The sequence below is a fragment of the Pontibacter sp. HSC-14F20 genome, from assembly GCF_019599265.1.
GTDB lineage: Bacteria > Bacteroidota > Bacteroidia > Cytophagales > Hymenobacteraceae > Pontibacter.
The window spans coordinates 57672-115342 of record NZ_JAHZTC010000014.1 but is presented as its reverse complement, the minus strand read 5'-3'; the positions used below and the strand labels follow the sequence as shown (position 1 = coordinate 115342).

Below are 57671 nucleotides of genomic sequence, written 5' to 3'. Positions count from 1 at the left end.
ACCCGGAAACTCACCAATAAAGACATTGAGCTGCTTAAGTTAAACGGAGTGAAGGTATGCACCGAGGCCATCGTGCGCGTACAGGGCGATGACGGCATGCTGCAGCACATTGTGTTGCGAAATGGTGAGGCGAAGCCGCAGGAGGCTCTTTTCTTTTCCGGCGAAACCAGCCAGCAGTCAGATATCGGCAGGCAGTTGGGTTGTGAGTTTACCGGTAAGGGCGTCATTAAAACGCGGCGCCTGCAGCAAGCCAATATACCGGGTCTGTATGTGGCCGGCGATGCAGCCCGTGACATGCAGCTTGTGATTGTGGCGGCAGCTGAGGGCGCCAAGGCCGGAGTCGCCATTAATATGGAGTTGCAGCAGGAAGACCGGGTAAAAGCTTAGGCCATGCTGGCAGTAGCATCGCTGGCCTCCTGAGCAGGGCCCGGCAGATGCTGCTCCACTGGCTGAAACAGATGCTCCTCTAAGCAGTAGCGATACCCTTCTACCAGCATGTGCATGATGAGGTGCTCCACGGCAATAGGCTGGTTTTCTGACACCTGCCTTGTGTTGGTGAACCGGATCTTGCTGGCGTCGATGATCGTCACGACACCCGTTCCGAACACTTCTATTTTATTTCCTTCTTTGATGATGATGCCGGTTTCTTCGCTCAGGCCAACACCGACATACGCTGGGTCGTGGGCCACGGCATGGGCCAGTCGCCCGAAGCGGCCGCGCTCCACAAAGTGCGTGTCGATGTACAAATGACTGATGAACCCGAAGCCGATGGTGGTCTTCATCTCTCCTTTAATAAGCGAGTAGTGGCCATAGCCATCGTAAATCATCCGGTCTGACATGATAGCGGCGCCTGCGCTGGTGCCCGCTATAATGATGGGTTCCTGGTGATAGCGGCGGCGCATAATATCCAAAAGCTGTGTACCGTTCAGAAACTCAATCAGGCGGACCTGATCTCCTCCGGTAAAGAAAATCACATCGGCTTGCTGAATGCGGCTGATGTACCCGGGCTGGTCTGCAGCGTGATTTTCATCTATCAGCATGAACTGCACTTTGTTACAGCCCAATTCCTCGAAAGCCTCTTTGTAAGCTAAACCAGATTCCTGCGGCTCGGTAGCCGCCGTTGCAATTACTTCTATATTAGAATGCACCGGGCATATCTCAGATCTGATCAGCTTAATCAAGTCATCATCATATCCGCCACCGAGTGCTATTAAGGTACCTTTGTACATAGGTGCAATTATTTTACTATTCGGGTTCGCTATACAGCAAACACCCCTATACTTTACAATTATGTGTCCGAAATAATTTAAACCAGGCTGGCAGCCAGCCCTTTTCATGTCCGTTTTCGAACAAAAACCTGTACGCTACTGGACGATTTTAGTAGAATAAAAAGCGATTAAATTTCACAACACACTGAAAATCAACATCATACATCAATGGCACATAAAATGTAATATGCTCATCATAAATTAAAAATATTTTAGAAGCGCCAAGCAACCTTTCACCTGACTCTACTATCTATTAAGTACTTACAACATGAAGCTCAGAACCTTATAAATTATACAATTATGAAAATCATCATCTTATTATTCGCTTTAGTACTCGGCTTCGGAGCCACCTGCAAAAAGACAGCTGACGACATTCGCGTAAGTGCCGCCAAGCATGAACTGCAGCAAGAGCAAAGAGAACTCCGCAGCTACCCTAACCTGTTGCCAGAAGTGCTGATCGTAGCACCGAGGGCCTGATCTCCTGAAAGCATATACCAATCACAAATCATCCTAAACTAAACCACTATGAAAATCCTAATTCTTTTATTTGGACTTACAGCAGCCTTTGGCGCCGCAGGCAAAAAAACCGCCAGCGATATAAAAGAGATCAAGCACCGTCAGGAGCTGCGAGAACTCGATCGTTACCCAAATCTACTTCCTGAGGTAGTTATTACTATTTCGCGTGACTCCCTGTTAAAGTAGCATACCTGATTATACCTGTTTCTTAACCTCGCCATTAGTACCAAATAAAACCATGAAAATCATCATGCTTCTGTTAGCACTGGTAGCCGCATTTGGCTTCGCGATGAAGAAAACCATTGACGAGCGTGCGCTGCTGGCTGAACGTATGCAGCAGGAACGTCTTACATTACTGTACAGCACCGAAAATCCTGCTCTCCAGCCTGTGGCTATGCTGTAGCGAACCGCCTTATGGAGGGCCATCTTGCTACATATAACATGCTCCATACCTTGGCCCGGCACTTCTCCAGTTGCTTTTTAACACCAATCTCACGCTCACTTCTAAACTGAGCGACCAGAAAAGACTGCACCTATAAAACAGTAAACGCCCGACCTGAATGGGGTCGGGCGTTTACTGTTAGTTTTCCTTTTTCTTGAATAGCTTGTTGAGGTCGATGCGCTTCTCGGGTTCTGGTTCGGGGGCCGGCACAGGCTCCTCTTTTTTACCGAAAGGCCATAACTTCTTTTTGGGTGGCTCCGGCTCCTTCTTCTTACCAAACGGCCAGCCTGATTTTTCCTCCTGCTGCTGCTTACCAAAGGGCCATAGTTTCTTTTTCTCTTTCTTCTCCGACACAATTACATAGCGTATCGAGATGCCTGTGGCCAGTTTTACCCAGTCTTCGTGATTGAAGTGCAGGGCTGGTTTTACGTCAGCGGAAAGCAAAAAGGGCAGCCCATTTACTTTATATTCTATCCCCACAATAGCATCCAGTCCGGTGAACACGCCCTGGTCTTTGAGGTTGCCAATATGGCCGCCGCCGCCCAGGTAGTAATTGAAGCGCCTGCCCAGCATAGGCCAGTGCCGCTGGTAAAGCAGTGTGCCGCTATACTCCCGCGAGCCGACCAGGGCCATACCTTCCAGGGTGCTTTTTTCTGCAATGCGCTGCTGCACGGTAGCCCCGAACTGGTCGCCACCGAGCCGTATACCTGCTGCTGTTCTGTATTTCTGCGCCTGGCTGGCCGTAGCCGCCCCCGCCACCAATAGTATCGTAATAAAAACCTTCTTCATGTGTTGTTTCGGAGTCTGACTCCTGCCGCTGCAAATATCTTACCTAATCTGCACAAAAGAACCAAATGTCCGACCTAAGCTTTTCTTTGAGAGATGGTGCAGCAAGGTATAGCGGACAGTCTTATCGGAACGTATCGGGAGCAAAGCCTGGTATACCTGCGCTAAAAGTAAGGAGCTATACCTGTATAACTGTTCTGAAAAATGTGCCCAATGGCTTTTCTAATGATGCTATACCTTAATAATCGCCTTTAAAACCACCCCGGCTGGACTTTTTGTCGGATTGGCGGCGCTTGCTTTCGAGGCGTTTGCGGACGGATGCGCGGGTAGGCTTGGTGGCTTTTCGTTTTTTCTGACGGGTAAGTGCCTGCCGGAGCAGCTCATAAAAGCGCGCAATGCATTGTTCTTTGTTCTGCAGCTGACTCCGTTCTGCCTGGCACACCAACTGCAGAAAACCCTCGCTATTGATGCGGCTACCCAATTTTTCCTGCACGAGCGCCTTTTCTTCCTCACTAAGCAGTTGCGAGTCGCCTACATGGAAGCGAAGCTCAACTTTGCTGGCCACCTTATTCACGTTTTGACCGCCGGCCCCGCCACTCCGCGAAGCCTGAAAGCTCATCTCCCGCTCAAAATCACGCTCTCTTATATCTGTCATACCTTCGTTATACCTTCCAAAACAATCTTCAGCTCCTTATACCTGTTCATTTCTAAAATCAGACCTAAATGCGCCTTTTGTGAGAATTATGATTGTGTATACCTTACCTCTAAAAAGCTACTTTATTTATGCATCCGCAACTCAAATGAGCTGTCAGCAAATCGCTTATCTTCCTGCTCGTTGCCATTCAAGTGCTTTTCAACAAGCATACAAAATCCTCCCTGGCGAAGATAAAATAATCAGGACTATATAAGGCCATAACCGTTTGTCCTTTTTTGTGTCTTTGCCTCTTACGAAACCAAAGCGCAAAGTGTCGTCGTATGCCTTACTACTTATACCTAAGCGGCTATACCTATGAACCAGGACAACAATATGCTTCGCATCGGCTACCATGCATCGCACGAACAGTTTAAACCCAGCGAACTCCTAAAATTTGTGCAGCAGGCCGAGCAGGCAGGTTTCAATGCATCTATGTCGTCGGACCACTTTGCTCCCTGGAGCCTCGACCAGGGTGAGAGCGGATTTGCATGGTCCTGGCTCGGAGCGGCCATGCAAGCCACCAATCTGCCTTTCGGTATTGTTAATGCGCCCGGGCAGCGTTACCACCCGGCTATCATTGCGCAGGCTGCTGCCACACTGGCTGAAATGTTTCCGGAACGCTTTTGGGTGGCTATGGGCAGCGGACAGTATATCAACGAGCAAATTACCGGTGATCACTGGCCCGTGAAGCAAGACCGTAACGACCGCCTGAAAGAGTGCGTCGACATCATCCGGGCGCTTTGGGACGGCGAAACTGTTACGCACAAAGGTCTCGTGAAAGTGGAGCAGGCCAAGCTGTACACCCGCGCCAAAGTAGCCCCTAAAATAATCGGAGCAGCCATAACTGAAGAAACAGCAGAGTGGGTGGGTAGTTGGGCCGATGGTCTGATTACGGTTTCGAAGCCTCCGAAAGAGTTAAAGAAAATGGTAGAGGCTTTTCACAGAGGCGGGGGCGAGGGCAAACCCATGTACCTGAAAGTGCAGCTTTCTTATGACAAAGACGATAAAAAGGCGCTTCAGGGAGCCCATGAGCAGTGGCGCTCCAACATCTTCCCAAGTGCTGTACTTTCTGACCTGCGCACAGCCAAACAACTGGAGCAGGCGGCTATGTTTGTACGCGAAGAAGACCTGCGTGCGCACGTGCGCATCTCCTCCGACCCGAACCAGCATGTAGAGTGGCTGCAACAGGACATTGACCTGGGCTTCAGTCAGCTGATTTTGCACAACGTGAACCTGGAGCAGGAACGCTTTATCGAGGTGTTTGGCGACAGGGTGGTGCCACAGCTTTTGGGTTAAGGTATAACGCTGCCACAAAGCCCTGCAACCTTTTAACTTATAGCGTATAAGCACGTTACAGGTATAAGGCGTCACGTATACACACCCTATGAAATGGTCCCTTAACCTTGGCAGCATAGCGGGCATCAAAATTCTGGTGCACTGGACATTCCTGATCCTGATCGGCTGGATCGTGTTTTCGGAAATGCAGCGCGGCTCCGACCTGGCTGCTACACTTCTCTCCGTTGCCTTTGTGCTCACCATTTTTCTGTGTGTGGTGCTGCACGAACTGGGTCACGCTCTCACGGCAAAGCGCTATGGCGTGAACACCAAAATGATTACCCTGCTGCCGATTGGCGGGGTTGCCAGCCTCGAGCGTATACCTGAAAACCCGAAAAAAGAGCTTATGATCGCTATTGCCGGCCCCGCCGTTAATGTGGTCATTGCCTTGGTGCTCTGGTTGATTCTCCCTCCTCTGCGCGAAGTGCCGGACGAGGCGTTCTTCAGTCGCATTACGCCAGCCAACTTTCTATACCTGCTGTTTTTCGTCAACCTGATGCTTGTGGTTTTCAATGCTATACCTGCCTTTCCGATGGACGGTGGGCGTGTGCTGCGGGCTTTGCTGGCTTTTAAACTGGGGCGGGTACGGGCTACTCAAATCGCGGCTAACCTCGGGCAGATGCTGGCTATCTTCTTTGTATTCATCGGTTTTTTCTACAACCCTTTCCTTATCCTGATCGGCATTTTCGTGTTTTTCGGGGCCTGGTCTGAGAACATGATCGTGCAGCACCTCGACTTTTTGCGCGGCCATTTGGTGCGCGAAGGCATGATGACCAATTTCGTGACACTGGCTCCTGCCGAAACAGTGCGCGAAGCCCTGGGCAAACTTCTCAAAGGCTCGGAACACGATTTTGTGGTGGAGCAGGACGGGCAGGTAGTCGGCACGCTTACCCGCATGCAACTGATTCAGGCTGTAAAGGAAGAAAAGATCGAAAGCCCGGTGTCGGATATTATGACAGAGGAAGTAAAAGCCTTTAACGTGCAGGACAAATTAGCTGAGGCATATTCAGAGCTACAAAAGACCAAAGCACCCCTCTACCCGGTGCTCGAAAACGGTCGTCTGGCAGGGGTGATCAACTCCGACAACATCAACGAATTCATCCTGATAAAATCTGCGCTGGCACATTAATGTTCAAAACCGCAGCTCCCAGACAAAAGCTATACCTGATTTACTTCACCGGACACGCAATTTTATTATATTTGGCAGTAAACCGCGCATACCCCGGCACATCCTTTTGCGTACTAGTACGTTATGGCCGCTTTGAAATGCGACACTCAAATTTATCGACAGCAAAAAGATAATCCGCACCAGTCTATGACCACCATACTCCTAACACCTGACCGCCTGGGGTCGCGAAGCATTGCCATATTGTTGGCACTCCTTCTTTCGGTGATTTCCTTTGCAGCCCACGCCTCCGAAGACCTGCACATGGTGCCTGTTCCGCTTGAGGACCGCATTAAAGCAGCCGACATCATTGTGGAAGGCGAAGTAGTCGCCCAGCGGTCCTTTTGGGATGCCAGGCAGGAGCTTATCTATACCGCACATACTGTCCGGCTTTTCAAGGTGTTCAAGGGTGAGTTGAAGGAACGTCAGGTAGAGGTGATCACGGATGGTGGTACGGTAGGACTGGCGATGCACACTGTATCGTCGGCTTTGCAGCTGAAAAAAGGGCAGCAAGGTATGTTTTTCCTGAGCAAAGGCGCTCCCACAGGTATAATAGCCAGCGCAGCCTCAATTATTACGCAGCCATACGCCAGCCGGCAAGGTTTTGTCCGCTATGATGTGGAACGTGGCACGGCCACCGACCCGTTCAACCAATACAAATCGGTGCAGGAGGTATACCAGACTGTTACATCGCGCATGGGGCGGCAATACAGGACTGTGGTAACGAATAGCAGACTGGAGTCAGGTATAAAAGCTCAGTTACAGCAGCAAAGCACACAGGCCACCCAAGCTCCGAATGTAAGTGGCTTTAGCCCCACCCGCACCAGCGCGGGCACTGGTGCTGTACTCACTATCACCGGTACAGGTTTCGGTACCACACGCGGTAATGGCTTTGTGGAGTTCCCCAACGCCGACGATGGCGGCACTACACTGGTACGCCCCTATGCTTCTGACTACATTTCCTGGACCAATACCCAGATCAGGGTATTGGTACCTTCTTATACCCAAACAGGCGGCACAGCCGGAACAGGCCGCATAAAAGTAACGACCAACGATGGGTCTTCAGGCACAAGTGATGGTTCGCTCATCATCGAGTTTGCCTACTCCAACGTGGTAGCCGAGGGTGGCAACACACCTTTTCAGCCCGTCCTGATTGATGCCAACCGGAACGGTGGCTATACCATACAATTCGCTCCCAGCCTGCAAAGCAGGTCAGCCGCTCAGGAAGGCTTCAGACGTGCCATAAACAATTGGGTATGTACTACGAACGTAAACTGGAATGTTGGAGCCACAACTACAACCGAGAGCTCAGCGGACGACGGCCGCAGTGTTATACGCTTCGCATCTCCGGCCGTGACAGGTCAGAGTGTGCTGGCCCGCACTATCAGCAAGTACAGAGGCTGCGTATCCATTAGCGGCACCCAGCGCGACACAATCTTCTGGCTCACCGAGTTCGACATGGAAATCAACAGTACCATTCCCTGGCAGTATGGCCCGGGCGGTCCGGGCGCTAATCAATATGACTTTGAAACCGTGATCCTGCATGAGCTGGGCCACGCGCACCAGCTGGGCCACGTTATTATGCCGAACACCCTGATGCACTACAATATCGGCCGCCAAAAGCAGATCCGTGACCTGACTGCCCCTGACATTGCCGGAGCTAACCTGGTGCTCAATCGTAGCCTGAATCCACCGGTGTGTGGTGGCCAGTCTCCTATGAAACCGAAACTTGACGGCGACTGTAATCTGGCTTCCGAGATCTTTACCTTTGACGCTTCCTTTACAAATGCTGGCGACGTGAATGTGATCTGGACGACCAGTGCAGAACAAGGTATAGCTCGCTTTGTGGTGCAGCGCAGCCAGGATGGGCAGCAGTGGGAAGACGTCGGCGAGGTACCTGCCTCCGGCCAGGCACGTGACTATACCTTTATAGACAATGAACCGCTGCCGCGCCGCAGCTATTACCGTTTGCGCGTGCTTTATACGAACAATTCTGAAGCTTTTTCGGGTAGAGTGCAGGTGGTTAACCCAAGCGACCTTCGGATTTTCAAGGTATACCCTAACCCATTCGGTGTTACTACAAATGCCAACGGCACCTCTGGCGAAACTCTGCGCATAGAATACCTGGTGCGTAGCTCGTCCGATCTGAGCCTGCAGCTATACGATTTGCAGGGCAGGCTTGTGCGCGACCTGGAAGCCACGGTGACTGACGGCACCGAAGTGATCGAGATCAATGTTGCTGACCTGGCATCGGGCACGTATGTGCTCCGCTGGAGCGAGGGTAACAACAGCGGGGCCACCAAGGTGGTTAAAGTGCAATAAACAGAAAAAGGAGGCTGTCGGCCTCCCTTTTCTGTTTAAATCCGGCACCTTACTCAATGCTGACGCGCTTGCGGTTGTTGTTGCTTGTTTGCTCTTGCTTTGGCACTGTTATTTTCAGCACGCCCTCTTCGTAACGCGCCTTTATTTCTTCTGCCTTTACGGCCTCCGGCAGCTTGAATGAACGACTAAAAGAGCTGTAGTTATATTCCCGGCGGGTATAGTTATCTTCCTCTGTAGTGGTGTCCTGCTCTTTCTGACTACTGATCGTCAGCATACCTTCATCTACATCCACTTCAAAATCATCTTTCGCCATACCTGGGGCGGCCAACTCTATGGTGTATTCCCTCTCGTTTTCGCGGATGTTGGTAGCGGGTATGTTCCGCATGATCTGCCGTCCGATCTGTGCAGGCATTCGTAGCAGGTCGTTCTCAAAGAAACGATCTACATCACTGAAAAAATCTGTGAAGAACGACCTGGGAGTGAGACTTTCGCCTCCTGTGCGTTCTTTTTTCATAGGCTTCATAGTGGTACCTCCTTTAGTTTTGGTTAAATATTCTGTATGATCACCCCGGCCAGGATGAAAGAACTCCACTAATTTCTACGCCTTGATTTTTTTATAGTTTAACCCTGAATAAAAATAAAAAAGCAACCAGGAACAAATTTACGTTTCCGGTTGCTTTTCAGGGTAAGGTTTGTTTTCAGATGTCAGGGCATACGCTCCAGGAGCATTGGCGCACACCCGACGCAGGGTTTTGTCAGTAGCTCGCGTGTAGTTTCATAGCTTGGAAAGGGACAGTCTGTTTTCCATTGCTCGGAATAGGCTCGAGTAACTATACAAATGTTGTAAAACATCGGCTGTACGCAAAGGAGACTTTCTCTTAAAAGGTAACTTACTCAATGCACCATATATAACTGAATTTTTAGATCAAAAAGGCCACAACAAGCAGATAAAGCAAAAATAATCCACCTTCAAACACAAAAAAGGTAACATCTCTATAATAAACCATGCGACTGCAATTGCACACTTTTCTTGTCATCCGGAATTACTGGCAAGAGGGGAATGGTAGTTTTATTATAGTGAGTATACTATATTTGACAAGTCAAGCGAACTGCCTGATGCACACCTATGGCGAAGAAAAGACGAAAGTTTGTACAATGCCCTAACTGCGGCCACACCTTTGAGGAGGTAAACAATTACTGTCCCAACTGCGGACAGGAAAATCATGATCTGAATGTGCCGGTGAAGCACCTGGTGGAGGAGTTTTTTGAAAGCACCCTGCACTATGACACAAAATTCTGGCGCACACTCAAGTACCTGATCACCCGCCCCGGTTACCTGACTGAAAAATTCAACCTCGGCCAGCGTGCATCCTACGTTCCACCATTCAGGCTTTATGTGTTTGTAAGTATCTTTTTCTTTACCACCATCGCCTTGTTTGCCTCGAAGGGCCTTGTAATGGGTAACAAGGTCACCATAGAGGAAGGGTTGGAAACTACTGATCCGGAAGTTGCCGCCCGGATCATGCAGGCAGATTCACTGGCCAGCGTCCGGGCAAGGCTGGCTACCAGCGACACCGCCTCTCTCATTATTAATGAGGAGGTAGATAACAAGTTCAAGAGATTCTTGAAAAACGAAGAACAGTCCCGGCAGAAGCTGTTGAAGAATATCTCGTTCATGATGTTTGTGCTCATGCCGTTTTTCGGGTTCATCCTATACCTGTTTCACCGGTCGCAGCGCCGTAATTACGTGGAGCACCTGATGTTCTCTGTTCATTTCCATACCTTTGTCTTTCTGCTGATCATGCTGTCTGTACTCATAGAAGTAGTTTTTAGCAGTATAGACACTAACGTGTGGGTTTTGCTGATCAGCACGGTTTACTTATTCTTCGCGATGCGCTATGTTTACAAGGAATCATACCTGCGTACGGCATTTAAGCTGATACCAATTGGCCTGACTTACCTGATATCGCTGGCCATTTTGTTTGTAGCTACTGTTGGCGTTAGCGTGCTGTTCAGTTAATTTATACCTTGTTACGACATGACTCCATCTACCACTTGGGAACGCTTAATTTCAAAAAAACGCTTCGAAACAACTGACAGCAAGTATAGTTCAGACGAATCCGTGCGCGGCGAGTTTCAGCGCGACTACGACCGTATCGTGTTCTCATCAGCCTTCCGGCGGCTGCAGAACAAGACGCAGGTAATGCCCATGCCCGAGAGCGATTTTGTGCATACGCGCCTCACTCACAGTCTCGAAGCTTCGGTGGTTGGCCGGTCGCTAGGCCGCATCGTGGGCAAAAGCATTTTGGAGCGCCACCCGGAACTGACCGGCGAAAAGAACATACAGGAAGCTGACTTCGGTGATATGGTAGCGGCAGCCTGTCTGGCGCATGACATCGGAAACCCGCCTTTTGGGCACTCCGGCGAAGACGCGATTTCAGCTTATTTTCTGAGCGATGAGGCGCAGCCCTTCCTGCAAAATCTTTCTGAGGCCCAAAAAACCGATCTGCAGCGCTTCGAGGGCAATGCAGCTGGTTTCAGAGTGCTCACCTATACCTATCCGGTACACTGCAAATTACCTGATGGCGTAAGTCACAGCGGTCTGAGCCTCACCTATACCACTCTGGCTACCTTTACCAAATACCCAAAGGAGTCGCTACCGGAAATAAAAGGCACCAAAAGCACCAGCGAAAAGAAATACGGCTTCTTCCAGACTGAAAAAGCCTGGTTCAACACCATTGCGCAGGAACTGGGGCTGCTTCATAAAGGCGCCGACGACCAGGTGTTTTTCCACCGCCACCCGCTTGCCTTTTTAGTAGAGGCTGCTGACGACATCTGCTACCGTGTCATCGATTTTGAAGATGGCCTAAAACTTGGCCTCGTGCCGCATCAGCAAGGTATAGCGCTACTGCGCCAAATTCTGAACGATGCTCCAGGTCGTGTTTCCAGCCTTACTTTTTACGACTGGCGTGAAGAAATTGGCTACCTCCGGGCCCGCATCATCGGGAAGCTGATCGAAGAAACGGCGCAGATTTTTCTGCAGCACGAAGAACCCATACTGGCCGGCAACTACGACAAGCCACTCATCAACGAGCTCGGCTGCAAGCCCGTTTTGGACCAGATCAGAGACTTATCGATTGCCCTGATATACCGCAATCGCCCCGTGTTGGAAATCGAAGCTGCCGGTTTCGAAGTACTTGGCGGCCTGCTGGATGCCTGCATGAAAGCCGCCTTCCGCCAAGAGTCAAAGCACCACCGCAAAATTGCGGATCTCATTCCGCCGCAGTATTTGCGACTCCCCGAAGGCGCCACCGATTACGACCGCATCATCCACATCACCGACTATGTCACCAGCCTCACCGACCAGGCTGCACTCGGGCTGTACCGGAAGATAAAAGGTATTGAATTGCCGAGGATGTATTAAGGGAGTGGGTATGCTTGAAGATAAATTTAAAAGAGCGGACTTATTCTTACTATTACTCTACTTGCTTATAAGTGCAATTATTATCTTTAGAGTTAATGTAGAAGGTACAGGGTATACAACACCTGATTCTGTAGCATATCTAAATGCTGCTCAGAATCTTACAGACGGTTACGGCTTTTATGAAACAGACACAATGGGGAATAAGACCCGGCTTTTCACTAAGTGGCCAGTCGGTTACCCAACATTGATTTTTCTGACTACAAGCATAAGTGGACTCGATGTTTTTTGGGCTTCAAAAACACTCAACCTACTATTGTTGGCTGGCATTTTCTTGTTTTTGCGTTGTATTTGCCACTCTTATTCTTTTGTGCTCGCTTCTATCTGTTGCAGTTACACATTACTGGAAGTCTATAGCTTTACATGGTCCGAAGCTCCGTTCCTTTTACTACTCTTACTACTCGCTCATCTAGTATTGCAAGTCTATAAAGGCATAGCGGTTCATCGTAATGCAACGTTCATCTACCTTGTCTGCCTTGGCTTGTTCTTGCTTCGGTATGCAGGTATTTTCTCTTTGGGTGTGCCTATCATACTGTGCATCTATTTTCGCTTAAACAAAAACCACAAACCAGCTAAAATATTCTTCATTACCTCAATCCTAACTACACTATCAGTTGCAGGCTATTTAATTATCAATCATAAACTAAGCGGATTTGCAACTGGTCTCGACAGAATGGAGACTGAAACTGAATCAGGGGTGCATTTCTTGCTCATGTCCCTCAAAGGCCTCTTCAACGAGTTCCTCATCATCCGCGAATACAGGCCACAAAATCAACCCGATTACTTACTTTATATCACTGCACTCATACAATTGGCTGTGATAACTTTCATTACCTTTAAAGTAAAGCGGCATTATAATTTCTGGCAAGAGTTGAGACAAAATAACTTTTCCATGATATGTATAGGACTTGCCTTGTTATACCTGGCTGCTATTGTGGCAATGCGTCTAGTATCTCATTTCGACGCATTGGACTATAGATTACTGGCGCCCTTCAGCTTTCCGTTTCTTATAGGGCTGGTTTACGCCCTGGTCTCCCTCCCCGACAAACATAAAGACATCATTCAGGCAAAATATGCGCTTTTCACTTTCTTCCTACTGTCGCTTTTCCTTAATCTGCCAAAGAAATTCATTCTGCAGCAGCTGCAGCAAATTCTATAAGCTATACCTGGGCAAGTCAAAAACCTGGCAAACCAAGGTATAGATTCTGCATCTTTTTCATCATCACCTCACCCATTTTATCCGCTATACCTCCCTGTTAGTAGAGCGAACATAGGCATTCGGCTATTTGTGTAAAACTCTTTCAATATTTATACTAATTTTATAGGCTTTATAACATAAGTCGTGTGATAGAGCAAATCTATTCCTAAACCTTTATTCTTTTATGAAACGAAAACTTCTAATTTGCCTTGTATGGGTTGCGTCGGGCTTTGCGGCCTTCGCCCAGACCAAGAGCAATAAGATCGAATTCACAGAGTATACGCTCCCGAACGGACTGCACGTGATTTTGCATCAGGACAAATCCACTCCTAACGTGGCTGTGTCGGTGCTATACCATGTAGGCTCCAAAAACGAAGTAAAAGGCCGCACAGGCTTTGCGCACTTCTTTGAACACCTGATGTTTGAGGGCACCGAGAACATTGAGCGTGGCCAGTACATGAACATGGTGCAGGCTGCCGGCGGCTCCCTCAATGCCAATACCTCGTTTGACCGCACTTATTATTATGAGCTGTTGCCTTCTAACCAGCTGGCCCTTGGTCTGTGGATGGAAGCTGAGCGTATGGTAGGCGCCAAAGTAGACGAAGTTGGTGTGGAAACCCAGCGTAAAGTAGTGCAGGAAGAGAAGCGCATGCGTGTAGACAACCAGCCTTACGGTACTATCCTGGAGAACACCTTCGGCCTTGCCTATACCGAGCACCCGTACAAGATCACGCCGATCGGTACGTTCGAGGACCTAAACAATGCCAAGATCGAGGAATTCCGCGACTTCTATAAAACCTTCTATGTGCCAAATAACGCTACGCTTTCTATCGCAGGCGATATCAACATCGATGAGACGAAGAAGCTGATTGAGCAGTATTTTGCCAAAATCCCGAAAGGCACCAAGGAAATCCCGAGACCAAATGTGGTGGAGCCTGCCCAGACTGAAGAACGTCGCAAAGTGGTGTATGACAACATTCAGCTACCAGCCGTTATACAGGCGTACCACATTCCGGCTCAAGGCACTGAAGACCATTATGCCCTGTCTATGCTGACTACATTGCTTTCAGGTGGCCAGAGTGCCCGTATGCCAAAGGCCATCGTAGACAAGCAGCAGAAAGCGGTTGCCGCCCTTTCTATACCTTTCCCTACCGAAGATCCGGGCTTGTTCCTGACTTATGCCATTGCCAACATGGGCGTGGATGTGAAGGATCTGGAGAGCGCTGTGGACGCAGAGATTGAGCTTGTGAAAAAAGAGTTGATAAGCGAGCGTGAGTTCCAGAAACTGCGCAACCAGATGGAAAGTCAGTTTGTGCAGCAGAACAGCACGGTAGCTGGTCGTGCCGAAAACCTGGCCAACTACCACGTGTACTACGGCGACGCCAACCTGATCAACAACGAGATCGACCGCTACATGAAAGTGACGAAAGAAGACATTCAGCGTGTGGCCAACAAGTACCTCACCAAAAACAACCGCGTGGTGTTGCACTACCTGCCAAAGTCAGCTCAACCAAGCAATTAATTTAGATTATCATGAAGAGAATATATAACATACTCCTACTGATGCTGGCGCTCACTACGGTGGCCACAGCGCAGACAAAACAAACGCCTCCTCCGGCTGGTCCGGCCCCTAAAATTGAGCTGGGCAAGTACGAACACTTCACCCTGAAAAACGGCCTGAAGGTATACGTGGTGGAAAACCACAAGCTGCCGGTAGTTAACATGTCGCTGGTGCTGGATCGTGATCCGGTTCTGGAAGGTGATAAGGCGGGCTACGTGAACATGGCGGGCCAGATGATGCGCACCGGCACAAAAACCCGCAGCAAAGACCAGTTTGACGAGCAAGTGGACTTTATCGGTGCGAACCTTTCGTTCAACTCAACTGGTTTTGGTGCTTCTTCGCTTAAGAAAAACCTGCCTACCCTGCTCGACCTGACAGCTGACGCCCTCCTGAACCCGAACTTCACGCAGGAAGAACTCGACAAGGTAAAAAAGCAGATGCTGGCTAACCTGGCTTCTGAAAAGGACAACCCGGATGCTATTGCCGGCAAGATTCGCAATACCCTGCTCTTCGGCAAGAACCACCCGAATGGCGAGCTGACTACGGAAGAAACAATCAACAACATTACGTTGGCTGATGTGCAGAATTACTACAACACGTACTACCGTCCGAACATCGGCTACCTGGCTGTGGTGGGCGACGTGACGCCAAAGGAAATGAAAAAGCTGCTGAACAAGTCGTTTGGGAAGTGGAAGAAAGCCAATGTACCAACACACAACTATGACCTGCCGAAGCACGATGGCAAAACGCAAGTAGTGATTGTTGACCGTCCAAGCGCAGTGCAAAGTGTGCTTTCATTTACAAACCCTGTAGAAATGAAGCCGGGTGCTGAAGATTATGTGGCAACCCAGGTGATGAACACCATTCTGGGTGGCGGCAGTACAGCCCGTCTGTTTATGAACCTGCGTGAGAAAAATGGCTATACCTACGGTGCTTACTCTACGCTTTCTTCTGACAAAATTCTGGGTCGTTTCAACGCCTCAGCCAGCGTACGCAACGCTGTAACCGACAGTGCCACAGCCGAGTTCATGAAAGAATTCAACGGCATCAGAACAAAGCAGGTAACGGACAAGGAACTGGCTTATGCCAAAGCCTACATCACCGGTAACTTCGCCCGTGGTCTGGAGAACCCAGGTACTGTGGCCATGTACGCCATTTCGACTGCTCGCTACAACCTGCCAGCTGACTATTATGCCAACTATCTGAAGAAAGTTGAGTCAATCACAGCGGCCGATGTGCAGCGTGTGGCACAGAAGTATGTGCGGCCTGACCAGCTTTATATCCTCGCTGTTGGCAATGCCAAGGACATCGCCGACAAACTGGTGGCGTTTGATGAAGATGATAACGCCATTACTTACTTTGACGCCACTGGCGAGAAAGTAGATATGGCGGCCGCCAAAGCAATTCCGACAGATGTGACAGCAGATCAGCTTATCTCTAAGTATATCCAGGCCATTGGTGGCAAAGCGAACATCGAGAAGGTGAAAGACGTGACGGTGACCATGAACGCGAGCGTACAAGGTATGGCCCTTACTTTTAAGCAACAGCAAAAAGGCGCTGATAAAATGCTGATTCAGATCCTGATGAACAACAGCCCGATGCAGCGTGTGATCATCAACGGAGACAAAGGCAAAATGGAAGCCCCTATGCAGGGTGTAAACAAAGACATGACTGCCGAAGAGCTTGCATCTTCTAAAGCTGAGTCTGATATGTTTTCTATGACCCGTTTCGAGAAGTTCGGCATTAAGACGGCTGTAACCGGTCAGGAGAAAGTAGATGGCACTGACGCTTACATCGTGGAAGCAACAGCCTCAAACGGTCAGAAAACGCTTCATTACTTCGATAAGGCAACAGGTTTGCTTTTGAAAGATGTGAAGAACATGCAAACGCCACAGGGCGCTATCACGCAGACCAAGAGCTACAAGAACTACAAAGAGGTAGACGGCGTGAAATACCCGCACGTGATCGAAACTGTTGTTGGTCCTCAGGTGATTAAAGCAGAGGTTCAAAGCGTGGAAGTGAACAAAGGTATCAGCGACGACGCCTTCAAAATCTAATTCCCTTACCCAATAACCCAAAAAAAGCGGCGTGCCTAGTTAGGTAAGCCGCTTTTTTTGTTTAGCTATACCTTGATAGCAAAACTGAGTCAGGTATAGCAGGTATAAAATTCTGGGAGTACAGGTATAGCAAGTTATAGAACCGTGGCATAAGACCAGCAAATCAGGTATACCTGCACTAAAAATATAGGTATGGCAAACACGGCAAGTATAGTACAACTCCTCAAGGGCCAGCATAACGCAATAACTCAAGGTATAGCCTACCACTTTTTACAACAGCAATGAGATGCTTTAAGATAAGCACTTGCTATACCTGCCCTGATACGGCACGCTAAAACAACTCCCCCTGCACGGCCTGCACAAACTTTTTGGGTGGCTTGATGTCGAGCCCACATACCTTGTTTAGTTTCTCGATCAGGTACGTGGCCAGCTCGGGCGAGGTGGTATTGTCAGGTTCGTGCACGAAAAAGTAAAGTTGCTGCAATCCGGCATCGAGCCATACCTTAATTCTGGCTACCCAGTCATCGATGCGGGTATAATCGGTGGGGTGCAGGCCGTTGCCCACAAAACGCACCATAGCCGTTGGGGTGGTCAGGCGCATGTGCAGCACGTCGCGCCGGCCTGACACATCAGTAAGCACGGTGCTCACGCGGTATTTCTCCAGTACTTCAAACAGCTCCAGCGAGGCCACATTGTCCACAAACCAATCAGGATGGCGCAGCTCTACGGCGAGCGGCACACTTTCAGGTATGTACTGCACAAATTTTTCAAGGTCTTTCAGCTGATTAGGGACAAAGTAAGGCGGTAGCTGCAGAAAAGAGCAACCCAACTTATCTTCCAGTCCGGCGATGGCTTCACAAAAAGTGGCAGTCAAATCGAGGGAGCTCACAAGCGGACCTTCGTGGCTGATGAGTTGCGGGAATTTGGGGCAGAAGGTAAATCCCTGTGGCACAGAATTCCGCCACCGCTCAATGGTATCCGGGCCGGGTACGTGGTAGTGCGTGCTGTTGAGCTCAATGGTGTTAAACTGCTTGCCATACCACAATAGCGACTCCTTTTCCTTCATGCCAGCCGGGTAGTATTCGCCCACCCACGGTTTGTTTACCCAAACGGGCAAGCCGATGTATACCTTCGCTTTTTCCTTAACCCCTGTCTTATACCTGTTTAGCAAAGGCAGCGTGTCAGGATGGTCAGGCGGAAGTGTGAAGTCAACGCGGTTGATATCGGAGAGTTTTCCAAAGTCCATGGTACTATGCTTTTATAAAGTATACGCTTTGGCAGAATTTTGGGACCAAACAAAATATACCGTCAAAAGTTCCCGTTTAACATCCAGCTACGACAGAAAAGCAAAATATTTTTCGTCTGTGGCTGATTAATTAATCGCTATAGTAAGATATGAAAATATGCTCATATAAGCTAAAAAAAGGCTTTTTGTCATTACATCACTTATAGCGGCTTTATGAGGCTGCGTGTATCCCCCTATACCTAAAGCTGTGATACAGCGTATAAGACCTTGTTTTCAAAATTTTCCGTAACTTTGCGGATTCACCAACCAAAAACTATATGAAGAACAATAGAAAGTGCTTTATCTTAACAGTAATCATTTTTCTATTTATCGGAGTTAGTCAACCAACTTTCGCACAAAGCAACGACAAAACCCAAATCGGATCTGCCTCCTGGTACGGCAGCAAATATCACGGTAGAAAAACCAGCAGCGGCGAGCGCTACAACAAAAACGACATGACCGCCGCGCACAAAACACTTCCCTTCGGCACGATGGTTAAAGTGACCAATCCCGCCAACGACGAATCTGTTGTACTGCGCATCAACGACCGCGGCCCTTTTGTAGGCAACCGCATTATTGACGTGTCAGAGGCAGCCGCCCGCAAACTAGGTATACACACGGCAGGAGTAGCCAAAGTAAAGGTAGAGGTGCTTGATAAGAGCGAAGTAGCTGCTGCAACAGCAGAAGCCAAACCAAGTGCCTTCACCATTCAAATGGCTGCCAGCCAAAAGCAGGCCGAGGAACTTAGCCGCAAACTCAAAGCTTTTGACAAGCACTTGTCGCTAGATATAGCTAAGGAGCGCGTGAATGGCCGTGAAGTTGTACGGGTAAATGCTGGTAAATTCACCAGCAAAAACGAAGCTGAGGCATTCAATGAGTTACTCAAAGAAGAGGGCCTGGCTGGCAAGGTTAGCGAAGCCTAAACGACTAATAGATTACTGATAAGCAGGAAGCGGAGGACCATAGCGGTCTTCCGCTTTTTTGGTTTTACGGGCTTTGCCTGGCTCCTTATTAAACCTTCTCCATTTCCTCCGTTCTAAAAGCCAGGCCGCTATTTTTATAGAAGGATACACCTGCTTCATCTATAAAAACCTGCTATACGGCTTATAACTTGCACCTGTACTTTGATTTACGATTGTAATTACCTAAACTTAGTTACCTAAAACTATACTTCTCTAAACCTTAACTTAAAAGAACTTGAAAAGACGTCATTTTATCGAGCTATCGGCGCTCGGGTTCGGCGGGCTCATGATGCCCTCCATACCTGTTTTCGGCGATATCATCTCACCCGAGAGAGCGCTGGAACAGGTAGACCCGGCCTTAAAAAAGCGACTGGCAGATGTAGCTTTGAACACAGCCAAGTCAAACGGTGCCTCCTATGCCGACGTGCGTATAGGCCGCTACCTGCAGCAATATGTTTTCACGCGTGAAAAGCAGGTGCAGAACATCGTAAACGCCGAGTCTTATGGTGTGGGTGTTCGGGTGCTGGCCAACGGTACCTGGGGCTTTGCCGCTACTTCGGATGTAACAGACAAAGGTATAGCCCAGGCAGCTCAGCAGGCCGTAGCCATTGCCAAAGCCAACTCCAAGCTGCAGAAAGAGCCGGTAAGGCTCGCGCCAGTGAATAGCTACGGCGAGGTAAGCTGGAAAACGCCGATCGAAAGAAACGCATTTGAGGTTCCGATTAATGAGAAGGCAGACCTGCTTCTGGCCGCCAACGCCAAGGCACTGGAGAACGGGGCCAGCTTTGTGAACTCTGCACTCTTCCAGGTAAACGAACAGAAATACTTCGCTTCCACCGATGGTTCTTATATCGACCAGGACATCCATCGCATCTGGCCAAACTTTACGGTAACGGCCGTAGACAAAGCCAGCGGTAAGTTCAGAACCCGCGAGGCCCTGAGCGCTCCAATGGGCATGGGCTGGGAATACATGGTGCCAAAAGCTGGGGAGAAAATAAAAGGACCGGAAGGCACAGGCCTGACCGGCTACCGCTACGCCTACGACATGCTCGAAGACGCCGCCCTGGCCGCTAAACAAGCCAAAGAAAAGTTAACAGCCAAGTCAGTGGCAGCCGGCAAGTACGACCTTATCCTGGATCCGAACCACCTTGGCCTGACCATTCACGAATCTGTGGGTCATCCGCTGGAGCTCGACCGTGTACTCGGCTACGAAGCCAATTACGCTGGTACCTCCTTCGCCACGCTTGACAAGTGGAAATCCAAAAACTTCAAATACGGCTCCGATAAGGTGCACATCTTCGCTGACAAGACCCAGAAGGGCTCACTTGGCCTGGTTGGTTGGGACGATGAAGGCGTGAAGACCAAGCAGTGGGACCTGATTAAAGACGGTGTGCTGGTGAATTATCAGGCCATCCGTGACCAGGCGCACATCATCAACGAGCCGGAATCGCATGGCTGCTGCTATGCCGATAACTGGAGTTCTGTACAGTTCCAGCGTATGCCAAACGTATCGCTGGCGCCGGGCAAACAGAAGATGAACGTAGACCAGCTTATTTCAGGCGTCGACAAGGGCATTTACATCGCCGGGCGTGGCTCTTACTCCATTGACCAGCAGCGCTACAACTTCCAGTTTGGCGGCACGGCGTTCTACGAGATCAGCAAAGGCAAGATTGTAGGTATGCTGGAGGATGTGGCTTACCAAAGCAACACGCAAGAGTTCTGGAACTCCTGTGCAGGCTCATGCGATGAGAGTGACTACCGTCTGTTTGGTTCGTTCTTCGACGGCAAAGGCCAGCCAAGTCAGGTAAGCGCCGTATCGCACGGCTCTGCCCACACCCGCTTCAATGGTGTGAACGTGATCAATACCGCGCGCAAAATTTAGCGCGAGTAACGAGTTCTGAGTTCTGAGTCTTGAGTTATACCTGAAATATGGCTGAGAGTATAGTTGCTGCCAAGTCTTATAGTTTCGCTTTGCGTGTCATTAAACTATACAAGCACCTTACTCAGGAGCAACGTGAGTTTGTACTCGCAAAGCAAGTTTTAAGAAGCGGGACATCTATTGGAGCTAATGTAGAGGAAGCACTAGGCGGACAAAGCAAAGCTGACTTCAGGCATAAATTAGCGATTGCGCTGAAGGAGGCGCGGGAAACCAGCTATTGGCTGCGCCTACTCAAAGATTCAGAATTCATTAAACCAGATGCCTTCAACAGCATCCATGGCGAATGTCACGAACTAATCAAAATGCTAAGGAGCATCATCCTGACCTCCCAGCAAAAAGAAAGTAACTCGTGACTCAGAACTCGAGACTCAGAACTGAGAAAGTAAAGCAGTTTGAAATTAAAACAAGAAGCTAAAAAAAATGGCAATATATACCAGAGAACAAGCAGAGGCTTTGCTGAAAAAGGCTTTGGCTTACTCAAAAGCCGACGAGTGTGAGATCACGCTGACCGGCTACAATGGCGGCAACATCCGCTATGCTCGAAACGAAGTGTCTACGAGCGGGGCCGAGGAAAATGTGGCTCTGTCGGTAGAGTCACGCTTCGGCAAACGCTCCGGCGTGGCTACGATCAACGAGTTTGACGATGCATCGCTGAAAAAAGTAATTAGTCGTGCCGAGGAAATCGCCCGCATTGCGCCCGAAAGTCCGGAGTATGTGCCCATGCTGGGGCCTCAGAAGTACGTTACAACCAAGGCACACTTCGACTCTACTGCTAAAATTGACCCCGCTTACCGTGCCGATGCAGCTGCCAGGAGTATAAAAGCAGCTGCCGACAAAGGCCTGACCGCAGCGGGTTTCCTGGAGCACTCAAACAGCTTCATGGCTCGCCTCAACTCCAAAGGACTCTTTGCTTATCATCCGTCTACTGTAGTCGACTTCTCGGTAACGATGCGTACCGAAGATGGTACAGGTTCGGGCTACGTGACGCAGGATTTTAGTGATGTGAGCAAACTCGATACAGGCAGTGCCTCTCAGATAGCGGCCAGCAAAGCGGTAAACTCCCGCAACGCCAAAGCCCTGGAGCCGGGCAAGTATACTGTTATTCTGGAGCCGGCTGCTTCCATTGACCTGCTTCAGAACATGTTCCGCAACATGGATCAGCGAAACGCCGAAGAAGGCCGAAGCTTCCTGAGCAAGCCTGACGGCAAGACCAAACTGGGCGAGAAGCTGGTCGACGAGCGCATCACGGTTTACTCTGACCCAGCACACCCTGAAATTCCGTCTGCTCCGTTTGCCGGTGATGGCCGTCCCCGCGAGAAGACCACTTGGGTTGAGAAAGGCGTTATCAAGAACCTGTACAACTCCCGTTTCTGGGCTGAGAAAACCGGTGCCAAATCCGTACCGAGCCCAGGCGGCATGGTGATGGAAGGCGGCAACCAGACGCTCGAAGACATGATCAAGAGCACCAAACGCGGTATCCTGGTAACGCGCCTATGGTATATCCGCTCCGTAGATCCGCAAACGCTACTCTACACCGGCCTTACCCGCGACGGTACCTTCTACATCGAGAACGGCAAAATCCAGTACCCGGTGAAGAACTTCCGTTTCAACGAGAGTCCGATCATCATGCTCAACAACCTGGAGGCTTTAGGTCGTCCGCAGCGTATCAACGGCAACCTCGTACCGCCGATGAAGATCCGCGACTTCACCTTCACCAGCTTGTCTGACGCGGTGTAAGCAATATAACCTATACCTGAATGCCGTATGCAAAAGTGTACGGCATTCATTTTACAAATAACTCGAGACTCATAACTCAGAACTCCAAGTTGCAACCTTTCACCTTCGTCCGACTGCAATACCGCTCCGGCAACTGGGATACTGACCCACGTATGCCGAGCAATCTGTTGCATTCGCTCATCGAGTACACTACGGTGAAGGTGAACGAGCAGGAGAAAATTATACCTTTAGATAGTGCCGAGCTGTTCAACTATCCCTTCAGCTACATGAGTGGCCACCGGCTGGTGCAGTTTAACCAAAAGGAGCGGCAGAATTTCGAGACCTATGTGCGCAACGGCGGCTTTGTGTTTGTAGACGACTGCAACCACGATATCGACGGGCTTTTTGCACGGTCGTTTGAGGAGCAGATGAAGCAGATATTCGGGCAAGCTGCGCTGAAAAAAATTCCCAATAACCATAAGCTCTACCGCAGCTTCTTCACTTTCGACGATGGTCCGCCTACTACGTCATTCGAGCTCAACGGCTGGGGCGACGACCTGGTACACGATTATCTGAAAGCGATTGAAATCAACGGTAGAATTGCGGTACTCTACAGCAACAAAGACTACGGCTGCGAGTGGGATTACGACTTCCGTAACAAGCGCTGGTTGGCAGAGGACAATACCAAGTTTGGAGTGAATATAATAATGTATGCACTGACGAGCTAAACAACAAAGACCTCGCAGAGTTGCTCCTGCAAGCATCTAAAAGACTACCAAAGTCATCACAAAGTAGAAAATGACTGAACAAGACATTAACCAACTCCTCGGCAAGCTGCCACAGCTCAAGCAGGAGATACAGAAAGTGATCGTAGGGCAGGAGGAAGTGCTCGACGAGGTGCTGATCACACTGCTGGCGGGCGGTCATGGCTTGCTCGAAGGTGTGCCAGGACTCGCAAAAACCTTGCTGGTACGCACTTTATCCAACACCATGGACCTGAGTTTCCGCCGCATCCAGTTCACGCCGGACCTTATGCCAACTGACATCCTCGGCACCGAGGTGCTGGAAGAGGACCATGCCACCGGAAAGCGCTTCTTCAAGTTCAACGAGGGACCGATATTCGCTAACATTGTGTTGGCCGACGAGATCAACCGGACGCCGCCCAAAACGCAAGCAGCACTGCTGGAGGCGATGCAGGAGTACGAAGTGACTTACGCAGGAACTACCTATACCTTGCCAAAGCCTTTCTTCCTGCTGGCAACCCAAAACCCAATCGAGCAGGCCGGCACCTACCCGCTTCCTGAAGCGCAGTTAGACCGCTTTCTGCTCTACATCAAAATAAAATACCCTACGGAACTGGAGGAGCTGAACATCCTCACCAGCACCACCGGCACGCGGCAGTCACAGGTATACCCGGCCATTTCGGGGGAGGAAATACTGCAACTGCGGCAACTCGTGCGGGAGGTGAGCATCAGCGATGAACTGCTGACTTACGTGAACCAACTGGTTAGGGCCACACGTCCTGACACGACTTCGAGTGAGCACATCAAAAGCTATGTGCGCTGGGGAGCGGGCCCGCGGGCGGGGCAGGCGCTTATCCTGACATCCAAAGCGAGGGCTTTGCTACAGGGGCGATTTGCTGTAACGGCCGCCGACGTGCAAACCATGGCCTATCCGGTGTTGCGCCACCGCATATTGGTCAACTTTACAGCCGAGGCCGAGCGCATCTCCCCGGACAAAGTGGTAGAAGAGTTGCTCCTCCACATTGCACTACCTAAAGCAGTGCTGGTATAGGTATAGCAGTATTGAGCCTCCTGCTGCCGAAGTAGCACAAACATTGGTTGCGGCTACTCCACCTGGCAAAAGAAACTGAAAACAAATGGAAGAAATAGAAAACGTAAAACTAACAGAGGCAGGCACGCAACTCCTGAAAAGGATTGTAGGAGAGCGAATCTGTTATTTCTTCACTGATAATATAAAAATACAGGCTGTCGGCGGCAAAGTTACCTACTGGGCGTCCGAGTTTGCCATCGGCTTAACCAAAAACAAACAGGATCACCGCTTTATCAACATCAGTGCTGACTACAAGCTGACACCGCACTCATCTACAACGTTTTACGAATTTGAAATAGAAGAAAGCCGGATGCCGCTCCGCTGTGAGAAACTGCTACAATCAGGTCAGCATTCCGAGATACGCGTGCTATCAACCCCGGTATTGTTGATCGAGGTATACCAGGACTGGAACCAGGAGATGGACGAAGCTATTCATTACGACGCAGCCATAGTGCTGTATACTGACACGCAGAAGTACATGCTGAAAGTGCGCAAAGAACTGATCGGCGGTGTGGATATTCTACTGGATGAAGCCACAATAGATGCAGAATTAGTCGATCTGAAACTACGCCAGAGTTTGGTTTAACAGCAGCATTTCATGTCACAAACAGAGCATAAGTTTATCGATCCGAAAGTGCTGGCCACGATCAAGGACCTTCCACTGCTGGCTAAAACGGTGGTGGAAGGATTTCTGAGCGGCCAGAACCAGAGCATCCGGCGGGGAGCAGGACTGGAATTCAGCCAGTACCGCAGCTACCAGCCCGGAGACGACCTGCGCCAACTCGACTGGAAAATGTTTGCCCGCTCCGACCGCTACTATATCCGGGAAGCCGAAGTGGACACCAATATCACCGTGCGCTTTATTGTGGACAGCAGTGCTTCGATGGCGCATGAGGACGAAAACGGGCTCACCAAAATGGACTATGCCCGCTTTCTGGTGGCCTCACTCGCATACCTGGCTACTACACAAGGCGATGCTGTGGGTTTATACGTGCTGCATGAGCAGCAACTGATTAACCTGACGCCCCGCTCCGACAATATGCACCTGCAGCGCTTTTGGCACCAGTTAGCCGAGATCAAACCCAGTGGCCGCTTCCCGGATGCCGATACAGCCACTAATATGTTATCGGGTCGCCCGCAGAAGGAGCTGACTGTGTTTGTGACCGACCTATATGAGCACGAGCATGAGATAACAGACCTGCTTTACAAACTGGGTGCACAGCGGCACGAGTTATTATTATGTCATTTGATGAGCCGCAATGAGTTGGATTTTAAGTTTGAAGGCACACTGACATTCGAGGATCTGGAAACGGGTCAGACCATGCAGGTAGGGACTGCCGAGCAGCGCAAGACATACCTGACCAAGCTGCAGGACTGGCTCCAGCAAACCGAAAAAGCCATGCGCAACCGCCAGATTACTTACGATCGCTTCGTGACCGATGAGCCGCTGGACAAGGTCTTAAGGGCATTCTTAAAGAACAGACTCGTTGTAGGTTAGTTTTGAATGAGAGAATGAGTGATTGTATGCTTATTAAAACAATGAAAGATAACTTTTCCGGACACGCTGCTGACTATGCCAGGTATAGGCCCACGTACCCGCAGGAGCTGATTGCGCATCTGGCAGGTATAGCGCCAGCCCGGCAGCTGGCCTGGGATTGCGCCACGGGTAACGGACAGGTAGCAGCTATGCTCGCACCGCTCTTCAGCCAGGTTATAGCTACTGACATCAGTGAGAATCAGCTGAAGAATGCAGTGCAGTTGCCCAACGTTAGCTATAGAGTAGAGCAGGCGGAGAAGTCCTCGCTTGCTGACCAGTCTGTAGACCTGATCGTGGTGGCGCAGGCGGTGCACTGGTTTGATTTTGATCAATTTTATCAGGAGGTGAAGCGGGTACTCAAGCCAGGCGGTTTGATCGCGGTGATCGGGTATGGCCTGCTTAAAACACATCCTTCACTGGATAAGGTAATAGAACATTTCTACAGCGGTGTACTCGAAGGTTATTGGGATCCGGAGCGCAATTACCTCGACGAAGGCTACCGCACCATTTCTTTTCCTTTTGAGGAGATTATGTTGCCAAAATTCAGCAGCAGCTATACCTGGACATCCGACGACCTGATCGGTTATCTGAATACCTGGTCGGCGGTGAAACACTATGAGAAGCAGCAAGGCCACAACCCGGTGCAGCAGGTAGAGCAGCAACTCCGGGAGGCTTTTGAGGGCGAGACAGCCACTGTTACATTTGAAATTCTAACCAGAGTAGGCAAAATACATCATTCCTAAACTCAAAAATCCGCTCATTCTAAACTCACTTGACTTTCCTTTCCCCATATTGGCTACTGGCAGCGTCGGCGATACTGGTCCCGATCGCGATCCACCTGTGGAACAGGCGGCAGGGGAAGACTGTGAAAGTGGGAAGTCTGCGTTGGCTGGAGCCGTCGGCGAGCAAATGCTGGAGCAGTATTAAGTTGAACGACATCTGGCTTTTGGTGCTGCGTTGCTGCATCCTTTTACTCCTGGCAGGAGCTTTGGCAAAACCGGTATGGGAAGGAAACCCAAACGCTCAGCAGGCCAATAAAGCGGTGTTCATCAGTCAAGAATTGTTGTATAGCGCCTCCCTCCGCGACATTAAACAGACGGTAGATGCCCTACTACAACGCGGTTATACCTTGCACCGCTATACCCCGGACTTTGAGGCTATACCTGTAGAAGCCTGGCAGGCGCTTAGTAGCAACCCGATAGACTCTGTTGTGAGTAGTGGTCATCACTGGGGCTTACTGCCCGCTCTGGCGCAGCGGTATGATCAGCAGCAAGATAGCGTCTGGCTTTTCACCTCCGCCCAACAGCGGCACTTTCAGGGTTCGCCAACCACACTGCAGGAGAACATCCGCTGGGTACCGGTGGCACTGGAAAGCACCACTAACTGGGCACAAGCTGCTTATACCTTAAACCCTGATAGTCTCTTACTTATCTCGGGCCAAAGTAATCGCGAAGGCACTAAATTTAATGCTACCAAAGTAGCTGCTCTTGCCCGGGAGGCAAACATTAACGGCAGTATGGTAAGCTTGGATATGCAGGGAGATTCTCTTACAACACAGTGGGGCAACAGCGTCTCGCAAGCGGTAGCCATACACAAAGAACCTCTCCGCATAGGTATAGCCCACGACGAAGCGCAACAAAAAGAGGTGCAGTATCTTCAGGCAGCCGTGCAGGCGATCAGTCGCTATACAGGTATACCCATTGAAACGCACCTGATCACTTCCGCCGACCAACCCGACACTTCTGCCAACTGGTTATTCTGGCTGAGTAGTGGAGAAGCACCAGACTCTTGGCTAGAGCAGGTGCAGGAAAAAGGCAGCAAACTGTGGGTGCAGCCAGCTTCGGAGCCTGAGCCTATTACTGCGCAGTTGGCTTCGGCAGGTATAGAGAAGATCAGGATAAAGCAGCTCTCTGCAGGTATAGCGAACAGCAAGGCAGGTGTAAATCTAAGCGAAGCGAGTATCGTGTGGCAGACTTCCGTTGGAGAACCCCTGCTTTTTATGGAGCAGTTTGGTTTGGGAAAGGTTTATCATTTCAGAAGCGCATTTGGTCCGGCCTGGAGCCAACTGGGGCAGAGTGCGCAGCTGCCGGAACTTTTGCTGCCTTTGCTTTTGCCACAGCCAGCCGCCAGCCGGTACGATGCCCGGGCTTTGGATGAAACACAACTGAAGTCAACCGTAACCCAGCCGGTCAGCATAAAAGACAAGTCGGAAAAACAACAGTTTAGCCTGATACCTTGGCTGATATTGCTGGCTTTTCTGTTATTTATAGCAGAGCGATTGATCACCAGTAAACGAAAAACCACCTGATGCAGAACAGCCTCCATACCTTGCAGCGTATCCGCCGGGAGTACATCCGGGCGAAGGGTTGGCTGTATACCTTGCAGGCGCTGGCTGTGGCCTTGGTGGGTGCTGCCATCCTGTATAAATGGCGACTGGAGGTGCCTTTGCTGGCTGGTTTGGCTATCCTGACAATTGTAGCCGCTTTGGTATACCTGATTTGGGCATGGCGCAGCGTCCAAAAGACTACCCTGCAGCAGGTGGCCCGCCACCTTAATCGCACCTATCCGCAGCTCGAGGATAGCGCTGGACTTTTGCTTCGTCCTACTCCTGAACTCAACTTACTAGAGCGCCTGCAGCAGCAACGAGTGGCTAGCCAGATGCAGACCGCTATACCTGAAAAGCAGTCGGTTTTTCACCTGCACAAGAGGCCAACTTATGTTGCCTTAGGTATAGCCGTGCTCGTAGCAGCAGGTATAGCCGCACTGCCGGCCACCTCGGTGGCCGACGCCACAACAACCGCTCCTCTGCAACTCGACTTCCCCGACGCACCCGCAGCAGTGGCCGATACCGCTGTTACGATTGAGGAAATAAAGATCACTGTCACGCCGCCTGCCTACACCCGCCGCAAAGCCTATCAGGCCGAGCAGCCTAACCTGCGGGTGGAGCAGGGTGCCCGAGTGACGTGGCGCATCAAGACAAACCGCCCAGCCCGAAGTCTAACACTGGTGCTCAGCGAGGGAAAACCCATGGCGCTCTCCTCGCAAAATAGCGGCTATACCTTGTCGCGTACTTTTACAGAACCGGCGCTCTATCACATTGCTGTTAACGGACAAAAATCTGCTTACTATACCCTGGAGATTATACCTGACGAAGCCCCGACCATCCAGATCACGAAGCCGGAGCAGTACACGGAGATTCTGTTCGGCGACCCGCAACGTGTAACCATCCGGGCAGAATTATCAGACGACTACGGCCTGCGCGATGCGAATATGATTGCTACCGTGGCCAAAGGCTCGGGCGAGGCCGTGAAATTCAGGGAAGAGAAAATGAGCATTGGCTTTAGCGGGCAGCGTCGCAATTTCAGTGTGAACAAAACGATTGACCTGCAAAAGCTGGGCATGACCTACGGCGACGAGCTTTATTTTTATGTGCAGGCCTGGGACAATCACCGCGGATACACCCGCTCCGAGACCTATTTTGTGCAGATCGAGGACACGACCATCGTGGAGAGCATGGATGACCTGACCATGGGCGTGAACCCCGTGCCCGAGTATTTCCGCAGCCAGCGTCAGATCATCATCGACACCGAAAAGCTGATTAAAGAACAAAAGACACTGAGCCGGGCTGTATTTGAAGAGCGAGGCAACAACCTGGGTGTGGACCAGAAGCTTTTGCGGCTGCGCTACGGTAAATTTCTGGGTGAGGAGTTTGAGTCAGGTATAGGTCCGGGTGGCGGCATACCGGAGGGCGAAGAAGGCCACGGAGAAGAAGAGCATTTTACAGGCGACGGCCACGACCACCCCGAGTTCGAAGACGAGACCAGTGTAGAGGCCTTGCTCGACCCATACCTGCACAAGCACGATCAGGAGGAGGCTGCCACTTTCTTTGAGCCTGCCGTGAAAGCCAAATTGAAGGGCGCACTGGCCCAAATGTGGGAAGCTGAGCTGCGGCTGCGCACCCATCGTCCGAAAGAAGCCTTGCCTTACGAGTACAAGGCCCTGCGCATGCTCAAGGAAGTACAACAAAGCACCCGCGCCTACGCTGCCAAAACCGGTTTTGACGCACCGCCACTCAAAGAACCCGAAAAACGCCTGACAGGCGACCTTAGCAAAATAAAAGCTCCGACGGAGCGACGAACGATAGAAGCCGAAACCAAACTTCCTGACACCCGGCAGGCGCTGCAGTGGCTGGAGGAGCAAAAGCAGGGCAACAGGTATAGCCAGCAGGATGTGGCGCTACTGGAGCGGGCCGGGCAGGAACTGGCACAGGAGGCACTGACCAAACCTGGTCGCTACCTCCGCGCCATGCAAGACCTGCGCACTTTGATCGCCGACATCAACGCCAACCGTCCGCTTTGTTCTAATTGTTTGATAACGGTAGAACGGGCGTGGTACGAGCTTTTGCCACCAGCCAAGCCAGCGCCGCAGAAGCAGGGCACGACGAGGAGCAGGCTGGCAAAAAGTTATCTGGAGGAGTTGGAAGATTAATTAACCGGCAAAACTCACACTTAGCAGTAGAACCTGAAACTATAAAATGAGAAAATCTCTAATCACCATTTGCAGTGCGTTTTTCTTTATTTCTGGCTGCAATGATAACAAGCAACTCACCACAGAAAGCGTGGAACAAGCTCCTATTGTTGAAGAGAAGCAGTTATCCATATTAAATTACAAGAATGACTTTAAGTTTTCGGATTTAGACAGCTTCGCCATCGACTCTTTTAACTGGGAAAACCGAATAGGACAGTACAAGGAGCTCGACAGCACCAACTTTAAGCTAGTCTGGCAAAAGAGTGATAGGGTCTTCAATGGTACAGATTACGACCGCGACTATTTCTATTCGTGGCAGAACAGAAACCCAAATCTTATGGAGTTTACAGTTTTAACTCAGGATGAGAGCAGCTACTGTGACCTGCTACACTATCTGATTTATGATAAAAACGGAAAGGCCATTGATAGCTTTGTAGCGGCTGCCGGTTGCGGCGACGGTGGCTGGGGCCTGTACTCTTATGGTAAGTTTATTTCCGAAGACACCTACGAAGAAATAATGGTTGAAACCGAAATGGTAGAGATCGATTCAGTTACTAATACAGAAGTTGTGGAGGGCGACTCCACAGTTACACATTATCTAATCGCAACTGATGGACGAGTAACTAAAAAAGAGATTTCGAAAACCCCTATACGACGAATCTATAACTAGAGCCGCTATCCGTTCGATAGGTCACAGCCAACAATTAACCCCAACATTATCAATCCTGAAATTTTTAAAATCCTGATTCAGACAAATGACACCATACCTCCCATACCTCCTTGCTATTCCAGCTGCGCTTTTGCTCGGCTGGCTGGCGTGGCGTCGGCCTGACCGCAGGCGGCTGGTATGGCGGTTGTTGGCGAGTGCGGTGGCAGGTATAAGTCTGGTGCTGTTGCTTTTTCCGCCCAGCTACGAACGGGCACTCGACCCAGGCACCGCTATTTTGCTGACTGAAGGATATGAGGCTGATACATTGGATGCTTTGCTCGCCAGCATGGAGCCCAAACTGTTGGTCTATACCTATAAAATCAAAGCCCCAAAATCAGCCGCCATACCTGACTTGTATACCTTCTGGCAAGAGCAGCCACAGGTACAAACCGTGCATGTGCTGGGTTATGGTTTAGCGAAGCAGGAACTACAGGCGCTGCAAAACATCACTGTGATTCCGCATCTATCCGGTATTCCCACAGGTATAGCTACTGTCACGTGGCCAGAAATAATTACGCTGGGAGAGCAGGTTACAGTGGCGGGCCAATATACTCAGGTAGCCGATCAAACGACAACGCTATACCTGCAGGCCGCAGGGCAGGCGCAGGATTCTGTTACTTTAAAAGAAGCTGGTCAGCAAACTCTCCAGTTGCGCTATACCCCGAAGCAGGAAGGCCGCTATACCTATACCTTGGTTTCTAAATCAGGTGAGAAAGTGGATACGCTGGGCATGGTGCCGATAAAGGTAGATGCTGCCGCCAAACCTGCCGTGCTGCTCGTCTCGTCATTCCCGCTGTTCGAATTTAAGTTTCTGAAAAACCACCTCGGCCAGTTGCAGCACAAAGTGGCCTTGCGCAGCACCGTTAGCAAGGGGATGTACCAGAGCGAATGGCTCAACATGCCGCAAACTGACCTGAGCCGTATCACGCCCAAATTATTGCAGCAGTTTGATGTAGTGATGATAGAACCGCAGGCTTTGCAGGACCTCAGCAGCGGCGAAAGGGCAACTTTGCAACGGGCTGTTACCGAGGCCGGATTGGGTGTGCTGACCATCGCCGGCGAACAACTGGGCAACCGTACCACCGCCTTCTTCACCAATTTCCAAAACAAGCGCCTCTCGCAGCAGGATACCCGCAGCGCCCGCGCCAACTGGACAAATGGCACCACAGCCGGGGCTATACCTGTATCGCCCTATACCCTGGTGAGCAGCGAGGCCGTAACGGGGCTGATAGAAGAGCAAAGCAACAACCTTTTGGCAGCGGGCAGAAAAGCCGGCTGGGGCACGGTAGCCCTATCGGTGGTGCCGCAAACATTCAGCTGGCAGCTCGAAGGCAAGCAAAGCACCTACGCCAGCTACTGGGCACACTTGCTTTCGTCGGTAGCCAGGCGCGAAGTACAGGATAAATTCTGGCAAATTGCCAACCCGCAAGTGCCGCAGCTTCACCAACCAGTTATACTGAAGCTCACTGACTATACCTTATCAGAAGCTTCTGTTATACCTGTGGCAACTGTTCGTAGTACAGCCGACACAACACAAACAGGTATAGCACTACAGCAAAGCGTTCATCAACCAGAGGTATACGAAGGCACTTTCTGGCCACGCCGTTTGGGTTGGCATGTGGTGGAGTCAGCAGGTATAGAGCCGTTTTATTTTCTGGTGCAGGATACTTCGGCTTGGCGACATCAGGCTGTTCAGGAAAAACGGGAAGCGACTATGCGGTTTGCCTCGCAGCAACGAGACGCGGAAGTAACAAGCGCGACGGCCTATGCACAAGAGCAGATCCAGGCGATCTGGTTTTTCTTGCTCTTCGTGCTCAGCAGCGGGTTTTTGTGGCTGGAGGAGAAGCTGTAAATGCTCTTCTGATCCTGGGTCTTGTGTAAACTGTATTGCTGCAGGCCCTATTGACTATTTATCTTTCGACAGGTATAGCTTTCGCCGCAAAGGCATCCAGCAGCTGAATCAGGTCAGGTATACATTCCAGATTAAGAGTATGACCTACGTGGGGTAAAATTTCCAGTTCACCGTGCGGCAGTGACTGGTACATGGCGCGGCCCATTTCCGGGGTGCAAAGCATGTCTTCTTCGCCGTGCACCACCAGCACGGGCACCTGCACTTTTTTGAGCTCCTCCAAATAGTTGCCGCTCTCTTCGGTGGCACGTACCAGTTTGAGCAATCGGTCCGGGGTAGGACTCTGGCTCGTTTTGCTGTTTTTGAGGTTCTCTATCGTGATGATCGGGTTCAGGAAATAGGTGCGGCCCAGCACAAAAGGCAGCATCACGTCGAGCATCAGCGGGTAGCCGCCTGCCAGCAAAGCCTGTTTCCAGCTGGTACTGATACCGTCGAAATAAGCGTCTTTGAAAGGAAAAGTAGAAAGCAGTACCCCCCGCTGCACCAGTTCCGGATGTTTTACCAGAAAACGCTGCGCCACTGCGCCACCGTAGGATATACCGACCAGTATCGTGTCGGCAGGCAATTGCAAGTTCCTGAGCAGATCGGCCAGATCGGCGGCATGTTCTTCGAAGCTGCGGTGCTCCGGCGCTTCATCTGACTGCCCCTGAAACAGCAAATCTACCAGTACCAGTCTGTATTTTTTTCCCAGCGCATGCACCAGCCCCGCCCAGGCCGCCGTCGACTGCGACAGTCCGTTCAGGAAAACCATTGCCTGTGTGGCGTCAGCTCTTCCGTGCAGTTCGTAGTGTAGTTCCAGTCCGTCGGGTAGGCAATGTCGCATAGGTTATTTTGATTTTAAGGTATAGCGGTGATGGGTAAATCTAACCGAAAATTATGAAAGGCGCCGTTTGAGGTATAGCCAAATCGTATCTCTATCAGGTGCAGGCACAAATTTTCGTGGTCAACTTCTTATGAAAGCTGGTCATCTATACCTAGGCTACTCATCCTGCAGGTATAACTTGTGGGCTTTCTCTAGGCTAGCTGGCAACCGACCTATACCTCATGCTCCCTGGCCATCGCTCTTCCGGATTTCCTAATCCCCGTGCCATATAATGCGGATCACAAATCCTCGACAGTTAGATTTCGGATTGATAAATCCGAAATAGCATTTGGTGCGACGCCAGAGCACAAATGCTAGCAGCCAAATTCCGCCAGACAGTGCACTTTCGAGGTACACGAGAAAGGACTTAACAGATCTCGCCTTCCAACTGCAAAGACTTATCGGTCGCCTGCTCAGGTATAGCCAGCGGCACTGTAAAGTAAAAGCGGCTGCCCTGTCCCAATGCTGTTTCCACCTGTATTTTGCCTCCGTGCCGCTCCACAAAATCGCGGCAAAGCAGCAGCCCCAGGCCTGTTCCTTTTTCGTTTATGGTGCCTTTGGTAGCCATGGCCGGCGTCTCCAGTTTAAAGAGCGTTGCCAGTACGTCCGGACTAACACCGGTTCCCTGGTCTGTCACGGCAATGGTCGCCATGTTGCCGGGACCTTTTTCAGCAGATACTTTAATAAGTCCGCCCGGATACGAGAACTTAATGGCGTTGTGCAACAGGTTACGCACCACGAAGTCGAGCATGTGGGCATCGGCACGAACCTGCAACGTAGGCGCTACCTGCACCTGCCAGGTAATCTGTTTTGTATCGGCTGTGTCACTGAGCAAAGCCACGTTGCGGTTCACCAGTTCCTCCAATGTCAGCACTTCCGGCTCAAAGCGTACATGGTGCCCCGAGGCCGTTTGAGCCGTCGACCACTGCAGCAGGTTTTCGAGCAGGGCCTGCAGATTGCGCACCGATACCTGCGTATGCGTGGCCAGTTTCTGCATCTGGTCCGGCTTCATCTTGTCCGAGAAGTTCACGAGTATGTTCAGGAAAGACTCCAGGGTGGCCAGTGGCGTGCGGATGTCGTGCGAAATAATGGAGAAGAAGCGGTCTTTGAAATAGTTGAGCCGGCGCAGCTTGTGTTCCGAAGCCTTGAGTTTGCGCACCGTATCCTTGAGTTCCTGCGTACGATGCCGGAGAGCTGCCGTGCGGTTAGCCACCATCACCTCCAACTCGTTCTTTTGTTGCTCAATCAGCAGTTTTCGCTCCGTTTCTTTTTCGCGCTCGAGTCGCTCCTTTTCGAGCACCCTGGCGTTGAGCTCGCTTGTTACTGTATTCAGCCTATAGGCCAGACCGAGCGAGAAGAGCACCACCTGCGCAACCATACCTACCTGCGCCGCATACACCGTAACGATATTGTCCGGCACTAAATGGTTCTCTTTCAGGATGAACAGCAAGGCTCCTACCACAAAAAACACATTGGCGATCAGGAAATAAAGGGCCGGCCTATACCCCTGTCGCAGCGATTGGATACTGGTCAGCACCATGGCCACCAGCACCAGCCCACCGATTATCCCGATCAGACTAACGCAGGCCTGCAACAGGTCGAGCGGCGTGAGGTACGACAACAGGCCCATCCCTACCGGCAGCATGTACAGCAGCGCCAGCAACGTAAGCGCCTTGTCCCAGACAGGCATGGTACGTTGGGTATTGAGGTAGTGGCGCGTGAACAGTACCCGGAACAAGCCGTTGAATGTGACAATAAACGGAAAACTGTGCGCATTCCAGAGCGGAGAGTTAGGCCAGAGCAGCTCAATGGCAAAACCGTGGTAGAACATAAAGTACAGTCCCGTGCCCAGCAGCGCCAGCACGTAGTACAGATAACTACGGTCGCGCACCGAGGCAAACAGCACCAGGTTGTAGAGCGTCATCACGAGGATAATGCCAATAAAAATACCCTGCCCAAAAAGCCTGTCGCTGTTAGTGGCGCTCACCTGTTCAGGCGGCAGCAATTGCAACTGCAGCGCCTGCGGCTTGTAAAGATCAATGTCGCCTTGCAGACGCAGGTATAGCGTAGTGGTGCTTTTGGGCAGCAACTCCAGCCGGATGTAAGGTTTGTGAGCAGGTACATCGCGCTCCCCAATAGGCAAAAGCTGGCCTGTGCGCTTTAAGGTATAGCCTGTTTCGTTTTGTTGATAGAGCTCCAGGTGACTCCAGTCACCTGCATAAAGCAGGCGCGTCTGTTCGCGGTTGCCGGGGTTGCGCAACACAAGCCGCACCCAATGCACCGTTTTACCCGACTGCAGCACAGCATTGGTCTTGTTCGATATAAATTGGTGCGTTTGAACCTGGTCAACTGTCAGCGCGGCGCTTGGGTCGTGGTATACCTGTAAAGCTTCTGCTATGCGCTGCTCCGAAGCCGACACATCTACTGTATCGGGTGCCTGCCCACGGGTTTGCAGCGCTACCAACAGGAAAGACAGCAAAGCGAGCAGCCTGAAAAGGCGGCACGAACAGCAGGTATAGCAAGGCGCAAGCATACGTCAATTTACAAAATAATCTCAGCTCAGCTATACTTCGGCGTGTAAGAGATTTCGCCAATGGAAACCTTTTGCTATATTGAGCTGCTATACCTGACCGATTTCACTCACCCCTATACCTATGGCCCGGCTTAAATTACTGATTGCAGAAGATGATGTGGTGATCGCTCAGAACCTGTCGCTTTCGCTGGAGTCGATGGGTTACGAGGTATGCCAGGCGGTGAGTTCAGGTGAGGAACTGCTCCTGCAGGTACACCAGCACCAACCGGATCTGATCATCCTCGACATCACGCTGGATGGCAAACTCGACGGTATCGAAACTGCTGCGCTGCTGGCGAAGGCGACCAAGGTTCCCTTCATTTTTATGACGGCTTTTTCGGATAAGGAGACCATTGACCGCGCCAAGCAAACCAATCCGCATGCTTACCTGGTGAAGCCCTTTGATGCCCGCACCCTGCAAAGCAGCATCGAGCTGGCCATCCACAATGCCGGTACACGGCAGCTGCAGCCGGCACAGGCCACGGCTATACCTGCCCGACCTACCGACACGGTAGAAGCCGACAATTTCCTGTTGCACGACGCCTTGTTTGTAAAAGTGCGCAACCGACTCGAGAAGGTGATGCTCATAAACATCGTCTGGGCCGAAGCGCAGGATATCTATTGCAACATCAAGACCCGCTCGCACTTGCATTTGGTCAGCCAAAGCCTGAAAAACCTGGAGCAGCGTCTGCCCACCAACCAGTTTATGCGTGTGCACCGCTCCTACATCGTGCAGCTCACCGCTATCGAAGCCATCGAAGACAACAACATCCTCATCGGCGGCAAACAGATTCCGATCGGCAACACCCACCGCGACGCTTTGCTGAAGCGACTGCAGATTTTGTAGAACCATTCACTTAATCACTAATTCGCTCATTCAGAATTAACACCTCACCTTGCCCCTCACCAATTTCACCTTGAATAATTCCCGTTTGGCAAGTATAGGCTTCTGGTAATGTTTATTATTAGCTAAATTAATTCAATAATTCTTTAGCAATAATACCATTCACACATGAATAGTCTGGCATCATTGGAGCTTGTAACGGCTGGTTGGGTACTCGTACTCACCTACGCAGGCATTATCCTGTTTTTTGTGATAAGGGGTGCACTGCGCATTCGCTCCATCTCTGATTATGCCCTTGGCAATGTAGCTTTCTCGCCAATTGCCGTAGGTCTGGCGCTGGCTGCCTCCATGACGAGTGCCGCTACCTTCATCATCAATCCGGGGTTTGTAGCACTGTATGGCATCAGTGGGGTTATTTCTATGGCCATTGCCTTGCCTGCAGCTGCACTGTTGTCGCTGGTGGTGCTGACCAAGGGCTTCCGCAAAATGGGCACGGCCGTAAAGGCACAGACCATGGCCCAGTGGATGGGGCTGACCTACAAGAGCCGTGGCTATGCCATGTTCTTCGCATTTTTGTCGCTGCTGCTCATCACATTCATCGTGCTTATCTGCGTAGGGCTCACCAAGGTGCTGGCCAGTGTGCTCAACTTAAATGAGTTGCATGTATGTGTCGGCATCGTGGTGTTTGTGTTCGGCTACATGATGTTCGGGGGCGCCAACTCCATGGTATATACCAACATGATTCAGGCGGTACTGATGCTGATCGTGGCGTTCATACTGTTAGGCTCCGGCTACCAGCATTTCAGTGATGGTGTGCATGGCTTCCTGGACAAGCTGGCGGCCATCGACCCTTTGCTCGTATCTGCCACTAACCCCGAAAGCTTCCTCTTCCGCGATAACTTTGAGATCATCTTCTGCCAGATGATCATCGGGGTGGCCATCGTCTGCCAGCCGCACATCATCACCAAATCGCTGTTGCTCAAGAGCGAAAAGGATGTGAACCTATACCTGTTAACAGGCTTGGTGGCGCAGTGTCTTTTCTTCCTGGTGGTGTTCGCCGGACTCTACGCCCGCCTTTCTTTCCCGGATCTGACAGTAAACGGACAGCCCTTGCCGGTGGATGGCATCATGTCGGCTTATGTAGTACAGGAATTCCCGGTATACATGGGCCTGCTGGTTGTGCTGGGCCTTATCTCAGCGGGACTCTCCACTTTAGAAGGTCTTATTCAGTCGCTCTCTATCACCATTACTTCCGATATTCTGACTCCGATCGTGGGTGAAAGCGTCACCAAAAGAGGCGTGGTGGTGAACCGGCTCGTGATCGTGGTGCTGGCGGCTGTTACCATCTGGCTGACGTTTGATCAGTTGAAAAACCCGAACCTGAGTGTAGGTATTTTTGCGCAAAATGGGGTATACGCTTACTTCTCGGCCGCTTTTGTGCCGGTGCTCTTTGGTATGTTCCTGCGCCGTGTGCCGCTGATTGCCCCGGTAGCTGCCTCAATCACTTCGGTGATTGTACATTTTAGCGTGTACTACGGCGGCCTCACCACTTACATGCAGGCACCGGTGCGCAACCCAGGTATAGCCGCCGCACTGGCTATACTGGCTTCGGTGGCGGTAGGACTCATTTTTTATTATGTCTTCCGGAAACCTGCCTCTGAACCAATTACAGAAGATTCTTCACTTTTAATACAACCGACTTATGAAAGTGAGTTCAAAAACTAAGCTTATACTGGCCTCGCTTGGCTTGCTATACCTGCAGACAGCCTGCCAGTCAGCACAGCCTGCCGCCACCTCAGCAGGTATAGACCAAACTACTGATACCGCAACAGCCAGCACCGAAGCGACTGCCGTTGCACCTGCTACCGACCCTGTGTTCGAAGGGCTCAGCTACAAGCATGCTGTCAAGAAAGTAACGCTACCCAACGGTGTAAACATCGCATATACCGACGAAGGCACAGGACCCGAAACGCTTATTTTCATTCACGGATTGGGCAGCTACCTACCCGCCTGGGATAAGAACGTCGGTGAGCTGAGTCAGTACTACCGCTGCATCGCCATCGACCTGCCCGGCTACGGCAAATCCGACAAAACAGGTATTACGGCAGGTATGGTCAGCTACGCCGCTGATGTGCTGGCCCTGCTGGATGCGCTGAAGATCAAACAAGCCACTTTAGTTGGTCACTCCATGGGCGGGCAGATCGCCATCACAGCCGCCCTGAAACAACCCCAGCGCATCAAACACCTGGTACTGGCCGCTCCCGCAGGTATAGAAACCTTTACTGAGCAGCAGAAGCAACTCTTTAAGATGACCGTGACACCGGAAAGTGTGCAGAAAACTACCCCTGAGCAGGTTGTGACCAATTTAAAAGTGAACTTCCACCAGATGCCCGCCGATGTTCAATACATGATCGACGATCGCCTGAAAATGTCGCAGTCGGCTGAATTTGGAGCTTACAGCAAAGCCGTGGCTGGCAGTGTGGCCGCCATGGTCGACGAGCCGGTGTATGAGCAATTGCCGCAGGTACAGGTGCCGACGCTGATCATTTTCGGCGCGCAGGATGCCCTTATACCTAACCGCTACCTCAATCCAAACCAGACCACCCAGGCCGTAGCCGACACTGCACACGACCGCATCCCCAACAGTCAGCTGGTGATGCTACCTGAGGCAGGGCATTTTTTGCAGTACGAGCAGGCCGGAGCCTTTAACAAAGCCATCCGCGATTTTCTGAAATAGCATCTAAAACTTAACCTTTCATATCTAACCTACATTGTCATGAAAAAAATTTACTCACTCCTGTTTGCACTCCTGGCAGTGACACAGGTGGCACTGGCCCAAAGCAGTAGTGTGCGAGGCCGCGTGCTCGGGGCCGATAACGGGGAGCCCCTGACGGGCGCTACCGTTTTACTTGAAGGCACCACCAAAGGCGCCTCTACCAATGCTGCCGGCGAGTTCAGCATCATGGACGTACCAGCCGGTACCTACAACATGCGCATTTCTTATGTCGGCTATACCTATCCCAGGCAGTCTATAACGGTAACAACCGGCGGCACAACCGACATCGGCACCGTGTCGATGAACACAACCAATGTGTTAGGCGAAGAGATTGTCGTAACAGCATCCCGTCGTCCTGAAAAATTGACCGAAGCCCCTGCTGCCATCAGCGTGATCTCCTCGCGCGATCTGACGGAGTTGCCTTCTTTCAACGTGGGTGAGTTGCTCAACAAGGTACAGGGCGTGGAAGTGGTGCGCTCCGGTGTGGCCGGCATCGGTATCAACGCCCGTGGCTTTAACAATGCCTTCAACGTGAAAATGTTCCAGCTCACCGACGGCCGTAACTCCATGCTACCGGGCGGCACCGGGCTTCCGGCCGGTGTTTATAATACCGTGATCAAGGAAGACGTTGAGCGGGTAGAAGTAATTCTGGGTCCTTCTTCGGCGCTCTACGGCCCGAATGCACACAACGGCATCATCAATACCATTACCAAAGATCCACGTCGTCATCCGGGCACCACTGTTACGATAGGTGCCGGCAACCAAAGCGTTCTCACAGCCCGTGCCCGCCATGCCGGTGTGATCAACAGCAAGTTTGCCTACAAAGTAAATGCGGAGTACACGGAGGGTAAGGACTTCGAATTTATTGATACTGTTTACAACGCCACCTTGGGTGCTTTGCCTGAGTATGATGTCGATTTTGGCTTCAACTTTAAGCGTGCCAGCGCCGCCGTGTATTATAGCCCGACTCAAAACATGGACGTGATCCTGGATTACGGCATCGGACAGGGCTCCAACATCGGTGTGACCAACAACGGCCGCAACCAGATCGATGGCTGGACATTCCAGTACCTGCATGGCCGCATCGTGACGCCGCGCATTTTCGCACAGGTATACAATACCTGGAACGATGCCGGCGATACCTATCAAATTAACGCTCGTACAAATAACTACTATACCTTGCGCGCCCTCGGACAGTCGCAGGACGTGGCACACGAAAAGTCCAAGACAGGTGCTGCCAGTGGCGAGCTATACCCTAACTCTCCAGCCGTTGCTTTTCCAGGCTTCATCGACAAGAGCCATCGCTTGAACGGCGAGGTGCAGTACAACAACAGCTACGCTGGTTTTGATGTGATCACAGGCCTTAGCTTCCAGCGTGACGTGGCTTACAGCCGCCTGACTTACCTCGACGACCGCAACGGTAACATTATCCTGAACCAGTATGGTGGCGTTGCCCAGATCGAGCGCAACCTGAGTGACCGTGTTCGCGCTGTAGTTGGTGGCCGTATCGACCGCCACGACAACTATGGTACACAGTTCAGCCCGAAAGCCGCCCTGACACTTAACGCGCTGGCAGGTACTTTCAGAGCAACTTACGGACGTGCCTATGCGGCTCCTTCTATTCAGTTCCAGGAGTTTTATCTGAACAACGGTGCTCTGGCCATCTTGGGTAGCGGTGCCGGCCTGACAATACAGAATACTGAAACTGGTGCCACCCGTGAGATTCCGAAACTGGAGCCGGAACGTGTGCAGACCTTCGAACTGGGTTACAAAGGCACGCCTACCGACAAGTTCTATGTTGATCTGAGCACCTGGTATTCTATGTCTAAGGATTTTATCTCGCCACTAACAGGCATCACCCCGATTTTGGGCAAAGAAAAAGTGATCCGTAAAGGCACTGAAGACGTAACAGAGGCCGCCTCCAACGCACTCAATTACTACCTTACCTACCTGAACTATGGTAACGTGAACTCGTGGGGTACTGACCTTGGTCTGAACTATTACCTGAACAACAACTTCAGCATCGGCGCCAAGTACTCCTATTTCGACTCCGATATTACAGACCGCGATAACCTGGACAACGACGCCAATGGCGATGGTAAAGTAGTCCCTGCCGAGAGCAGCCTGAACGCACCGAAGCACCGCTATAACTTCAACTTCACGGCCCGCGACCTGTTCAATAACAAGTTCTTTGGCTCGGTAAATGTGCGCATCCTGCCAGAGTATGATTTCTACTCCGGCTCACAGGTAGCAGCCCGCGAAAACCGTGAGCAACGTGTAGCACCGCTCAACTACAACTACGGCCCGCTGGGTGGCTTTACTTCTGTGGATGTGAGCGCCGGCTATCGTTTCACGCAGATGATCACGCTGGGTGCCAGCTTATCCAACCTGTTCGATGCCGAGCAGCGTGAGTTTGTAGGTTCGCCGGTGATTGGTCGTCTGTACTCTGCTGAGTTGCGTTTCGAGTTTGGTGGTCGAAGAAATAAGAGTGATAATAGGTAAATAGATTAAGGTGAAGGCAGGGCGCCCCGCAAGGGCGCTCTGTTTTTTTGTATACAGTATCCAATTCACAGGTTTTTACACATGAAGAATGCAATCATAACAGGTGGCACGAGCGGCATAGGCTTAGGTATAGCCCAACTTTTTGCCGCCCAAGGGTATAATTTGCTACTAAACGGACTGGAAAAAAATGGTCAGCAGATTGCCGATGACCTGGCGCAGGAGCATAATGTGAAGGTTGTGTTTTCCTCAGCTAACATGCAGCAACCAGAGCAGATACGAGAGATGGTGCAGCAGGCGGAACAGGAGTTGGGTCACATCGATGTGCTCATCAACAATGCAGGTATACAGTTTGTTGCTCCCGTGGATGAGTTTCCAGAAGATCGTTGGGATGCTATTATCGCCATCAATATGTCAGCTACTTTCCATGCTTCCAAAGCAGTATGGCCGGGCATGAAAGCCCGCGGATTTGGGCGCATTATCAACATTGCATCGGCCCATGCTTTGCGTGCTTCTGAGTATAAAGTAGCTTATGTGGCGGCCAAGCACGGGGTAGCAGGCATAACGAAGGTGCTGGGTTTGGAAGGAGCGCCGCACGGCATTACCTGCAATGCCATCTGCCCCGGCTACGTGCGCACCCCGCTGGTAGAGGCCCAGATCGCTGATCAGGCGCGTGCCCACCGGATGACAGAAGCTGAGGTCATTGAAAAGGTTATGCTCAAAAAGCAACCTATCAAGCAGTTTGTGGAAGTAGAAGCGCTCGGCAAGCTGGCGCTATACCTGGCCTCCGAGGCATCCGGCCAGTTAACAGGTGCCATGCTCCCTGTGGATGGTGGCTGGTCTGCGCAGTAACTTCCTTAGAGAACGCTATACCTGCTATTGCAATCAGGCATAGCGCATCATAACGGTATTGCTATACCTGACTACAGCGGGCAGGTATACCAATAATAAGTGCCTTTGATAGCAGCTGGAATCAGTAAACTCTCTGCATCAGCTTGGTTTTGTTTACTTCACATTAATTCTGTCTGGCTGCTTTCCAGCATTCCTATACCTTGTCGGAAGCTGCTATACTTAACAAACTTCAGTTGATCATAAAACAAAAGCCCCGGCTCTCTCAGGAGTGCCGGGGCTTTTGTTTTAACCTTAATTTATTACTTGCTGATGATTTTAAATTCGGTACGACGGTTCACCTGGTGATCTTCTTCCGAACATTCTACAAAGTCGGCGCACTTGTTACGCAGCCTGGTCTCGCCGTAACCTTTCGCTACCAGTCGACTGCGCTCTATACCTTTCGACACAATGTAGTCCACTGCTGCCCGGGCTCTGCGCTCCGACAGATCCTGGTTATACTTGCGGGTCTGGCGGCTATCGGTATGCGAGCTCAGCTCGATTCGGATCGTCGGGTTAGCCTTGAGTATACGTACCAATTTGTCAAGCTCGATGGCTGCATCCGGACGAATATCATGCTTGTCAAGGTCGTAGAAGATGTTTTCCAGCACGATTGGCACGTTTGGCGTGTCGCGGTACATGATCATCTCCACCAGCAGCGAGTCTATACTAAACCGGCAGTCAGGTGTAAAGAGGATCGTCTGTGTCAGGTAACCTTTTTTACTACCCCGGATCGTGTACTGCATACCTGCCTCCACTTTGTAATTGAAGTTACCGGAAGAGTCTGAGTGCGTTTCAACCATGGTACCCATGTTTTCTTCAAAAAGCTGAAGCAGCACATTGTCTACCATCACGCGTTTCTTGATGTGTGTGCCGGGCTGATCTACTGTTTCGTATGTCTGGCCTACCAGCGTACATTCCACGTTCACTTCTCTGAACTTATAAATATTGTCGTAGCCTGATTCGCTTGTTCTGCCAGAAGACAACCAGCCCTGGGCTCCCGAACTGTCTACTACTATACCTAAGTCGTCGCGCGAAGTGTTAAGCGGGTACATCAGGTTCTGCACATGTGTCCAGTTGCCGGGTTCTCCCTCTGCTCTGAAGATGTCAAGACCGCCAAGGCCTACGTGCCCGTCAGATGAGAAGTAAAGTTTGCCATCGCCTCCTATACCCGGGAAGCTTTCGCGGCCGCTTGTGTTGATCACTTCGCCCGCGTTTACGGGCTCGCCCCAGTTACCATCCGGCTGTCGCTCACAATAGTAAATGTCGGTTTCTCCTACTCCTCCCGGCATATCCGACACAAAGTAGAGGCGATTGCCATCTGGCGTAATGGCCGGGTGACCAACCGAGTACTCCTGTGGCTTGTTGTACTTAAATGGCTTTACATCAACCCATTCATCACCATTGCGGCGCGCCGTAAATATTTCATGACGGTTAATGTTTCCGGCTCCTTTGCCATTGCCTCTGTTCACCCAGCTGGTAGGGTCTGTGTTTACTTTGCTCTGGCTACGCTTCACACTGTTGGTTCTTGTAAAATAAAGCGTGTTTTCCTTTGGCAGGTAAGCTGCCGGTCCGTTGTGGAAGTCTGTGTTGATTTCTTTGCTAAGCGGGCTCGGCTCGTTCCAGGTAGAGTCTTCGTTCATGCTGGCGTAGTACAGTTGCACGAAGCCGTTGCCGGTCCAGTTAAAGCGCTCTTTTTTCTTGCTATCCTCGTCTGTCGGAATTCTGTCTGAAGAGAACACCATGTCACCGTTTGGCAGTTGAATAGGGCTGAAGTCAACACCGGAGGAGTTCAGCGCTTGCTCAACCGAAATTTCATAAGAGAGCGGCCTGTTTGTCCAGAAGATCGCTGTGTCGCAGGAAGCAGCCTGTTTCATTGCCAGCGTAGCCTGCTCCGGCACACGACGGGCGTAGCTCGTATACAGCTCCTTTGCCTTATCGTAGTTACCGTTGCGCTTGGCTGCCTCGGCATAGTAGTAGATGCTGGATGGTGTAACATTTTCAAAGCCAGCAGCCTGGGCATACCAGAACTCCGCCTCCTTGCTGTTGTTCATCAGGCGGTAGCTGTCGGCAATGCGCTCAAGCAGGTATACATCCGGCTCTTTGTTTTCCATTAGCTTCTTGTAGGCATTGAGCGCCAGGGCATATTCAAAGCTGTTGAAGTACTTATCTGCCTCCTTTATCTCTTTTTTCTGCGCGGCAAGTGGTTGCGCACATACTGTGGCCAGAAGAATCAGTAGGTATAGGAATCGTAATCTCATGTCTGCTTTCTGGATGAATTTAGAAGTAACGTGGAGTCAGCATTCGGTTGTCCTGCTTCTTGAAGAAGGAATAACCCAATGAAATTTCGTGGCTGGCGTGCTGGCGCAGGGCATTCAAACTCACATCGTAAGAGTAGCCCAGGCGTAGCTTAGGCGTAACATACAACTGCGCGATGGCAGCCCAGGCATTGCGGCGGTCCAGCTCGTACTCGTCCGAGTAGTTGCTGTGCACTTTCACGGCCGTGCGGTAAGAGCCTCCTAACCAGATACGCTCACCCAGCAGGAAGAATGCATTCACGTCCAGACTGGTCGGGCTGTTAAAGTCCTCTTTCACCAGGAAGCTCGGCTTGAAAATAAGCGTTGACGAAAGGTCCATCACATAACCTGCCGAAAGGAAGTAATGGCGGTTCGGCATGGTTACCTCCAAGTCATCACCTCCCGTGTTAATCAGGTTGGCGACTGAAAGTCCGGTATAAAAACGCTCCGTGTTAAAAAAAGCGCCAATCCGAAAGTCAGGCATCAGTTCTGAGACTTTGCCTTGATTGAGTGCCTGGTCTGGTCTTGAGTTACCTGTATTCAGCTTAGTGCCATCGAGGGTATACTGCGCCACACCAGCGGCGAAGCCGAGTGCTAGCTTGGAGGTTTCGCTCATCTGCAAGCGCACGGCCAGGTTACCGTGCAGCGCCATCTGTCGCTGAGCTCCTAACTCATCGTTCATAGCATTGAGGCCAAAACCCAGCAGGCCGCTGCGGGAAGCCCCGTCCACGCTGAAAGTCTGTGTGGTGGGTGCACCCTCTATACCTACCCACTGGCTACGGTGCGTCAGGTTGGCATTGATAATCTCTTTGCTCCCTGCATACGCCGGGTTGATGATCAGCTCGTTGAAGATGTACTGTGTATATTGGGGTGCCTGCTGCGCATAGCCTTCCCAGGACAGCAGCAATAACACCAGAAGTACCCCTATTTTTCGCATGGTAATCACTTAATTCGTTTGTTTTCTTATCGGACGATCATCACATAACCTTTGTAGGTCTTCTCAGAGCCATCGCACAGCGTGAGACGAATCAGGTAATAATAAGTCCCCTCCGCTAGTTTGTCTCCGCTCCAGTTGTTCTGATAAGCTTTGCTCTTGTACACTTCATTACCCCAGCGGTTCACTACTACCACTTCGTTATCCGGGTAATTTGCCAGGTTGCCGATCATCCAGGTATCGTTTTCACCGTCGTTATTCGGTGTGAACACGTTTGGCACAATCAGGTTGGCCTCACGCATACTTGGATCTGAAATCATGGTAACCGGGTCGCTCTTACACTCTCCGTTGTCGGCTACTACTGTGATTTCTCCTGTGTTATTTCCCTGCATAACAGTGATCACACTCGTGCCCTGGCCTGATAGGATTTCCCAGCCAGCTGGCACTTCCCAGGTAAACAGGGCGCCTGGACTGTTCGACTCGAGTTCGAAGGTAGCTATGTCAGAACATGCTAGGGTGCGGTCCACTATGCGGCTGATCACGGGAAGTGCTCTTGTTGTTACAGCCAGTTTAGCGGCAGCACTTCTGTCACAGTCATTCACGGCTTCTACACTTACTTCTCCTGAGCTGGTGCCCATCTGCACTGTAATTTCTGTAGTGCCCTGACCTGAAGTAATAGTCCATCCGGCTGGCACTTTCCACGAATAAGAAGAAGCGTTGGCCACTGCGTCAATCGAGTAAGTCGTGATGCGGGTAGCGCAAGTCAGCGTCTCGCCCTTGATTGTGGCAGGTGCAAGTGGTGGAGCTGTAACTACTTCTACCGTCAACTTAACTTCGGCCGTGGTACCACAGGCATTCTGGGCTTTTACTTTCACATCGCCTCTACCTGCTACTTTCACTTTGATGCTGTTGGTGCCTTTACCTGAAAGTATTTCCCAACCGGTTGGCACTGTCCATAGGTATGTTTCGGCGCCGCTGATAGCAGGTATAGAATAGACTGCGTCGGTTCTGCCCACACATGCCAGCTCTGGCCCTCTGATTGCCTCCGGATTCATAAGCGGACGCTGGGGCTCTGTCAGCAGTTTAACACTTTGGCTCTTTCCGCAGGAGTTAACGGCTACTACTGTTATTTCGCCTCCACTCGTACCGGCAGTTGCTTTGATTTCGGTTGTGCCTTGTCCTGAAGTGATAGTCCAGCCTTGCGGCACTACCCATTCGTAGCTAATTGCGGTCGGAACGGCTGCAATCCGGAAAGTAAGCCCGGTTGTATTGCCACAGTAAGTTTCATTACCGCTTATGATAGCGGATGGGGCAGGAGGCACTGAGCCTACTGACTGCACTGTCAGTCCTGTTGCGGTACTTCTGGTGCCGCAGCTGTTAACGGTTGCCACACTTACTTTACCCTGTGTTGCACCGGCTTTCACGGTAACGCGTGTTGTGCCTTGTCCTTCTACAATTACCCAGTCTGCTCCCGGGAAGCTCCAGAAATAAGATTTTGCGCCCTGTACTGGGTCCACAGAATATGTTTGGTTGAGACCGGTACAATACTGAGCGTTTCCGGTTATTGGTCCTGCCTGCGGAGCTGGTACGTCAGCTACAGGCGCAACACGTAATTTGGCAGGTATACTGTTTCCGCAAGGGTTAGAAGCTGTTACGGTAATATCACCGGCCAATGTGCCCACCTTCACCACGATTTTTGTCGTGCCCTGACCGGAAAGGATGGTCCAGCCAGACGGCACGGCCCAGATATACTCCAGGGTATGGTCTACCGGCTCCAGCATGTATGTAACTTCACTCTGTCCTTTACACACTTCATCCGGACCTTTAATGGCGAATGGCGTAGCTGGCACTGTCGGGAATGGTCTTACAGCTTTCGTTGCCGGGCTACTCTGCCCGCACGAATTTGTCGCAATCACGCTCACATTACCTGACTCGCTTCCGATCGTAACTGTGATGCGGGTTGTTCCCTGCCCGCTGTTGATGGTCCAGGTTGGAGGCAGTGTCCAGGTATAGCTTTGCGCTCCCGCAACCGGGTCTATTTCATACACTGTAGTTTTAGCGGTACAGCCAAACTCATCTCCTCTAATTACCAGAGGAGCTGTTGGTGCGCCGGTAGCAGTCGTTACATCTTTGCGTGTAATGCCGCTTGCACCGCAGTCATTAACCGCTTGTACGCGCAGCTGACCACCACTTGCATTGCCGCTCAGCGACACAGTAATTTCGTTTGTGCCCTGGCCTGCAGTAATCGTCCAGCCGTCTGGCACATACCAGGTATAGCTGGTGGCGCCTGGTACCGGGGCTACCGAGTACTTGGTGCCGACACTGTTCTGGCAAACAGGGAATGCACCTGATATGTCACCCGGATTAACTGGTGGGCCAGGGATAGGCACTACGGTGAATGTTCGGGCTGGGCTAATTCCGCAGGCATTTAAGCCTTTTACGGTTACAGTACCACCTACTCCGTTCGGGTTAAATGTAACAGTGTTTGTTCCCTGTCCTTCGATAATCGTCCATGCGGCTGGGTATTCCCATACATATTCCCTCACATCGCCGCTGGCTGTTACGCTGAATGTCACACGATCAGTGGATACGCAGAAAGGCAATGTACCTGATCCGGAGACATTGGATGGCTGGTTCGGTGCTTTCAGGAAAGGTTTTACCTCAAGCTCAGATGCGTTCGGGCTCTCACCACAGACGTTCTTAGCCTTTACGGTTATCTTGCCGGCCGCTTCTCCTACGCTTACAGAAATCTGCGTAGTACCTTGCCCGGACACTATACTCCAGCCTGCCGGCACTGTCCAGATATAAGAGCTGGCATCCTGTACAGGATCTATTGAGTATGTGGCACCATCACCAGCGCAGGCACCTTCGTTAGCCGTAATTGGCCCTGGTGTAGCGGGTGGATCAGGATAGTTGTTTACTTTCAGACGGCTGGGAGGACTGGCGCCGCAACTGTTGTTAACCGATACCTGGATATAAGCATCGTCGTTACGTCCGGTTGCCTCTACTGTGATTTTAGTGGTCCCCTGGCCGCTTGTAATTTTCCAGCCGCTTGGCACGTTCCAGGTATAGCCGGTGGCTCCTACTACTGGCTCGATACTATACTCCCCGACGTTTCCTACGCAAAGCTCAACCGCCCCTGTAATAACCCCTGCATCCGGAAGCACCGCGCAAAAGTTAATGTCAACCGTGTTGTTTTGCTGAATTTCGTCCTCGGCCGCTCCTGAAATTGTACCGCGCACAAAGCCCGGGCCTGTTTCGTTGATGGTGGCTGTAAGTGTAAGCGTATAGGTTTGTCCTACTTTCAGGCTTCCGATATTCCATACCCAATTCCCGCTTACAAGCGAAAAGGTAGCGTTAGGAGCATCGGTTGTAAAGCTATGGTTAGCCCCTGAAAATAGAATTGGAGTTACCCGTACGTTTTCGTCGTCAACCGGACCTTTGTTCGTGACGGTGAAGGTATAGGTGATCGATTGGCCTACAATATAACGGTCAACCCCTGCGTCACCCTGAGTCTTTTCTATTTTGATTTCATGGTCTGTTGGCAGAAAGAAGTTGTTATTGTTCAGCCTCACCTCCCCCTGCAATGAAGCCACTCGCCCCCTCACAATGGAGCCATCTCCCAGCGCTACCTCTTGTCGGGCCAGGTATTGGCCTTTTATCTCGGCACCATTACCTACGGTGAGCGCATTCTCTATTACCCAGAACACATTGCCAATTTTGGCATCCCGCATGAGCTCGATGTCTACTCCGGCCCCAATATTGAGGCTGCCCTTGATAATAAAAATGAAGACCGCGTTAGGGTTATTGTTGCCGTCCAATGAAATATCGGAGGAAACGGTGCCATTGCCATTAAACAGGTATACACCCGGGGTATAGGTACGTCCGCCAAGTTCCGGATTGGTTAGGGTAGTAGTGGGTGTTGCAGCTGCGGCTGTGTTGTAAACGGAAGTGGCTGCGGCAAGCGCATTGTTAGCAGCGGCATTCACGTTTTCTATGCCACGCCATACAGAAACGCTGTTCAAGCCTTGTGCAGGCCTAGTAACAGAAGCTACTTTGGCACGGATGATCGTACTTGTATTGCCTTGGTTGAAAACCCTATCACCACCTACTACGTTATAGTCGTAAAAGGCCCCCAGTGTGGGCGCTTGCTGCGCATTTACGCCAAACGTAACCAGCCATAAGCCCAGCACTAAGAGCAGGGCTCTACTTAAGAAGCTTGTCATGAAATCGATGAGTATAAGTTTGTTATAGAACCTGGCGTTTTAATATTCAACATTTTGCAACTACGAGCAGCCATTCCCGAAGCGCTTTTTCCTTTTATCCTACTCAGCCAAATAAGTTGCAAGTATATACTTTAAAAAGTACATTCAGAAGCTTTAAAAGTATATTGCGTATATCTGGGGCTATAATAAGCTCTAAAATTTAACAAAATTAGTTAAGTAACAAATTTTAAGTTAAAGTTTAAACTTAATTACAACAAAGTCCTATCTTACTTATTTAGCTCTACATCACATCACACCCCGATCCAGCAGGCAGTATTTGCAGATTTATATAGCTATATCACAATAGTATTTTTAGACTTGGGTGCAAAAGTAGGCACAATCGGGTACACTCTGTATCAGTAACATAAAAAAAATATTCCTGCACAGGGCATTCCTGAATTGTACTAAAACTAAAAAGTGGATTTTACCTCACCATACCCATTGCGGGCAGATAATACGGCGATCATTCAGTAGTTTAAAACCAACTACTACCTCGTGGGTTCCGGCGCTTACCCGGTTGAGGCCTGATGTGGTGGCATCGTAAGAATATGAGATGTCAATAAGAGGACTAACGTATACGCCTACCATTCCTACTACGGCATCGTTGTGACGATAGGAGGCGCCTACCCAGAAGCGCTCATTGTAAAGCGCGCGCAGGTTCACATCCACCGAGAGTGGGCTTGGAGCAGCCAATTTGAGCATGACAGATGGGATCAGGTCAATACGTCCTCCAGGCGTAAAGCGATAACTACCTGTCAGAAAATAATGTCGTTGCAGGTCAAGTGCCACGTTGCTTTCCTCTGAGGAGCGGAAAGTGCCGGCATTCTCAAGCAGTTGCGCTCCGGCAAGGCCTATAGAGAAGTTACGGGAGTATACCCACAGCCCCAGCGAAAGATCCAGCACATTCTGATTCACCCGTCCACCACCTATTAGCGGCTCCGCGGGATTAGTAAATTCCAATTCTGAACTGTTGATAGTATTCCGAATAAGGCCTGCCCCTACACCCGCCGACACGTTGATAGTACGCGTAACAGGCAGGTGGTAGGCATAAGTACCTGACACCCCTGTCCGGCGTAACGGACCTGTCTTGTCGGTATGAATGATGATGCCTGCCCCGTGATGCGCCAGCGCCTTGGCATACTTGGTGCTGGTCGCGCCTTTGTTCAGCGGCATATGGGCGGAGGCATAGTAAGTAACGGGCGCCCCGTCGAGCCCCACCCACTGCTGCCGGTTACTGATGCGTATGTCAGCGTAATCCTCTATACCTGACAGGGCGGGGTTGAGCAGAAAATTATTGACCATGTATTGGCTATACTGCGGACGCTGCTGTGCGAAAGCCTGCGTAACAACACCTACCAATACAACCAACAGGAGAGACAGCTTTTTCATAGTCATTATCTAATAATGGTCACATGCCCTGAAATTGGTTTTTCGGAGCTGTTGAGATAAATGATGTAGTAATAGGTGGCTACCGGCAGCGACTCGCCATTATAGGTGCCGTCCCAAGGTGTCGCATAGCCGGTTGAGCTGAAAATCTGGTTACCCCAACGGTTAAAGATCTCAATGCGGGCATCCGGATAATTCTCTATGTTCCCGATCTCCCACACATCATTCACCCGATCCCCATTTGGGGAAAAGGCATTCGGCGCTGTAATGGCAGGTATAACCGTCACAGTCACTTCATCGGTGGCCGTACAGCCTTCTTCAGTGGTGATGGTCACCGTATAGGTGGTTGTCACATCAGGCCTGGCCACCGGATTAGCGACATTGGCATTGCTCAGGCTTTCGGCAGGCTCCCACGCATACGACACCCCACCGGTGGCACGCAGCTCTGCCGGACGCCCCTGAATGATCTCTACATCCGGACCGGCATCTGCTACAGGCTCTACGATAGTTACATTAACTGCCGTGCGGGTCGCGTTGGTGCAGTTGTTACTGTTTCTGGCCTGCACATAGAAAGTGGTATTCTGAGTTAGCTCAGGCGTGACAAAGGTTGTCCCTACAAAGAGCGGTGCCCCGCCAGTTGGAGCATCGTACCACTCAATGGTGTTGCCGTTGGCATTGGCTACGGTTAATGTGGCAGGTTCACCCACACAGGCCCGGGCATCCTGCACCGTCAGAATAGGGGCATTCGGCAATGGCAGCATCGAAATCATTACTGCTTCTGAAGGATTCTCGCAACCTGCCGAAATAGCCACCCGACGGAACCAGGTGTCGCGGGTGAGCACAGGAGGAGTATAGCCTGCTCCCGTATTCTGACCTGCTGCAGGATTGAAGCCCGCAGTTGGTCCGCTAATACTGCTTTCCCAACGATAGGTGAATCCACCGCTGCCACCAGAAGGTGTAGTGCCCGTCAGAGGCGCCGGCTGTGTACCTGAGCAAATCTCCTGCTCTGCTGAAATCGCGTTACCTGTAATGGCAGGACGTATGCGGATCTCCACCACGTTGCTCTCATTAGAGGTACATTGTCCGGACCGCACCACTCGCTGGAAGAAGGTGGTTTGCGTTATAGCGCCCGGGGTATAGCTCTGCTGGTTGTTGGTGCCCGGTGCCGGAACGAAACTGCCGGCCGTACCGGTACTACTAATTAGCCATTCGTAGGTATAGTTGCCGCTGCCACCTGATGGGGCTGTACCCGTAATAGCTCCTGGCGCAGCACCAGAACATTCATCCTGGGTTGGCGCTGTGATAGTGTTGTTGGCGAGGGCCGTGGAAACGGTGATGCGAACAGCCTCTGAGGGAGAGTCGCAGGCCCCTGAGGTTACAATGCGCCTAAACCATGAATCACCGGATAAATTGGTAGGGGGCTCGTAATTTTCACTGTTATTAGCTCCTGGGGCTGCCACAAATCCTGTATTTGGCCCGAGCGTGCTTACTTCCCAGCGGTAGGTATAAGGACCACCTGTCCCGCCGCTTGGCGGTGAGCCAACCAACTGCGCTGGTAAATCTCCCGCACAAATCTCCTGCAACGCTGGTGTAACAACATTCGCACTAGGAGGTACTGGCTCTACGGCCACCACTTCGACCACATTACTGGAGTCAGGGGAGCAGTTGGCAGAACGGACGACACGCCTGAACCAGGTAGTGGCGTTAATCGGCTGTGTTGGGGTATAGTTCTGGTTGTTATTTACCCCAGGAGCTGCTGCGTAGCCCCGATCCGGCCCCGCCGTACTAACCAGCCAGGTATAGCTGTAAGGTGTGGTTTCATCGCCGCCGGAAGGTCTGCTGCCCGTCAGCTCCGCTGACACGCCGCCTACGCACACACTGCCTGTTTCCTGTCCTCCAATATCGATCAGGTTGTTGGTCACGCGTGGGTTTACTTTAACGGTCACCTGCCTGCGCGGGCCTGTGCATAGTATACCTTGTGCTGAGTCACGGGCGGCTACATAAAAGTCATTGCTACCAGCAGGCAGTGGAGGCGTCACAAAGGTGTTGCCTATGAAAATAGGAGTTGCATTCGGATCATCGGTATCGAACCAGGCAAAAGACGGGGCCGTTGAGGTTGGGGTCAGCTCCACAAAATCGCCTTCGCAGACGATGCCCGGGTTGGCTATGGTGGGTTGCCCTGGCTGCTGCAATATAATTACCTCCACTGGTGGCTGTGGTTGTCCCTGGAAAATGGCATTGGAGCTACCGCACTCATTTACTGCCTCCACGGCAATGGTATAGGTGCCGGGCCGATCAAAATCATACGCGTAGCTGAAAGTCTCCGAATTGAAGGTTCTAGTCGTCGGCCCCTTCGGTCCGTTGATGGAGATGGTCACCGTGATTTCCTCGCCGAGGTTCTTGTCGATGAACAGACCACCGCCTCCACCCGGAGCGCCTCCGGGCCCGCTCGCACTCAGGTCGATCCGGGTCGGGCCGCAAAATACGCCACCGGCAGGCGGCTGCACCTGTGGCCACCCCACCACGATACCTTGCGAGGCTGTGTCTGCATCGCAACCGTTGGTTACGATCTGCTCAATGGTATACACACCGGACTGTGTAAAACGGAAAACAGGATTTGCCTCTGTCAAGCTACCCGATTCTAAGACATAGCCCTGATCTGGTGTTACGGACCAGACATAGGTTAACCCTCCACCAGTCGCGGAGTCTTCGGGTGTAACAATGACGGGTACACAAGGCGGCTGCTGGCTTTCATCAGCCCGCTTTTTGCCCAACGAGAACCCGGCTTTGGGCTCCTTGCTCACACTGTATACCTGTGTGAATGGCTCCGTACAGCCATTGCCAGCTACGGCAGAGATTGTAATAGTATAGTCTCCGACTGTGGTAAATGGGTTTGGGTTGGAGATCGGAAAATCAGCCGGGCTGTACTGCACGGGCGCGCTCCCATCGCCCCAGTCCACAAAATAGCTGCGGATGTCACTTAGGGCAGGCTCTTGAGTCGTGTTGGTGATAACGGCAGTTACGCTTATATCGGCATCTGCAATGGTATCAGGCAGACAGGTAAGGAAGCTATTCTCTTCTGTAAAGGAAATTTCAGGTAATCGGCGAATCTGCACCGGCTTTGTAACAGGTGCTGGGGCAGGGCAGCTGGTAATTGTGCTTGTTGCGAGCACTGTCACATCAAAGTCTGCAATACCAGTACCCCGCTCGTTGTAAGTATGTTCAACCCGAGGGCCACGGCCAGTAGTGCCATCGCCAAAAGTCCAGGTGTAGGTCTCATCCGGAGATGCGTTGATGATCTCGAAAACAATCGGTGTTCCTGAACAGGGGGCAGTTGACGGATCAATTGTAAAGTCAGGTAGTGCCGGGCGGCTATTAACTGTTATGGGCACTTCAGAGGAGGTGTTTGTATCACAGGTACTACCTGAAACCTGTACCTTATACCTGCCTGTTTCGGTAACCTGCAACTCTCTGCCTGTTGCTCCTAGCTGAACACCATCTTTGAACCACAGATAAGAAAGGCCAGCGCCCTCCGGAGCTCTTAAAATTGTTGTTTCACCTTCACATAAAACGGTACGCCCATCCACCTGCACGGTGGTGGGGCAAGGTGCTGACCAGACAGGACCACTTAATAGCAATAAAGAAGCAAGCAAACTAAAGAACAGATGCCTGGGTAGCAGTTGGCGCATCGGATCAGGTTTAAAGGGTGAAATTTGGCTGTACTGAAACTATAACGATATAACCTTTCATTATGATTTATCAGAGCATGACTTTAAAGCTAATATTGCCTAAATATAAGTAAAACAATTAAATAACGATATATACACTCTAACCACCAATCAATAAAGTAACTCTCAGAATTGGCTTACAAACTAAGCGCTTTTATGTTTAGGCTTTGCCTCGTTATTTATCATTAGCAGAAGATCCTTCTCTACGAGAAAAGGTATAGTTCTGTTTAAATATAGTAGGAACAATATTAAGAGAGGAATCGAGTGGCGAGTTAGCACCTATTTGAATCGGGCAGAAGGGATAAAAAAAGTAAAAGCCTTGAACCGTTTCCGATTCAAGGCTTTCTTGGGTAGCGGGAACAGGACTCGAACCTGTGACCTTTGGGTTATGAGCCCAACGAGCTACCAACTGCTCCATCCCGCACTGTTATTGTGTTACAAAAGTAGTATAAACATACTTACTACGCAAGCTTTGGTTGCTAAAAACCTCAAAAAAATTGTGAGAATCTAGAATTTACTCGTGATTCCGAAGTGTATCTTCGAGGCTCTCAGCGACATAGGCTGCTGTTCTGATTTTCCGACAGAATACACTAATTGAAAAATTCCTGCGCCGGTGCTGAAGCTGATGCCTCCGCCAACCCCGAGCGGCAGTCCTTCGGCCTTCGATTGTTCCAGGTCGCTGCGGTAATAGCCCTGATCGTAGAAAAGCAGCACATAGGAATCCTCGGCTGTGAACAGGCGATATTCCAGCGTACCGATGCCATAGGTGGAGGCAAAAAAGAAATACTCATCAAAACCTCTTAAGGAAGACAGCCCGCCGATGCGATACATGTCATTGAGGAAAATCTGGTCGTTGAGTAGTGCCTCACCCCGAATCCTGGCCAACAGGGCGCTGTTTTTGCCTATCCTGAAGAAGTTTTCCAACCGCACGCCCAGGCTGAGCTGCGTAGTATTGACCTCCAGGGTGTCGTAAAACTCCTTCTCCAGATTTGGGTTGCGCAGCAGCTTCTTGCGGCCTGCCGCCAACTGCAGTTCCACCAATCGTCCTTTACGAGGAAAATAGAAGTCATCCAGATTGTTCCAAAGGTAGTTCAGGCCGTAGGTGTTCGTGCGGGCGTCAGCCAGGTCGAGGGCCCGGAGGCTTTGCGGACTGGCCGTAGAAAGAATGCGGGAGTTGCGCCACTCTGTAAATACACTGAAGCGTCCGTAACGGATGGTATTATAGGCCAGCTGTACCCGCGGTTGTATAGTAATGAAACTGGAGTCCTGTTTGAGCAGCCCGAAGCGCGTGCCCAGCTCGAAAGGTGTTCCGAAAAGGTTTGGATGCAGGTACTCGCCGTTCAGGATGACAGAGCCTTTGTTCACCCTGCGCCACTGC

At 51.0% G+C, this 57671-nt stretch carries 44 protein-coding genes and 1 tRNA gene (2 of these 45 cut by a window edge); 31 read left to right on the top strand and 14 right to left on the bottom strand.

The window, feature by feature from the left end:
* Positions 1–387, top strand: the 3' portion of a protein-coding gene (locus K3G39_RS14365) for an NAD(P)/FAD-dependent oxidoreductase (RefSeq protein ID WP_220626866.1). It extends 522 nt beyond the left edge of the window; 387 of the gene's 909 nt are visible here — the last part of the coding sequence; its start codon lies off the left edge, out of view; its stop codon occupies positions 385–387.
* Here the strand turns inward: K3G39_RS14365 and K3G39_RS14360 are convergent.
* A complete protein-coding gene (locus K3G39_RS14360; protein WP_220626865.1) occupies positions 384–1229 on the bottom strand; it encodes a cyanophycinase in 846 nt (281 codons plus the stop codon). The genes K3G39_RS14365 and K3G39_RS14360 overlap by 4 nt on opposite strands.
* Positions 1230–1568: 339 nt before the next feature.
* Here K3G39_RS14360 and K3G39_RS14355 point away from each other — a divergent pair, with 339 nt between their 5' ends.
* From K3G39_RS14355 to K3G39_RS14345, 3 genes are read left to right on the top strand one after another with little or no spacing between them, the layout of a single operon-like run.
* Positions 1569–1745: a hypothetical protein gene (locus tag K3G39_RS14355; protein WP_220626864.1), complete on the top strand. Its 177-nt coding sequence runs from the start codon at positions 1569–1571 to the stop codon at positions 1743–1745.
* Between the two features lie 48 nt (positions 1746–1793).
* Positions 1794–1970, top strand: coding sequence for a hypothetical protein (locus tag K3G39_RS14350; RefSeq protein WP_220626863.1), 177 nt, complete (start codon positions 1794–1796; stop codon positions 1968–1970).
* Positions 1971–2022: 52 nt separating this feature from the next.
* Positions 2023–2187 (top strand): hypothetical protein, encoded by a 165-nt coding sequence (locus tag K3G39_RS14345; protein ID WP_220626862.1) that lies wholly within the window; start codon positions 2023–2025, stop codon positions 2185–2187.
* Between the two features lie 177 nt (positions 2188–2364).
* On the opposite strand, the gene K3G39_RS14340 is transcribed toward K3G39_RS14345, so the two are convergent.
* On the bottom strand, positions 2365–3015 hold the full coding sequence (locus K3G39_RS14340; RefSeq protein WP_220626861.1) for a hypothetical protein: 651 nt from the start codon (positions 3013–3015) through the stop codon (positions 2365–2367).
* A 65-nt stretch (positions 3016–3080) separates the two neighbouring features.
* Between K3G39_RS14340 and K3G39_RS14335 the strand changes: the two genes are divergently transcribed.
* Positions 3081–3254, top strand: coding sequence for a hypothetical protein (locus tag K3G39_RS14335; protein ID WP_220626860.1), 174 nt, complete (start codon positions 3081–3083; stop codon positions 3252–3254).
* Here K3G39_RS14335 and arfB read toward each other — a convergent pair.
* Positions 3251–3667, bottom strand: a complete 417-nt coding sequence (gene arfB, locus K3G39_RS14330) for an alternative ribosome rescue aminoacyl-tRNA hydrolase ArfB (protein ID WP_220626859.1) — start codon at positions 3665–3667, stop codon at positions 3251–3253. The two genes, K3G39_RS14335 and arfB, sit on opposite strands and share 4 nt — an antisense overlap.
* Before the next feature lie 354 nt (positions 3668–4021).
* Between arfB and K3G39_RS14325 the strand changes: the two genes are divergently transcribed.
* From K3G39_RS14325 to K3G39_RS14315, 3 genes are all read left to right on the top strand, one after another.
* Positions 4022–5002, top strand: coding sequence for a TIGR03885 family FMN-dependent LLM class oxidoreductase (locus K3G39_RS14325; RefSeq protein WP_255594361.1), 981 nt, complete (start codon positions 4022–4024; stop codon positions 5000–5002).
* A gap of 88 nt (positions 5003–5090) precedes the next feature.
* Positions 5091–6170, top strand: coding sequence for a site-2 protease family protein (locus K3G39_RS14320; RefSeq protein ID WP_220626858.1), 1080 nt, complete (start codon positions 5091–5093; stop codon positions 6168–6170).
* 186 nt (positions 6171–6356) lie between these two features.
* Positions 6357–8528, top strand: coding sequence for a T9SS type A sorting domain-containing protein (locus tag K3G39_RS14315; protein ID WP_220626857.1), 2172 nt, complete (start codon positions 6357–6359; stop codon positions 8526–8528).
* A gap of 49 nt (positions 8529–8577) precedes the next feature.
* On the opposite strand, the gene K3G39_RS14310 is transcribed toward K3G39_RS14315, so the two are convergent.
* Positions 8578–9051, bottom strand: a complete 474-nt coding sequence (locus tag K3G39_RS14310) for an Hsp20/alpha crystallin family protein (RefSeq protein ID WP_255594360.1) — start codon at positions 9049–9051, stop codon at positions 8578–8580.
* A 603-nt stretch (positions 9052–9654) separates the two neighbouring features.
* On the opposite strand from K3G39_RS14310, the gene K3G39_RS14305 reads away from it, so the two are divergent.
* The 5 genes from K3G39_RS14305 to K3G39_RS14285 all read left to right on the top strand — a co-directional run bounded on the left by K3G39_RS14305 (position 9655) and on the right by K3G39_RS14285 (position 16825).
* Positions 9655–10548 (top strand): DUF3667 domain-containing protein, encoded by an 894-nt coding sequence (locus tag K3G39_RS14305; RefSeq protein ID WP_255594358.1) that lies wholly within the window; start codon positions 9655–9657, stop codon positions 10546–10548.
* Positions 10549–10566: 18 nt separating this feature from the next.
* Positions 10567–11952, top strand: a complete 1386-nt coding sequence (gene dgt, locus K3G39_RS14300; RefSeq protein ID WP_220626856.1) for a dGTP triphosphohydrolase — start codon at positions 10567–10569, stop codon at positions 11950–11952.
* Between the two features lie 10 nt (positions 11953–11962).
* Positions 11963–13168 (top strand): hypothetical protein, encoded by a 1206-nt coding sequence (locus tag K3G39_RS14295; protein WP_220626855.1) that lies wholly within the window; start codon positions 11963–11965, stop codon positions 13166–13168.
* A 223-nt stretch (positions 13169–13391) separates the two neighbouring features.
* Complete coding sequence (locus K3G39_RS14290; RefSeq protein ID WP_220626854.1) at positions 13392–14729, top strand: pitrilysin family protein; 1338 nt, start codon at positions 13392–13394, stop codon at positions 14727–14729.
* An 11-nt stretch (positions 14730–14740) separates the two neighbouring features.
* Positions 14741–16825, top strand: a complete 2085-nt coding sequence (locus K3G39_RS14285; protein ID WP_220626853.1) for an insulinase family protein — start codon at positions 14741–14743, stop codon at positions 16823–16825.
* Between the two features lie 331 nt (positions 16826–17156).
* On the opposite strand, the gene K3G39_RS14280 is transcribed toward K3G39_RS14285, so the two are convergent.
* On the bottom strand, positions 17157–18071 hold the full coding sequence (locus K3G39_RS14280) for a DUF72 domain-containing protein (RefSeq protein ID WP_220626852.1): 915 nt from the start codon (positions 18069–18071) through the stop codon (positions 17157–17159).
* A 317-nt stretch (positions 18072–18388) separates the two neighbouring features.
* Here K3G39_RS14280 and K3G39_RS14275 point away from each other — a divergent pair, with 317 nt between their 5' ends.
* The 13 genes from K3G39_RS14275 to K3G39_RS14215 all read left to right on the top strand — a co-directional run bounded on the left by K3G39_RS14275 (position 18389) and on the right by K3G39_RS14215 (position 33185).
* A complete protein-coding gene (locus K3G39_RS14275; RefSeq protein ID WP_220626851.1) occupies positions 18389–19033 on the top strand; it encodes a septal ring lytic transglycosylase RlpA family protein in 645 nt (214 codons plus the stop codon).
* 274 nt (positions 19034–19307) lie between these two features.
* Entirely contained in the window at positions 19308–20954 is a 1647-nt protein-coding gene (locus K3G39_RS14270; RefSeq protein WP_220626850.1) for a TldD/PmbA family protein, read from the top strand.
* Positions 20955–21001: 47 nt separating this feature from the next.
* Positions 21002–21364, top strand: coding sequence for a four helix bundle protein (locus tag K3G39_RS14265; protein WP_220626849.1), 363 nt, complete (start codon positions 21002–21004; stop codon positions 21362–21364).
* 67 nt (positions 21365–21431) lie between these two features.
* The gene (locus tag K3G39_RS14260; protein ID WP_220626848.1) at positions 21432–22748 is read left to right on the top strand and encodes a TldD/PmbA family protein; all 1317 of its coding nucleotides are present in this window, start codon (positions 21432–21434) and stop codon (positions 22746–22748) included.
* Between the two features lie 89 nt (positions 22749–22837).
* Positions 22838–23455 (top strand): DUF4159 domain-containing protein, encoded by a 618-nt coding sequence (locus K3G39_RS14255; RefSeq protein WP_220626879.1) that lies wholly within the window; start codon positions 22838–22840, stop codon positions 23453–23455.
* 70 nt (positions 23456–23525) lie between these two features.
* Positions 23526–24521 (top strand): MoxR family ATPase, encoded by a 996-nt coding sequence (locus K3G39_RS14250; RefSeq protein ID WP_220626847.1) that lies wholly within the window; start codon positions 23526–23528, stop codon positions 24519–24521.
* A gap of 85 nt (positions 24522–24606) precedes the next feature.
* Positions 24607–25146, top strand: a complete 540-nt coding sequence (locus tag K3G39_RS14245) for a hypothetical protein (RefSeq protein ID WP_220626846.1) — start codon at positions 24607–24609, stop codon at positions 25144–25146.
* 12 nt (positions 25147–25158) lie between these two features.
* A complete protein-coding gene (locus tag K3G39_RS14240) occupies positions 25159–26058 on the top strand; it encodes a DUF58 domain-containing protein (protein ID WP_220626845.1) in 900 nt (299 codons plus the stop codon).
* A 41-nt stretch (positions 26059–26099) separates the two neighbouring features.
* The gene (locus tag K3G39_RS14235) at positions 26100–26840 is read left to right on the top strand and encodes a class I SAM-dependent methyltransferase (protein ID WP_220626844.1); all 741 of its coding nucleotides are present in this window, start codon (positions 26100–26102) and stop codon (positions 26838–26840) included.
* A gap of 29 nt (positions 26841–26869) precedes the next feature.
* A complete protein-coding gene (locus K3G39_RS14230; RefSeq protein ID WP_220626843.1) occupies positions 26870–28405 on the top strand; it encodes a BatA domain-containing protein in 1536 nt (511 codons plus the stop codon).
* Positions 28405–30585: a DUF4175 domain-containing protein gene (locus tag K3G39_RS14225; protein ID WP_220626842.1), complete on the top strand. Its 2181-nt coding sequence runs from the start codon at positions 28405–28407 to the stop codon at positions 30583–30585. The genes K3G39_RS14230 and K3G39_RS14225 overlap by 1 nt, the downstream gene beginning before the upstream one ends.
* A gap of 46 nt (positions 30586–30631) precedes the next feature.
* Entirely contained in the window at positions 30632–31294 is a 663-nt protein-coding gene (locus K3G39_RS14220) for a hypothetical protein (RefSeq protein WP_220626841.1), read from the top strand.
* 85 nt (positions 31295–31379) lie between these two features.
* The gene (locus tag K3G39_RS14215; RefSeq protein ID WP_220626840.1) at positions 31380–33185 is read left to right on the top strand and encodes a hypothetical protein; all 1806 of its coding nucleotides are present in this window, start codon (positions 31380–31382) and stop codon (positions 33183–33185) included.
* Positions 33186–33243: 58 nt separating this feature from the next.
* Here the strand turns inward: K3G39_RS14215 and K3G39_RS14210 are convergent, their stop codons facing one another.
* Positions 33244–34065, bottom strand: coding sequence for an alpha/beta fold hydrolase (locus tag K3G39_RS14210; protein WP_220626839.1), 822 nt, complete (start codon positions 34063–34065; stop codon positions 33244–33246).
* 406 nt (positions 34066–34471) lie between these two features.
* Positions 34472–36637, bottom strand: coding sequence for a sensor histidine kinase (locus K3G39_RS14205; RefSeq protein ID WP_220626838.1), 2166 nt, complete (start codon positions 36635–36637; stop codon positions 34472–34474).
* Between the two features lie 121 nt (positions 36638–36758).
* Here K3G39_RS14205 and K3G39_RS14200 point away from each other — a divergent pair, with 121 nt between their 5' ends.
* From K3G39_RS14200 to K3G39_RS14180, 5 genes are all read left to right on the top strand, one after another.
* On the top strand, positions 36759–37523 hold the full coding sequence (locus K3G39_RS14200) for a LytTR family DNA-binding domain-containing protein (protein WP_220626837.1): 765 nt from the start codon (positions 36759–36761) through the stop codon (positions 37521–37523).
* A gap of 165 nt (positions 37524–37688) precedes the next feature.
* A complete protein-coding gene (locus K3G39_RS14195) occupies positions 37689–39245 on the top strand; it encodes a sodium:solute symporter (RefSeq protein ID WP_220626836.1) in 1557 nt (518 codons plus the stop codon).
* The gene (locus K3G39_RS14190; RefSeq protein WP_220626835.1) at positions 39223–40257 is read left to right on the top strand and encodes an alpha/beta fold hydrolase; all 1035 of its coding nucleotides are present in this window, start codon (positions 39223–39225) and stop codon (positions 40255–40257) included. Before K3G39_RS14195 ends, K3G39_RS14190 begins: the two co-directional genes overlap by 23 nt.
* A gap of 39 nt (positions 40258–40296) precedes the next feature.
* Complete coding sequence (locus tag K3G39_RS14185; protein WP_220626834.1) at positions 40297–42798, top strand: TonB-dependent receptor; 2502 nt, start codon at positions 40297–40299, stop codon at positions 42796–42798.
* Positions 42799–42879: 81 nt separating this feature from the next.
* Positions 42880–43647, top strand: a complete 768-nt coding sequence (locus K3G39_RS14180; RefSeq protein ID WP_220626833.1) for a 3-hydroxybutyrate dehydrogenase — start codon at positions 42880–42882, stop codon at positions 43645–43647.
* A 299-nt stretch (positions 43648–43946) separates the two neighbouring features.
* Here the strand turns inward: K3G39_RS14180 and K3G39_RS14175 are convergent, their stop codons facing one another.
* From K3G39_RS14175 to K3G39_RS14145, 7 genes are all read right to left on the bottom strand, one after another.
* Entirely contained in the window at positions 43947–45944 is a 1998-nt protein-coding gene (locus K3G39_RS14175) for an OmpA family protein (protein WP_220626832.1), read from the bottom strand.
* 19 nt (positions 45945–45963) lie between these two features.
* Positions 45964–46917: a type IX secretion system membrane protein PorP/SprF gene (locus K3G39_RS14170; protein ID WP_220626831.1), complete on the bottom strand. Its 954-nt coding sequence runs from the start codon at positions 46915–46917 to the stop codon at positions 45964–45966.
* A 26-nt stretch (positions 46918–46943) separates the two neighbouring features.
* Positions 46944–51140: an ice-binding family protein gene (locus K3G39_RS14165; RefSeq protein ID WP_220626830.1), complete on the bottom strand. Its 4197-nt coding sequence runs from the start codon at positions 51138–51140 to the stop codon at positions 46944–46946.
* A gap of 468 nt (positions 51141–51608) precedes the next feature.
* The gene (locus tag K3G39_RS14160) at positions 51609–52568 is read right to left on the bottom strand and encodes a type IX secretion system membrane protein PorP/SprF (protein ID WP_220626829.1); all 960 of its coding nucleotides are present in this window, start codon (positions 52566–52568) and stop codon (positions 51609–51611) included.
* Between the two features lie 5 nt (positions 52569–52573).
* Entirely contained in the window at positions 52574–56254 is a 3681-nt protein-coding gene (locus tag K3G39_RS14155; protein ID WP_220626828.1) for a gliding motility-associated C-terminal domain-containing protein, read from the bottom strand.
* A gap of 386 nt (positions 56255–56640) precedes the next feature.
* Positions 56641–56717 (bottom strand) — tRNA-Met (locus tag K3G39_RS14150).
* Between the two features lie 83 nt (positions 56718–56800).
* Positions 56801–57671 carry the 3' portion of a POTRA domain-containing protein gene (locus tag K3G39_RS14145; protein ID WP_220626827.1) on the bottom strand. It continues 893 nt past the right edge of the window, so 871 of the gene's 1764 nt are visible here — the last part of the coding sequence; the start codon falls outside the window, past its right edge; the stop codon is at positions 56801–56803.

Coding starts and splice junctions, on each gene's coding strand:
- K3G39_RS14360 (WP_220626865.1), bottom strand. CDS start 1,229: ATGTACAAAGGTACCTTAATAGCACTCGGTGGCGGATATGATGATGAC.
- K3G39_RS14355 (WP_220626864.1), top strand. CDS start 1,569: ATGAAAATCATCATCTTATTATTCGCTTTAGTACTCGGCTTCGGAGCC.
- K3G39_RS14350 (WP_220626863.1), top strand. CDS start 1,794: ATGAAAATCCTAATTCTTTTATTTGGACTTACAGCAGCCTTTGGCGCC.
- K3G39_RS14345 (WP_220626862.1), top strand. CDS start 2,023: ATGAAAATCATCATGCTTCTGTTAGCACTGGTAGCCGCATTTGGCTTC.
- K3G39_RS14340 (WP_220626861.1), bottom strand. CDS start 3,015: ATGAAGAAGGTTTTTATTACGATACTATTGGTGGCGGGGGCGGCTACG.
- K3G39_RS14335 (WP_220626860.1), top strand. CDS start 3,081: ATGTCCGACCTAAGCTTTTCTTTGAGAGATGGTGCAGCAAGGTATAGC.
- arfB (WP_220626859.1), bottom strand. CDS start 3,667: ATGACAGATATAAGAGAGCGTGATTTTGAGCGGGAGATGAGCTTTCAG.
- K3G39_RS14325 (WP_255594361.1), top strand. CDS start 4,022: ATGAACCAGGACAACAATATGCTTCGCATCGGCTACCATGCATCGCAC.
- K3G39_RS14320 (WP_220626858.1), top strand. CDS start 5,091: ATGAAATGGTCCCTTAACCTTGGCAGCATAGCGGGCATCAAAATTCTG.
- K3G39_RS14315 (WP_220626857.1), top strand. CDS start 6,357: ATGACCACCATACTCCTAACACCTGACCGCCTGGGGTCGCGAAGCATT.
- K3G39_RS14310 (WP_255594360.1), bottom strand. CDS start 9,051: ATGAAGCCTATGAAAAAAGAACGCACAGGAGGCGAAAGTCTCACTCCC.
- K3G39_RS14305 (WP_255594358.1), top strand. CDS start 9,655: ATGGCGAAGAAAAGACGAAAGTTTGTACAATGCCCTAACTGCGGCCAC.
- dgt (WP_220626856.1), top strand. CDS start 10,567: ATGACTCCATCTACCACTTGGGAACGCTTAATTTCAAAAAAACGCTTC.
- K3G39_RS14295 (WP_220626855.1), top strand. CDS start 11,963: ATGCTTGAAGATAAATTTAAAAGAGCGGACTTATTCTTACTATTACTC.
- K3G39_RS14290 (WP_220626854.1), top strand. CDS start 13,392: ATGAAACGAAAACTTCTAATTTGCCTTGTATGGGTTGCGTCGGGCTTT.
- K3G39_RS14285 (WP_220626853.1), top strand. CDS start 14,741: ATGAAGAGAATATATAACATACTCCTACTGATGCTGGCGCTCACTACG.
- K3G39_RS14280 (WP_220626852.1), bottom strand. CDS start 18,071: ATGGACTTTGGAAAACTCTCCGATATCAACCGCGTTGACTTCACACTT.
- K3G39_RS14275 (WP_220626851.1), top strand. CDS start 18,389: ATGAAGAACAATAGAAAGTGCTTTATCTTAACAGTAATCATTTTTCTA.
- K3G39_RS14265 (WP_220626849.1), top strand. CDS start 21,002: ATGGCTGAGAGTATAGTTGCTGCCAAGTCTTATAGTTTCGCTTTGCGT.
- K3G39_RS14260 (WP_220626848.1), top strand. CDS start 21,432: ATGGCAATATATACCAGAGAACAAGCAGAGGCTTTGCTGAAAAAGGCT.
- K3G39_RS14250 (WP_220626847.1), top strand. CDS start 23,526: ATGACTGAACAAGACATTAACCAACTCCTCGGCAAGCTGCCACAGCTC.
- K3G39_RS14245 (WP_220626846.1), top strand. CDS start 24,607: ATGGAAGAAATAGAAAACGTAAAACTAACAGAGGCAGGCACGCAACTC.
- K3G39_RS14240 (WP_220626845.1), top strand. CDS start 25,159: ATGTCACAAACAGAGCATAAGTTTATCGATCCGAAAGTGCTGGCCACG.
- K3G39_RS14235 (WP_220626844.1), top strand. CDS start 26,100: ATGAAAGATAACTTTTCCGGACACGCTGCTGACTATGCCAGGTATAGG.
- K3G39_RS14225 (WP_220626842.1), top strand. CDS start 28,405: ATGCAGAACAGCCTCCATACCTTGCAGCGTATCCGCCGGGAGTACATC.
- K3G39_RS14220 (WP_220626841.1), top strand. CDS start 30,632: ATGAGAAAATCTCTAATCACCATTTGCAGTGCGTTTTTCTTTATTTCT.
- K3G39_RS14215 (WP_220626840.1), top strand. CDS start 31,380: ATGACACCATACCTCCCATACCTCCTTGCTATTCCAGCTGCGCTTTTG.
- K3G39_RS14210 (WP_220626839.1), bottom strand. CDS start 34,065: ATGCGACATTGCCTACCCGACGGACTGGAACTACACTACGAACTGCAC.
- K3G39_RS14205 (WP_220626838.1), bottom strand. CDS start 36,637: ATGCTTGCGCCTTGCTATACCTGCTGTTCGTGCCGCCTTTTCAGGCTG.
- K3G39_RS14200 (WP_220626837.1), top strand. CDS start 36,759: ATGGCCCGGCTTAAATTACTGATTGCAGAAGATGATGTGGTGATCGCT.
- K3G39_RS14195 (WP_220626836.1), top strand. CDS start 37,689: ATGAATAGTCTGGCATCATTGGAGCTTGTAACGGCTGGTTGGGTACTC.
- K3G39_RS14190 (WP_220626835.1), top strand. CDS start 39,223: ATGAAAGTGAGTTCAAAAACTAAGCTTATACTGGCCTCGCTTGGCTTG.
- K3G39_RS14185 (WP_220626834.1), top strand. CDS start 40,297: ATGAAAAAAATTTACTCACTCCTGTTTGCACTCCTGGCAGTGACACAG.
- K3G39_RS14180 (WP_220626833.1), top strand. CDS start 42,880: ATGAAGAATGCAATCATAACAGGTGGCACGAGCGGCATAGGCTTAGGT.
- K3G39_RS14175 (WP_220626832.1), bottom strand. CDS start 45,944: ATGAGATTACGATTCCTATACCTACTGATTCTTCTGGCCACAGTATGT.
- K3G39_RS14170 (WP_220626831.1), bottom strand. CDS start 46,917: ATGCGAAAAATAGGGGTACTTCTGGTGTTATTGCTGCTGTCCTGGGAA.
- K3G39_RS14165 (WP_220626830.1), bottom strand. CDS start 51,140: ATGACAAGCTTCTTAAGTAGAGCCCTGCTCTTAGTGCTGGGCTTATGG.
- K3G39_RS14160 (WP_220626829.1), bottom strand. CDS start 52,568: ATGAAAAAGCTGTCTCTCCTGTTGGTTGTATTGGTAGGTGTTGTTACG.
- K3G39_RS14155 (WP_220626828.1), bottom strand. CDS start 56,254: ATGCGCCAACTGCTACCCAGGCATCTGTTCTTTAGTTTGCTTGCTTCT.